41 protein-coding genes (2 of these 41 cut by a window edge) are annotated in these 57,671 nt (G+C 53.2%); 27 read left to right on the top strand and 14 right to left on the bottom strand.

What is annotated here, in order from left to right; translation table 11 throughout:
* Positions 1-77, bottom strand: partial view of a thioredoxin-like domain-containing protein gene (locus JO972_RS08995; RefSeq protein ID WP_309489703.1) — the 5' portion only. Its footprint begins 505 nt before the window's first position; 77 of the gene's 582 nt are visible here — the first part of the coding sequence; the start codon lies at positions 75-77; its stop codon lies off the left edge, out of view.
* Between the two features lie 123 nt (positions 78-200).
* Between JO972_RS08995 and lysS the strand changes: the two genes are divergently transcribed.
* Together lysS and JO972_RS08985 are read left to right on the top strand one after the other, a co-directional pair.
* On the top strand, positions 201-1,688 hold the full coding sequence (gene lysS / locus JO972_RS08990; protein ID WP_309489702.1) for a lysine--tRNA ligase: 1,488 nt from the start codon (positions 201-203) through the stop codon (positions 1,686-1,688).
* Between the two features lie 199 nt (positions 1,689-1,887).
* Positions 1,888-2,322 (top strand): hypothetical protein, encoded by a 435-nt coding sequence (locus JO972_RS08985; protein ID WP_309489701.1) that lies wholly within the window; start codon positions 1,888-1,890, stop codon positions 2,320-2,322.
* 59 nt (positions 2,323-2,381) lie between these two features.
* Here JO972_RS08985 and JO972_RS08980 read toward each other — a convergent pair whose 3' ends face one another.
* Entirely contained in the window at positions 2,382-3,257 is an 876-nt protein-coding gene (locus JO972_RS08980; protein WP_309489700.1) for a PEP-CTERM sorting domain-containing protein, read from the bottom strand.
* A gap of 389 nt (positions 3,258-3,646) precedes the next feature.
* On the opposite strand from JO972_RS08980, the gene JO972_RS08975 reads away from it, so the two are divergent.
* From JO972_RS08975 to JO972_RS08930, 10 genes are all read left to right on the top strand, one after another.
* Entirely contained in the window at positions 3,647-4,273 is a 627-nt protein-coding gene (locus JO972_RS08975) for a peroxiredoxin (protein ID WP_309489699.1), read from the top strand.
* A 366-nt stretch (positions 4,274-4,639) separates the two neighbouring features.
* Positions 4,640-6,034, top strand: a complete 1,395-nt coding sequence (locus JO972_RS08970) for an ROK family protein (protein ID WP_309489698.1) — start codon at positions 4,640-4,642, stop codon at positions 6,032-6,034.
* A 9-nt stretch (positions 6,035-6,043) separates the two neighbouring features.
* Positions 6,044-6,538, top strand: a complete 495-nt coding sequence (locus tag JO972_RS08965) for a YcxB family protein (RefSeq protein ID WP_309489697.1) — start codon at positions 6,044-6,046, stop codon at positions 6,536-6,538.
* Between the two features lie 70 nt (positions 6,539-6,608).
* Complete coding sequence (locus JO972_RS08960) at positions 6,609-6,983, top strand: acyl-CoA thioesterase (RefSeq protein ID WP_309489696.1); 375 nt, start codon at positions 6,609-6,611, stop codon at positions 6,981-6,983.
* A gap of 56 nt (positions 6,984-7,039) precedes the next feature.
* Positions 7,040-7,930 carry an alpha/beta hydrolase gene (locus tag JO972_RS08955; protein ID WP_309489695.1) on the top strand — a complete coding sequence of 297 codons (891 nt, stop codon included), beginning with the start codon at positions 7,040-7,042 and terminating at the stop codon, positions 7,928-7,930.
* A 60-nt stretch (positions 7,931-7,990) separates the two neighbouring features.
* Positions 7,991-9,718 (top strand): hypothetical protein, encoded by a 1,728-nt coding sequence (locus JO972_RS08950; protein WP_309489694.1) that lies wholly within the window; start codon positions 7,991-7,993, stop codon positions 9,716-9,718.
* 71 nt (positions 9,719-9,789) lie between these two features.
* Positions 9,790-10,422 carry a nucleotide exchange factor GrpE gene (grpE, locus tag JO972_RS08945; protein WP_309489693.1) on the top strand — a complete coding sequence of 211 codons (633 nt, stop codon included), beginning with the start codon at positions 9,790-9,792 and terminating at the stop codon, positions 10,420-10,422.
* A 1-nt stretch (position 10,423) separates the two neighbouring features.
* The gene (gene dnaJ / locus JO972_RS08940) at positions 10,424-11,584 is read left to right on the top strand and encodes a molecular chaperone DnaJ (protein ID WP_425498301.1); all 1,161 of its coding nucleotides are present in this window, start codon (positions 10,424-10,426) and stop codon (positions 11,582-11,584) included.
* Positions 11,585-11,611: 27 nt separating this feature from the next.
* On the top strand, positions 11,612-12,349 hold the full coding sequence (locus JO972_RS08935; RefSeq protein WP_309489692.1) for a 16S rRNA (uracil(1498)-N(3))-methyltransferase: 738 nt from the start codon (positions 11,612-11,614) through the stop codon (positions 12,347-12,349).
* 141 nt (positions 12,350-12,490) lie between these two features.
* On the top strand, positions 12,491-14,746 hold the full coding sequence (locus JO972_RS08930) for a hypothetical protein (protein WP_309489691.1): 2,256 nt from the start codon (positions 12,491-12,493) through the stop codon (positions 14,744-14,746).
* A gap of 36 nt (positions 14,747-14,782) precedes the next feature.
* On the opposite strand, the gene JO972_RS08925 is transcribed toward JO972_RS08930, so the two are convergent.
* Positions 14,783-15,805 (bottom strand): N-acetylmuramoyl-L-alanine amidase family protein, encoded by a 1,023-nt coding sequence (locus tag JO972_RS08925; protein WP_309489690.1) that lies wholly within the window; start codon positions 15,803-15,805, stop codon positions 14,783-14,785.
* Between the two features lie 148 nt (positions 15,806-15,953).
* Between JO972_RS08925 and JO972_RS08920 the strand changes: the two genes are divergently transcribed.
* The 10 genes from JO972_RS08920 (at position 15,954) to gatA (ending at position 23,963) form a co-directional block, all read left to right on the top strand.
* The gene (locus JO972_RS08920; protein WP_309489689.1) at positions 15,954-16,838 is read left to right on the top strand and encodes an SMP-30/gluconolactonase/LRE family protein; all 885 of its coding nucleotides are present in this window, start codon (positions 15,954-15,956) and stop codon (positions 16,836-16,838) included.
* Positions 16,838-17,485: a 5-oxoprolinase subunit B family protein gene (locus JO972_RS08915; RefSeq protein ID WP_309489688.1), complete on the top strand. Its 648-nt coding sequence runs from the start codon at positions 16,838-16,840 to the stop codon at positions 17,483-17,485. Before JO972_RS08920 ends, JO972_RS08915 begins: the two co-directional genes overlap by 1 nt.
* A 2-nt stretch (positions 17,486-17,487) precedes the next feature.
* Positions 17,488-18,336 (top strand): 5-oxoprolinase subunit C family protein, encoded by an 849-nt coding sequence (locus tag JO972_RS08910; RefSeq protein ID WP_309489687.1) that lies wholly within the window; start codon positions 17,488-17,490, stop codon positions 18,334-18,336.
* Positions 18,337-18,350: 14 nt separating this feature from the next.
* Positions 18,351-19,034 carry a LamB/YcsF family protein gene (locus JO972_RS08905; protein ID WP_309489686.1) on the top strand — a complete coding sequence of 228 codons (684 nt, stop codon included), beginning with the start codon at positions 18,351-18,353 and terminating at the stop codon, positions 19,032-19,034.
* Between the two features lie 21 nt (positions 19,035-19,055).
* Positions 19,056-19,490, top strand: coding sequence for a hypothetical protein (locus tag JO972_RS08900; RefSeq protein WP_309489685.1), 435 nt, complete (start codon positions 19,056-19,058; stop codon positions 19,488-19,490).
* A gap of 50 nt (positions 19,491-19,540) precedes the next feature.
* Positions 19,541-20,488 carry a homoserine kinase gene (locus JO972_RS08895; RefSeq protein ID WP_309489684.1) on the top strand — a complete coding sequence of 316 codons (948 nt, stop codon included), beginning with the start codon at positions 19,541-19,543 and terminating at the stop codon, positions 20,486-20,488.
* A 536-nt stretch (positions 20,489-21,024) separates the two neighbouring features.
* Entirely contained in the window at positions 21,025-21,669 is a 645-nt protein-coding gene (locus tag JO972_RS08890) for a hypothetical protein (RefSeq protein ID WP_309489683.1), read from the top strand.
* 21 nt (positions 21,670-21,690) lie between these two features.
* Entirely contained in the window at positions 21,691-22,023 is a 333-nt protein-coding gene (locus JO972_RS08885) for a hypothetical protein (RefSeq protein ID WP_309489682.1), read from the top strand.
* Positions 22,024-22,093: 70 nt separating this feature from the next.
* On the top strand, positions 22,094-22,384 hold the full coding sequence (gene gatC, locus JO972_RS08880) for an Asp-tRNA(Asn)/Glu-tRNA(Gln) amidotransferase subunit GatC (RefSeq protein WP_309489681.1): 291 nt from the start codon (positions 22,094-22,096) through the stop codon (positions 22,382-22,384).
* 160 nt (positions 22,385-22,544) lie between these two features.
* Complete coding sequence (gatA, locus tag JO972_RS08875; protein WP_309489680.1) at positions 22,545-23,963, top strand: Asp-tRNA(Asn)/Glu-tRNA(Gln) amidotransferase subunit GatA; 1,419 nt, start codon at positions 22,545-22,547, stop codon at positions 23,961-23,963.
* 1,065 nt (positions 23,964-25,028) lie between these two features.
* Here the strand turns inward: gatA and purH are convergent.
* From purH to JO972_RS08835, 8 genes are all read right to left on the bottom strand, one after another.
* Positions 25,029-26,573 carry a bifunctional phosphoribosylaminoimidazolecarboxamide formyltransferase/IMP cyclohydrolase gene (gene purH, locus JO972_RS08870; RefSeq protein ID WP_309489679.1) on the bottom strand — a complete coding sequence of 515 codons (1,545 nt, stop codon included), beginning with the start codon at positions 26,571-26,573 and terminating at the stop codon, positions 25,029-25,031.
* A 45-nt stretch (positions 26,574-26,618) separates the two neighbouring features.
* Positions 26,619-27,566: a metal ABC transporter permease gene (locus JO972_RS08865; RefSeq protein WP_309489678.1), complete on the bottom strand. Its 948-nt coding sequence runs from the start codon at positions 27,564-27,566 to the stop codon at positions 26,619-26,621.
* Between the two features lie 2 nt (positions 27,567-27,568).
* Complete coding sequence (locus JO972_RS08860) at positions 27,569-28,876, bottom strand: metal ABC transporter permease (RefSeq protein ID WP_309489677.1); 1,308 nt, start codon at positions 28,874-28,876, stop codon at positions 27,569-27,571.
* Positions 28,877-28,887: 11 nt separating this feature from the next.
* On the bottom strand, positions 28,888-29,652 hold the full coding sequence (locus JO972_RS08855) for a metal ABC transporter ATP-binding protein (protein WP_309489676.1): 765 nt from the start codon (positions 29,650-29,652) through the stop codon (positions 28,888-28,890).
* 154 nt (positions 29,653-29,806) lie between these two features.
* On the bottom strand, positions 29,807-30,775 hold the full coding sequence (locus tag JO972_RS08850; protein WP_309489675.1) for a metal ABC transporter solute-binding protein, Zn/Mn family: 969 nt from the start codon (positions 30,773-30,775) through the stop codon (positions 29,807-29,809).
* 87 nt (positions 30,776-30,862) lie between these two features.
* A complete protein-coding gene (locus JO972_RS08845; RefSeq protein WP_309489674.1) occupies positions 30,863-31,330 on the bottom strand; it encodes a sialate O-acetylesterase in 468 nt (155 codons plus the stop codon).
* Positions 31,320-31,577, bottom strand: a complete 258-nt coding sequence (locus JO972_RS08840) for a hypothetical protein (RefSeq protein WP_309489673.1) — start codon at positions 31,575-31,577, stop codon at positions 31,320-31,322. Before JO972_RS08840 ends, JO972_RS08845 begins: the two co-directional genes overlap by 11 nt.
* Positions 31,578-31,582: 5 nt before the next feature.
* Positions 31,583-32,416 (bottom strand): alpha/beta hydrolase, encoded by an 834-nt coding sequence (locus JO972_RS08835; protein ID WP_309489672.1) that lies wholly within the window; start codon positions 32,414-32,416, stop codon positions 31,583-31,585.
* Positions 32,417-33,031: 615 nt separating this feature from the next.
* On the opposite strand from JO972_RS08835, the gene JO972_RS08830 reads away from it, so the two are divergent.
* The 4 genes from JO972_RS08830 (at position 33,032) to JO972_RS08815 (ending at position 44,449) form a co-directional block, all read left to right on the top strand.
* On the top strand, positions 33,032-37,084 hold the full coding sequence (locus JO972_RS08830) for a S24/S26 family peptidase (RefSeq protein WP_309489671.1): 4,053 nt from the start codon (positions 33,032-33,034) through the stop codon (positions 37,082-37,084).
* Between the two features lie 41 nt (positions 37,085-37,125).
* Positions 37,126-37,824, top strand: a complete 699-nt coding sequence (locus JO972_RS08825) for a hypothetical protein (protein ID WP_309489670.1) — start codon at positions 37,126-37,128, stop codon at positions 37,822-37,824.
* Between the two features lie 186 nt (positions 37,825-38,010).
* Positions 38,011-40,938, top strand: a complete 2,928-nt coding sequence (locus JO972_RS08820) for a DUF7133 domain-containing protein (RefSeq protein WP_309489669.1) — start codon at positions 38,011-38,013, stop codon at positions 40,936-40,938.
* Between the two features lie 43 nt (positions 40,939-40,981).
* The gene (locus JO972_RS08815) at positions 40,982-44,449 is read left to right on the top strand and encodes a DUF6797 domain-containing protein (protein ID WP_309489668.1); all 3,468 of its coding nucleotides are present in this window, start codon (positions 40,982-40,984) and stop codon (positions 44,447-44,449) included.
* A gap of 386 nt (positions 44,450-44,835) precedes the next feature.
* On the opposite strand, the gene JO972_RS08810 is transcribed toward JO972_RS08815, so the two are convergent.
* Positions 44,836-45,615 carry a hypothetical protein gene (locus JO972_RS08810; RefSeq protein ID WP_309489667.1) on the bottom strand — a complete coding sequence of 260 codons (780 nt, stop codon included), beginning with the start codon at positions 45,613-45,615 and terminating at the stop codon, positions 44,836-44,838.
* 80 nt (positions 45,616-45,695) lie between these two features.
* Positions 45,696-52,556, bottom strand: coding sequence for a DUF6288 domain-containing protein (locus JO972_RS08805; RefSeq protein WP_309489666.1), 6,861 nt, complete (start codon positions 52,554-52,556; stop codon positions 45,696-45,698).
* Between the two features lie 550 nt (positions 52,557-53,106).
* Here JO972_RS08805 and JO972_RS08800 point away from each other — a divergent pair.
* Positions 53,107-53,934, top strand: a complete 828-nt coding sequence (locus tag JO972_RS08800; protein WP_309489665.1) for a YdjY domain-containing protein — start codon at positions 53,107-53,109, stop codon at positions 53,932-53,934.
* Between the two features lie 99 nt (positions 53,935-54,033).
* On the opposite strand, the gene JO972_RS08795 is transcribed toward JO972_RS08800, so the two are convergent.
* Positions 54,034-57,671 carry the 3' portion of a sialate O-acetylesterase gene (locus JO972_RS08795; protein WP_309489664.1) on the bottom strand. It continues 289 nt past the right edge of the window, so the window shows 3,638 of its 3,927 coding nt (coding positions 290-3,927); its start codon lies beyond the right edge, outside the window — the gene reads right to left on this strand; the stop codon is at positions 54,034-54,036.

Here is a 57,671-nt window from a genome sequence, read left to right as displayed (position 1 = left end):
TCCTTTTTTCCAGCGTCCAAACGAAACATCTCAAGCTCCGGCAGTGCCGCCGCACTCAGTGATCCGGTCAGTGCCATGATCATCAAAATCCATCTTCCCATGCCCCACCCTCCACCAGCTTTTGCGGTTTATCAATCCCGCATCCCTGCGAGTAATGGCCATTGACTAATCACTCATCATACCCATATGCTCCGCGCCCCATGAGCGACCAGAATGACACGCCACAATCCACCGAAGCAGAGTTGATCACCATTCGCCGCGACAAACTCGCCAAACTGCGCGAGCTCGGCATCGATCCCTTCGGCGGCAAATTCGAAACCACCACCACTCCCGGTGCGCTCAAGGCCGACTTCGCCGATGAAAAACCGGTCACTATCGCCGGTCGCCTCACCGCCATCCGCGACATGGGCAAGTCCGTGTTCGCCACCCTCGGAGATGTCGAAGGTCGGATCCAAATTTACCTCAACAAAAAAGGCATCAGCGAAACCGACTGGGCAGCTTACAAATTGTTAGACCTTGGCGACTGGATTGGCGTCGAAGGCGAAACCTTCACCACAGGAAAAGGCGAGCCGTCTGTGAAGGTAGAAAAACTCACCGTGCTCAGCAAGTCCCTGCGTCCGATGCCCGACAAGTGGCACGGCGTGGCCGACCGCGAAATCAAATACCGCAAGCGCCACCTCGACCTGATGTCGAACGAAGGCTCCGCCAAAGTGTTCCTCACGCGCTCGCAAATGATCGCCGAGATCCGCAGCTTCCTGCACACCCGCGGCTACCTCGAAGTGGAAACTCCCATGCTGCAGAGTGTGGCCGGAGGCGCCGCCGCCCGTCCCTTCGAGACCTATCACAACGCGCTCGGCATGGACCTCACCCTGCGCATCGCACCCGAGCTGTTCCTCAAGCGTCTGTTAGTGGGTGGCTTCACCAAGGTCTTCGAACTCAACCGCAACTTCCGCAACGAAGGTATCAGCCGTCGTCACAACCCTGAGTTCACCATGCTCGAAGCCTACGAAGCCTTCGCCGATTTCGAAACCATGGCAAACATGGTGGAGGAAATGACCTGCCACCTCGCGGAGAAATTCTGCGGTGGTCTGGAAATCGAGCACAAGGATGAGGAAGGCAACGTCATCCGCACCATCAACCTGCAACGCCCGTGGAAGCGCGCCAATTACCACGACCTGATCAAAGAGGTCGCCGGCGATGATTTCTTCGACATCACTCCGGAAGCCCGTCGAGCCAAGTGCGATGAACTCGGCGTGCAGATCTCCGACGGCATGGAGGATTACGAGGTGGTTCAGCAAGTTTTCGAAAAGAAAGTCGAGGAGCACACCTTCGATCCCTGCTTCGTCACCCGCGTCGCCTCCGAGCTCATCCCATTGGCGAAAGTCACTCCCGGCGGCGAGCAAGGCAAGGAAACCGTCGAGGTTTACGAACTCATTATCAACGGTCAGGAAATCTCACCCGGCTACTCCGAGCTCAACGATCCTGACGTCCAGCGTCAGCGCCTCGAGCACCAAGCCGGCGGCGAGGAAGAGCAGAAGATCGACCACGACTTCATCGAGACTCTCGAGAACGGCATGCCTCCGGCAGGCGGCATCGGCATCGGTATCGATCGCCTGATCATGATGCTCACCGGCGCCCCAACCATCCGCGACGTGGTGCTCTTCCCTCTTCTTAAGAAGAAGGACTAACAAGAGCCTTTGAGCGGTCGCTCGAGCCGACTCCATTTCCCAAGAAGGAAAAACCTTAGCAGCCCAGCGAACCTCGCTGGGCTGTTTTGTTGGTGGGCACACATCACTCGGCCCCGCACGGGTGCAATTCTCGTCGCCGATTATAATATCCGGTCTCTGCGGTATTGGGCATGCTTCAGGTAGTCAGCCCCTACCCCCCATGAGCAGCGTCCGTCCAGAAATCATCCAAGCCACGGAAGACAACCTTCCGAATGCCTTCTTGCGTCCGCAGTGGCCCGATGACATCCCGCGCAGCTGCCCCTGCTGCGGCAAGGAGCTGCACCCGCAGATCAACCTGACTTACGGTTACGGTAGGATCGGGCGTGGCTGCAAATGGCTCTCGTGGTGGATCACCCTGCCGTGGATACCCATGGTGTTTTTTGTGGTTTTACCCCTGCTGATGAAACTCCCCGGCGGCAACGGTGCCGGCTTTGCCCTGTGCATCCTCTTCGTCGTCCCCGCGGTCTTCTTCGCCGTCCTCGCTCCCCTCTTCCCGCGCTCCCGCCGGGTGCAGTGCTTCCCTTGCCGCTATTCCAAGGATTACCCAGCTTTCATGCCCCAGCCTCCCCATGAGCCAGGCCATGATGCCCGTTAGAGCAAAAAAACGGGAGAACCGAAGTCCTCCCGCTTGATCAATGAATTTAAGCAAATCCTCTACTTCCTGCGACGAAGCATCAAAGCGATTCCTCCAAGTCCGAGTAAAGCTACGGACGAAGGCTCTGGAACCTGAGTCACAAGGATATCGTCTACCCAAATACCCTTGTTCTGACCGTTCACATTATCTTCATGGGATGTAAAAAATTGGATATAGGAAAGATCCGTAGCCCCGCTGTCGATATTCAAACCGGTGGCTGGAGTGCTCGTGCCACTTGCAGCACTGGCATCCCAAGTCGTCCCATTGAGGGTCAAACTGACATTAACCAAGCTAGAAGGAGCATTACTGGTATTCGTTGAATTCATTCCGATACCAATATCATCGAGAATTTTGGTTCCATCAATTGACGAGAAGCTTGTGCCATTGAATGTCGTGTTATCTTCCCCCAACTCTCGAGCAAAGAGCTCTCGTGTCGCATTACCACTTCCGGCACGCATCGTGAGCTGGAACACCTCGTCATCGCTACTCGAGTAGCCAATGACATGGACGAGCTTGAAGACTGTGCTGTTATTGGTTCCAAAAATCCCCAATGAGAAATCAACGTTCACAGGTCCTGCAGCAAGCGTAATATCTGAAGCCATCGTGGCTGTCAGGTAGTTTCCTGCAGGCGTTCCGACATCATTGAAACTACCATCAACACTGGTGATAGGGTTACTACTACCATTGTTTCCACTGGTGTAAACATTACCTCCAAGATGACCTCCGGTCGCAGTAATGGACCCCACAACAGGGCTACCAAGGGCTCCTGAACCAGCCAGATCACCGTTGGTTCCGTTATCGAAATCATGATCGAAAAATGTCGTCGCTGCAGATAAGGACGTAACACCGGCAAGCAGCGTTAGACCTCCAAGGGGTAATAGGTTGATTATTTTCATGACCAGTAAATATTTTTAGTGAAAGGGATTCATAGCCATGTGGATATACATTGTCAAATATTCTGTACAAAAGAGGCATGAAGGCTGATAACAAGTGCGGTTAGACCTCACAGACATGCGCCCTGCTCAGCTGGGCCCAATCCAAGAGAAGTGTATCCCAGTCCGCCACTCCGAGGTCACTGAACACCGCTATCGGCGATGTCTTCCCAGCCAGCGCTGCCCATCAACGAATTACACGACAACCCAGACCGCCATCTACCTGACAATCAAAGACTTTGTAAATCCGAAGAGAAAAAATCACTTGATTCCAGCCGACGCTCCCGTATGTAGCCCGCGACCGATAGGCCACCGGCCCCATCGTCACTCAACACGAACCATTCAACACTCAAATGTCCGTACTCGTAGGAAAACAAGCACCGTCCTTCACCGCCAAAGCTGTGCAGGGAGAAAACATCATCGAACACTTCAGCCTCGACCAATATCTGGGCGAGAAATACGTCGTTCTCTTCTTCTACCCCAAAGACTTCACCTTCGTCTGCCCAACCGAGCTGCACCGTTTCCAAGAGGAAATCGCCGAGTTCGAAAGCCGCAACGTGCAAGTCGTCGGTTGTTCCACCGACACCGAATTCTCCCACTGGGCATGGCTCCAGACACCGAAGAACAAAGGTGGCATCCAAGGCGTGAGCTACCCGATCGTAGCCGACACCAACAAAACCATCTCCAACGACTACGATGTGCTCGCTGGTGAATACGCCGAAGACGAAGACGGCAACCTCGTCGTCGACGGTGAAATGGTCGCTTACCGCGGACTGTTCCTCATCGATAAAGACGGTGTCGTCCAGCACCAGGTGGTCAACAACATGCCGCTCGGCCGCTCGGTCAAAGAGTGCCTGCGCGTGATCGACGCCCTGCAGCACTTCGAAGAGCACGGTGAAGTCTGCCCGATGGACTGGCAAAAAGGCGACGACGCCATGACCGCCACTCACGAAGGTGTCTCCGGCTACCTCTCCAAGTAAGTTAGCTAGCCCATCATTTTTCCAGCCCGCCCACTCTCAGGAGTGTGCGGGCTTTTTTGTGCGGCTGTCGTTAAACATTTATATTCAGCTTGTTGGTCAAAATGTGTTGTCGCACTCCTCCCTGGCCCGACTCCGCCCCCCTGTCTGCCGCGCCCTCGGCTGCCTGTCACGAAGCCGACTTGAGCTCGATCAACCCGCCACGCAGTCGCTCTGCATGGCGGGTTTTTGCGGTCGATGGATTAGCCCGCGGATCAGACCCGCTAAAAAATGCCTCATCCTAACGTATTATTGTCCCATTTTATCCTTTCTCGGCGCCTGTCTGTGTTCCACATTCCGCCGGCGAAACGCGCTCACATTTTTGATACTATGAACATTCAAGCTGAAATCACACCCGTGCTCGATCCCGGATTCGTGCCTGCCGTCCTCTGGAACCGTGCGTATCGCGAGAAAGTCGCAGCGCATCCTGACTCCCAGGATTTGGGCATCGCCCTGGCACGCCTCGATGGCACGGTGTTCCGCCACGATGTTCGCATTCTCCCGCACCGTGGTGATGACGCGGCGCTGAATTTGAAATACGTTGAGCGTCTGGTGAAATTCATGCTCTGGGGGCAAGGAGGCTGCACCATCTACATCGGGGGCAGCGAGCCGCTCGCCGCCGAGCTGGCTGAGATTTACTCCGAAAATGGCGCACGCAAGTTCGACTGGGACATCGTTGGCAAAGGCATGTTCGGACAGCACCTGCAGGTTCAATCCGTGAGCCTGGAAGACATCCCCGCCCAAAACAGCCCCGCCGCCCCCCTCGGCAGAAACCTCGACGGCAACCGGATTGGCTTCGATCTCGGTGGCTCCGATCGCAAGTGCGCCGCCGTAATCGATGGCGAAGTGGTCTTCTCCACAGAAATCCCATGGGATCCCTATTTCCAAGAAGATCCCAATTACCAGCGCGACGGGATTATCGATTCGCTGAAGCTCGCCGCCGAGCACCTGCCAAGTGTCGATGCCATCGGCGGCTCATCTGCGGGCGTCTACATCAACAACGAAGTCCGCATCGCCTCTCTATTCCGCGGCATAAAGGACCAGGAAGTTTTCGAATCCGTGGTCGTGCCGATGTTCAAGGACATCGCCGCCGCAGAATACCCCGGCGTGCCCTTCGAGGTGATCAACGATGGCGAAGTCACCGCCCTCGCCGGCTCCATCACCATGAATACCAACTCGGTGTTAGGTGTGGCCATGGGAACCTCTGAGGCCGTCGGCTATGTCGATCCCCACGGTAACGTCACCACCCAGATTAACGAGCTGGCATTTGCCCCCATCGATTACCGTGAGAACGGCCCGGTCGACGAATGGTCTGGCGATGCCGGCTGCGGGGTCCAATTTTTCTGTCAACAAGGCGTCGCCCGCCTCGCACCCGCAGCAGGTTTTGACTACGGTGACATGCCATTCCCCGAGCAACTCATCGAGGTGCAGAAGGAAATGGAAGCCGGCAACGATCAGGCGGCTAAGATCTACCAGACCATCGGCACCTGCTTCGGCTACGCCATTGCCCACTATGCCGAGTTCTACGATATTGGCACCCTGATCATCATGGGTCGCGCCACCTCCGGCCCTGGCGGACAGATCATGATCGACTGCGCCGAGGAAGTCCTGGAAAAGGAATTCCCCGAGCTCGCCGAGAAAATCACCATCACCCAGCCGGACGAGAAGATGAAGCGCCACGGCCAAGCTGTCGCCGCCGCCTCCCTGCCGGCCATCCCCCAATAATCTGATCCCGTGGACACCACCCCCACCATCAAAGCCAAGCTGATCTTCGACGATCAGTCGCACCTCGGAGCCTTCCGCCTACACATGTGGCACCGCTACCGCACCTGGCTGATGATCCGCACCATCCTCAGTGCCGCGGTGCTGTTGGCCGGTGCCATTCTGATGATCAGCGAGGGGATCACCCCCTTTTCCGTGCTGATGATCATGGTCGGCACCTTCGCCCTGCTGCGCCCGCTCATCTGGAAAGTGATGCACTCGCGGAACCTGCGCAAACTCCCCGGCTACGGCCAGACGGTGCTCTACAGCTTCACCCCCGAGGGCGTCTCGATCCATGGCGACGACCTCAACGGTCAGGTCAAGTGGTCGGGTTTATTCGAGGTGGTGGCCACCAAGCAAGGGCTGCTGCTCTATCACGCTAAAAAATCTTACTCGTGGATCCCGGTGGAAGCATTTGACTCGAGCTCTGAAATGGAACAAGTTGCCGACTGGGCAAGCCCTAACTAGGCCTAAAAATAGAGGGTTACCCCCCATAACATCTCAACCCGACTGGCATAGTATGTGCAAAACCGACAGCATGAAATTTTACTCCCGGAAGTGGATTAAACCCGAGGACCTGAATGCTCACAACACCCTGTTCGGCGGGCGACTGTTGGCATGGATTGATGAAGACGCGGCCATCTATGCGATGTGCCAATGCGGCAGCAAGAGCATGGTCACCAAGTTCGTTTCCGAGATCAACTTCATCAGCTCCGCCCAACACGGAGACGTGGTGGAAATCGGCTTCGACACCGTAGAGTTCGGCACCACCTCGATCACCATGACCTGCTTGGCTCGGAATAAAAACACCAAGCAGAACATCCTCTCCATCGAGCGCATTGTCTTTGTCAAACTGGACGAAAATGGTCGTCCCAGCCCACACGGGAAAACCCACAAGAAGACCGACAGCTAAACGCGCCGCTCAGGCCAATGAAGCACGGAGCGAAACAATCAGCGCGCTCCCTGCGTATGGATCTGTCATCCATGAAAGCCGCTCTGCTATTTCTCCTGCTGCCCTTCACCCTGCACGCCGCGCCCGCGCCCTACGCTGCCGATTCCCAACGCCAAGCCGACGTCCCCCGTGGCAAGGTCACGCGACACGAGATCCGCAGTGAGATATTCCCCGGCACCCTGCGCCAGTATTACGTTTACGTGCCGGCGCAGTATGATGCTAGTCGGCCCGCCGCGGTGATGGTCTTTCAAGACGGTCACGCCTATGTTTCCGAGAAGGGAGACTTCCGCACGCCGATCGTTTTTGACAACCTGATCGCAAAAAAAGACATGCCGGTCACCATCGGCATCTTTGTCAATCCGGGCCTTCGCCTGCCCGAGATCGACGGTAAACAGTCCTGGGGCACGGGGAAAAAGAAGAGCAACCGCAGCTTCGAATACGATAGCATGAGCAGCCAATACGCGAAGTTCTTGGAAAAGGAGCTGCTGCCCGCCGTAGCCAAAGATTACCGCCTCACCAGCGATCCCGACCAGCGCGCGATCTGCGGCCTGAGCTCCGGTGGCATCTGCGCGTTCACCGTCGGTTGGGAGCGGCCGGACCTTTTCCGCCGCGTCATGAGCCACGTGGGATCCTTCACCAACATCCGCGGAGGCCACGCCTACCCCAGCATGATCCGCAAAGGCAAAGTCCGCCCGCTGCGAGTCTACCTGCAAGACGGCAGCAACGACCTCGATAACCAGCACGGCAATTGGTGGCTGGGAAATCTGCAGATGCACAAGGCGCTGGAATTCCGCAACTACCCACACCTCTGGGTGCCCACCGACGGCGGCCATGGGGGCAAAGATGGCGGACCACTTTTCCCAGACGGGCTTCGCTGGCTTTGGAAATCGGCCCCGACCACTGAATGACGATATCGTCAGACGATCGCGTCCCTATTTCCCCACCGATCTGCTTAGAATGCAGGCCGCATGCCTGCTACCCACCTCCCCAGCCAAGGACTGTTCCTGATCGATGGCATCGGTCCGTTTTTTCGCGCCACCAAATCATCGCGCATCAATTGGTCGAAAATCCCCTTCACCGACCTGCCGGAGGATGATGCCTTCTGGGAACGGCTTCGGGAGGAATTCACCACCTTGGCGGATCGGGTCAAGTCCCTGGGGTTTAATGCCGTCACCCTGGACGATCTCGCGCACCTCACCGAGCACCCGTTTCACGATGAGCCAACCAACCGGCGCATCCGTTTTCTGGTCGGCCAGTTCCAGCCACTGATCGAGATCCTTCGCCAGCGCGGGCTGCAGCCGTGGATCACCAGCGACATCCTCTGCCTCACCGAAGCCGCGGCCGAGCAGACCGGCCGCAGCCACCAGGCCCGCACCGATTTCTACCTCGATTCCGTGCAACGCTTCCTGAAGACCTTCCCCACGGTCGAAGGCTTGATCCTGCGGATTGGGGAATCCGATGGCTTGGACGTCAAAGATCCGCTGCGCTCGGAGCTGCACCTGCGCACGCCGAAGCAGACAAACCAGTTCCTCCGCGCCCTGCTGCCGGTGACCGATCGCTCACGCACCAAGGTCATGCTCCGCACCTGGACGGTGGGCGCGCATCGCATTGGCGATCTGATCTGGCACCGCGGCCGCCTGTCCGACACCCTGAAGGGCATCACCTCGCCGAACTTCATCCTCTCGATGAAACCCGGAGAGTCGGATTTCTTCCGCCACATCCCACTGAACAAGGCCTTCTTCAACTACTCCGGCCCGAAGATCCTGGAACTCCAAGCCCGCCGCGAATACGAGGGCGCCGGCGAGTTCCCCTCCTACACCGGATTCCAGAACCAGGCATTTCAGAATGAATTGGTCGATTGTGAAAACCTGCTCGGTGTCTCGGTGTGGTGCCAGACCGGCGGTTGGCATCGTTTTACCCGCCTCACCTTCCTCGATCCGGAGGGCCTTTGGAACGAGCTCAACGTGCAGAGTGCCATCGATGTGTTCAAATACATGCTGACACCCGAGCAATCGCTGGCACGCGTGGTGGGGAACCGAGACGCCGCAGCCGCAGCCGAGCTGATGGCACACAGCGATTACATCATCAACGAGCTCTACTACATCCCCGAGTTTGCGCGGCTGAAGCTGTTTTTCCGTCGGGTGCGCATTCCCCCGCTGCTGCACATCTACTGGGACTCGCTATTTTTCCACGCCCCCATCCGCAAGCTGCTGCGCCACTTCGTCAGCGATCATGACGCCGCGGTGCGCCAGGCCGAGGGAGCGATGAAACGTTTCCCCCGGATGACCGAGCTCTGCCAGCAGCTGAACTGGCCGGTGGACGATATTCGCTTCATGCGTGACACCTGCCAGATGATCACCCTGGCGCGCAAATACTACTTCTCCGCCTACGACCCGGAGCTGGTGAAGCAGATCAAGCAGGAAAAAGACCGCTACAAGGAGCAATGGCCGGCGAGCAAGCGGGCGCGCTACCGGATCAAAACCAATTTCAAACCCTCCGTCATCAAGCGCCGCTCCCTCGTCTGGGGCTCCAGATTACTGCTGCGCAAGAAACGAGGCTACCGCCCGATCCTCGATCACCTCTTCACCCTCAACATGCTCTCGCTACTCTACGGCCTGTTTAAGAACCGCTCGCAGAAGTCGATGCCCAAGTTCATCAAAAAGTCCGCCATGGGCATCGATAGCCTGTTCCGCTAAATTCACCCCTAAGACGTTCTTTTTCCTACCCTTGCTTGACGAAACGCCTTCTCTGGCTATGTGTTTCGGCCATGCAAGAGAACGTCCAAGAAAACGACGAGGTCACTCCCGAAGAAATCACCCCGGATTCCGCCCAGGAAAACACCCAAGATGAAGCTGCCGCTGAGTCTGAGGCCAGCGATTCCAGCGCATCCGAGGAAACATCCAAGGACAGCCCTGCCGAAGAGATCGATCCCTGGGAGGCTCTTGAAATAGAAGCCGCCAAGTGGAAAGACCAAGCTATCCGCACCGCCGCGGAGCTCGATAACTACCGTAAACGCATGTCGCGTGAAAAACTCGATGCCGTGCGCTACGGCAACCAGAGCCTGCTGGAAGAACTTCTCCCCGTGCTCGATAACTTCAGCATGGGCATGCAAGCTGCTGCCCAGGAAAAAGGCTCCATGCTCTTCACCGGGATGGAAATGGTGCACAAGCAGCTGGGCGAGTTCCTCAGCTCCCAGAGCGTCGAGGAAATCCCTGCCGAACCGGGCAGTGAGTTCGATGTCAATGTGCACGATGCCATTGGCCAGGAAGCCAGCAGCGAGATCGAGGAAGGACACATCGTCCGCACCATGCGCAAAGGCTACCGCATCGGCGATCGCCTGCTTCGCCCCGCCAACGTCATCGTCTCCCTAGGCGATCAACCACAACCTGAAAGCGAGTAATATGATGACCAAACGCTGTTATTACGAAGTCCTCGGTGTCTCCAAGGACGCAAGCACATCAGAGCTGAAAAAAGCCTACCGCAAGCTGGCGATCAAGTTCCACCCGGACAAAAACCCAAACGACCACGAAGCGGAGGAAAAATTCAAGGAACTCGGCGAGGCCTATGAGGCGCTGAGTGATGAAGACAAACGCGCGGCCTACGATCGCTACGGACACGCTGCCTTTGAAAATGGTGGCGGCGGACGTGGCGGATTCGGTGGCGGCGGCGGATTCCACGATGCCTCTGACATCTTCTCACAAGTCTTCGGCGGCGCCTTCGGTGGCGGCGGATTCGAAGACATCTTCGGCGGTGGCGGACGTCGCCGTAACCCCTCCGGCAGACAGCCGGGCAGCGACCTTCGCTACGATCTCGAGATCACCCTCGAGGAAGCAGCCGAAGGGATCCAAAAGGAACTCGAAATTGAAAAACTCGAAGCCTGTGGCACCTGCAACAGCAGCGGCTCGAAGTCCGGCAGCGGCGGTCGCAAGACCTGCGCCACCTGCGGCGGACAAGGCGTGGTGACTCAACAACGCGGCATCTTCATTCAGCAGACCGAATGTCCAGCCTGTAATGGTGCTGGCCAGACCATAGCTGACCCCTGCCCAGACTGTCACGGTGAGGGCCGCAAGAGCGAGACCACACGGATCAAGATCAACATCCCTGCCGGAGTCGACGATGGCACCCGCCTGCGCTCCACCGGCAATGGTGACGCCGGCCTGCGCGGCGGACAGCCGGGCGACCTCTACGTTTTCCTCCACATCAAGCGTCACGACGTCTTTGAGCGCGAGGGAGACGATCTCTTCTGTGAGGTCCCCATGCCCTTCTCCACCGCCGCCCTCGGTGGTGAGCTGGAGGTGCCCACGCTAGAAGGTCGTTCATCGATCAAAATCCCGGCCGGAACCCAGGGTGGCACCACCTTCCGCCTGCGGAACCGTGGCATCAAGGACCTGCGCACCGGTGGCAAAGGCGACCTGCACGTGGAAGTCCACGTGGAAGTGCCCACCAAGCTCAACGGCGAGCAGAAGGAAAAACTCACCGAGTTCTCCGAATCGATCGGTGTGAAGAACAACCCCATGCAGGAGTCGTTCTTTGAAAAGGCGAAGAAATTCTTCGGCTCATAGTAACCACCCATCAACACGCCAGCTCCCATGAACCGCTACTACTTACCCAGCGCGCAGTGGGAGGCTGGCTGCCTCACTCTCACTGGCGATGAAGCCAGACACTGCGCCCGCGTCATGCGGGCCAGCGAGGGGGATGAGATTGAAATTTTCGATGGCGCTGGAAAAAGCGCCGTCTGCATCATCGATAACGTCCGCCGCGAGGAGGTGCGGTGCCGGATTTCCCAGGAAAACGAAACACCAGCACCGTCGATGCCAGTCACCCTCTGCCAATCGATCCCCAAGGGCGGCAATATGGAGCTGATTGTGCAGAAAAGTGTGGAACTAGGCGTCAATGCCATCCAACCGCTGATCACCGCACGCACCGTGGCACGGCCGGATGCCCTCGCCAAGAAACGCGAAAAGTGGCAACGCATCGCCCTGGAAGCCTGCAAGCAGTGCGGCCAGAACCACCTTCCTGAGATTCTCGAGCCACGGACATTTTCCAGCTGGATCGAGCAACTCGAACCCTTCGCCACCGCCGTCATCGCCGCCCTCGACCCTGCGGCCGTGCATTTCAGGAGTCATCTTGAACAAACTCCCCTGAGCGGCAGCATCGGTCTACTGGTCGGCCCCGAGGGTGATTTCACCCCGGAAGAATACCAGCAAGCCTACCAGCAGGGCTTCCAGCCGATCAGTTTCGGCTCCATCGTGATGCGCGTGGAAACCGCCTCGATCTACGGCCTGAGCCTGATCCAGCATGAACGTTCGTTCGCCCTAGGCGTTTGACTTTCAGCGACTTCAATCGGAAGTATTGTCCTGTTCTGACAGGTGCACAATAGTTATGGAGATGTTAAATATTTGACACATTAAATTACACCTCCATACTCCTCGCACCCTCCCCATCAGAATAAAGCACACACACTTTCTATGGGATCCACACTCACTACCACCCTTGCGGCCGCCCTATTGGCAGCCGCACCTCTTTGCCTCCACGCCTGGTCTCCGGGCGTCGGCAACGCATCTGCTACCACGGGATTTACCGTGGACACTCAGGCGCGTAATGACGTCATCTCCTTTTGGCACAATGTCTACATGGAGTCCGAAGGTTATGAAAACCGCATCAACTGGACCGGTTCAGTGACCGGCGGAACCGCTGGAACCACCTCCGCCGCCTTCAAAGATGACGTTCAACGCCGGATCAACTTCTACCGCGCCATGGCGGGGCTAAATGCCAACATTGATCTCACCAGCTCCTCCACCGTTGCACTCGCAGGAGACACACCCGAAGAGGCCAAACCAACAGGTTCGACCACGAAGCAAGAGGCCGCTCAAGCCGCTGCACTGATGTTATCACGACAAACCTCCGAGTTTCTCGAAGGTGGCGGAGTCGCTAATGGCTCAGCGGACCCGCACGAGCCGCCTTCAGGATGGAGCTTGGATACCGCCGTCGCACGCAATGGCGCTTTTCACTCAAACCTCGCTGTGGGACATTTCGGCCCGGGAGCGATCGATGCATATATTTCTGAAAATGACCAAGGTGCCGCAGGCGGAGAGAACAACGATGCTGGCCACCGCCGCATGATCTTACAAACACGCCTGCAAGAACTTGCATCAGGAGACACGCCCTACACCAGCACCAGCTATTACGCAGCCAATGCCCTCTACGTTAGCGGCAACCTCCTCTCCAGCGCTCCCGTGCAATTTGTAGCTTGGCCAAATGCTGGATACATTCCTGAAGCGATCACTCCGGAGCGTTGGTCGCTCAGCTACTCAGGGGCTGATTTTAGCGATTCGAGCGTCAGCATGACTGATCAATCAGGAAGCCCCGTGTCCGTGACCGTGGTAAGTGCCAATACCAACTACGGGGAAAGTTCGATCGTCTGGAAACCAGAAAGTCTAAGTTCCGCAACGCTTCAAGATCAACTCTACAATGTCACGGTGTCCAACATCGACATTGGCGGCAGCATGGTCAGCCACAACTATCAGGTAGTGATCATTAACCCCAATCGATTGCTGGAAAGCACCGATGTGTTCGGCAGCACCAGCCCACCTGACAGTGGAGCCAACTACTTTTTCAATCACGTGGAAAAAGCCGAGGAGTATCAGTTCGATATTTCCACCCTCACCACAGCTACTTGGTTCGAGGGAGCTGAAAATGGCACCACAGACCTGATCATTGACGAGACAGAAACCACCTATGATCTCTTCAGCTCCGTTACAGACACCAATACCGGACAAATATTTTGGGACACAGGAAGTAAGGCATTCAGACTGGCTTTCCCTCGTAATGAATACAACGCATTCCAATCTTTTCAGATCGGCCGCACTATCATTCCGCGGAGCGGTGGGCAGCTGAAATTCAGGCTACGCCGTGGCTATATGACACCCAACGCCCAAGTGGACGTTCAGACATCCACCAATGGTGGCGGTTCATGGACGACCATCGGCTCATACTCCGGTAGAAGTGACAATGAAACCGATACATCGTTCTCCTCTAAAACGCTGTCATTAACAACTACCGATCAGGATACCGTCATACGCTTCATCCTGCATCAGCCAGCTAACAGCGGCGTTTACAGCATCGATAACCCTGCATACAACGGAAGCGCGATCGGAGCATTCATCGATGGCATCGAAACGATTAACTGTGACGAGCTGGCATCCCTCCCCCCTGTCAGCATTCCCTCCTCAGCCGATTTCGCCACCCTTGATGTCTCCAGTGTCGGAGCACCTCTCAATACCGGACAGCCCTACACCCTGCGAATCCGCGCCAGAGTGGGCAACCATTGGTTTTCCTACGGTAGCTCGCTGGAAGTTACCCCTGTCGATGCCGCAAGTCTGAGCGACTACGAGCTCTGGCTCCGTGGTCAATATGCCGTGATTGGAAGCTTCTCAGACGATTACGATCAAGATGGTGTCTCCAACGCCATCGAGCGCTTATTTGGACTTAATCCGGTCGACCCCAATGATGCCCAGGCCGCTTTGATGCCTCAGGTGGCAGGCGAGTTATTCCAAATCACCCACCCGATCATCTCAGGAGAAACGATCGAGGCCGAGTATTCTACCAGCCTGCTTAACGGTAGTTGGTCGCCCGCCTCGGTGTCGGTTTCAGGAGGTATCGCCACGGCATCGGTTCCCATCAGTGGCGGGGGCAAGTTTCTCCGCTGGAAAGTGACACCGTAATCAAACTCCTGCACTTTTTCTCACAGCGCCGCTCCTCTAACGTCGGCGCTGTTGCATAATCGAGTTTTTGTAAACATCCACAGCCCGAGCCACGGCAGCTGCCAAAGTCTGCTGATACACTGGTGAATTAATCTTGGTGGCTTCTGCTCGATTGGAAAGAAAACCTCCCTCCACGAGAATCGCCGGAATCTTGATGCCCGTGAGCACATTGAAACGCGCACGTTTGATACCGCGATCGCTCATCTTGAAATTGTTTCCCTTGGGGTTGTTGAGGTAAAGTAAACTGCGGCTGTGCACTGCGGTGGCCAATGCGATGCTGGCTGAGTCCATGATATTTCCTGGCACCATATTGAAATCCCGGGCCTTAACGCCGCGCCCGATATGTGGCACTCCCACAGGAGATACCGTGAAGGTTTCTATGCCGTGAGCCCTGGAATTGGCGGCATTAAAATGGATGCTGATGAAAATGGCGTCCTTGTATTTGTTCGCAATCCGCACCCGGTTCCCTAGGGTGATAAAGACATCACTATCGCGCGTCATCACCACACGGTAACCTTTTTTCTGCAAGATATCCCTGAGTAAACGGGCCACATTGAGAGCATACTCCTTCTCATTCTTAAAAGGCCCTTTCGCTCCGGAATCATGACCACCGTGCCCCGGATCCAGCACCACGGTCTTGAAAACTTTCGCCGTGGAAATATAGGCCGGCCGCATGACCGGATCGATCAACTTGACCAAATCCGTGCGAGAAATCAGATACTTACCTCCTTTGGGAACAATCGGATGGCTGAGGATGAATAGCACTCCGTTCATCCGGCACTGCTGTGAGCCCGAGCCCAGTTCGATCCTAACGCTCTTGTTTTCCAAGCTGATTTTCCGCCCTAGGGTCAACTTATCAAAACCGTAAAAGGCTTTGACGTTACTTAGCGTGACGTAGTTCACACCATTGTGTTTCACGGGATCCCACTTGAATGCCTGCGCCTCACTGCGGCTCAGGGTGACACAGAGAAGACAGAGAACGAGCGTTGAAAAAAAGGTGGCGGAGCGGGTATTTGCCATCGTGAGGGATCGGGTTGGGAAACAGGTAGGACGTCTTTCAAACTAAGTGCTCAATCTGGAATGACAATGGAATTTCTCGCGAATGGAAATTTCCAACTGCCTTGGTCCAGCCTCGACAGCACTGTCCCTCACTGCTAGGCCTCTCGGCATGGAATCTGTGACTGCTGTAGGAAATTATCGCGCCCAATGGGGCGAGGGCCCAATCTGGTGGAACGACCGCCTGATCTACGTGGATATCGAAAAACACAAGGTGCTGGAGTTTGACCCCGCCACCGGCGAGGAGAAGTCCTGGGACGTCTCCGCCACCGTCGGCCGCGTCGGCACGGTGGTCCCCCGCATCAAAACCGACGGTGGAGACCTTCTGGTCGGCGGCGATACCGGGCTGCACTTTCTCGATCGCCAAAGCGGTGCAACCACCGCCATCACCGATCCGGAACCGGACAAGGAAAACAACCGCTTCAACGATGGCAAATGCTCCCCGGACGGTCGTTTCTTCGCCGGCACCATCAGCCTGGTTAAAAACCAAGGCGACGCCACCCTTTACCGACTCGACCCCGACCTCTCGCTACACACAGCCTATGACAAGGTCACCAACTCCAACGGCATCGTCTGGAGCGCCGATGGAGCGACCTGTTATTACATCGATACCCCACGATTGGAAGTCATCGCCTTCGACTACCAGCCGACAACAGGCGAGCTGAGCAAGCAGCGCCGCGCCGTCGACACCAGCGACATCAGCGACATCAGCGCCTCTCCGGACGGCATGACCATCGATGCCAACGGCAATCTCTGGGTCGCCTTCTGCCACGGAGCCTGTGTCCTCTGTTATGATCCCAACACGGGCAAGGAACTGCACCGCGTGGAACTTCCCTGCCTGGAAACCACCGCCTGCGCCTTCGGTGGCGCCAATCTGGACGAACTTTACGTCACCACCGGAGTGCACAAAACGGAACAGGAAGAACACGCTGGCCGCCTTCTCAAGATCACCGGACTGGGAGTGACCGGCGTGCCCTCCACGCCCTTCGCAGGCTAATGGAAGATCCGCATCAAGACGGATCGCCCACCCTACGCGCCTTCGGGCCCAATGCCTGGCTGATCCAGCACCCGCAGCACGATCTCTTAGTCGAGCTCGCGGATGCCTTACTGCGCACTCCGCCTCAGGGTCTGATCGAGCCAGTGTTAGGCTACGATAGCTTACTGCTGCACTTTGCCACCAACACGGAGGAAAAAGACCTTCGCCAATTTCTCCAACAGCTCGAACTCAACGGTAAGGAATCGACCCGCCAGCGCCACCACATCATCCCGGTGCGTTACGACGGACCGGATCTCGCGGCCATAGCAGAGGCGCTGCGGCTGGGGACCGATGACATCATCCGGCTCCACACTGCGCCCACTTACCGCGTGCGCTTCCTCGGATTTGCTCCCGGTTTCGCCTACCTCGACGGCCTGGACGCTCACCTGCACCTGCCGCGTCGCGACTCGCCGCGCACTCGCATCGACCCCGGATCCGTGGCTATCGGCGGCAGTCACGCCAGCATCTACACCGTGCCCAGCCCCGGCGGCTGGAACATCCTCGGCCACACCGATCACCCGCTCTTTGCTCCGGAGAAAAACGACCTGAGCTCCTTCACCCTGGCCGCGGGGGACAGCCTCGAATTTCAAGCCATCGAAATCGCCTAAGCATGATGATCCCCGTCGCCAAAGTTCTCACCACCGGCATCGGCCTGAGCTACCAGGACCTGGGACGCTTCGGATACGCGCGCTACGGCGTGGCGCCCGCCGGCCCGATGGATCTGCAGGCGCACGACATCGCCAATCAGCTGGTGGGCAACGATCCGGAGGCCACGTGCCTGGAGCTGACCCTGGGTGGCGGGCGTGTGGAAATTCTTCGTCCGGTGTGGATTGCGCTCACCGGTGCCGCCAGCTCCCCGCAGCTGAAACCATGGTCGGCACGCGAATTCCTCCCCGGGGAAACGCTGACCATCCACCCGGCGCGTCACGGTATCTGGTCCTACCTCGCCTTCGCCGGAGGCCTGCATGCTCCCGCCGCCTTCGGCAGCCGCTCTCGTCACGAACGCTCGGACACGGGGGCTAAAATCACCTCGGAAACCCTGCTGAGCACAACCCGGACGGTGCCGAAACCCTTCCCCGGCGTCAGCGCACGCCACTACCACCCGGAGGAAACGCCCGACTATCAAGTCGATTCACCGATCCGGGTGCACGCCGGACCTCACGACATCGCCTCCGAGACCTTGGAGATCTTTTTCAACTCACCGTGGAAAATTTCCAACCGTTCAGACCGCACCGGTTTTCGCCTGGAGGGGAAGACACTCCGGCCCGAGGCCTCCATCCCCAGCCTGCCCACGCTACCCGGCTGCATCCAGCTACCACCGAGCGGAGAACCCATCGTCACCCTCAACGACGGCCCCACCACCGGCGGCTACCCATTGTTAGGAATCATCGATCCGGCCGATCTCCCCACCTTCACCCAGCACGCCCCCGGCAGCTCCGTGTATTTCAACCCCGCCTAACACCCGAGTCCATCATGCCATCTCTTCTCATCAATTGTGACCTCGGCGAGTGGGAATCCCCCAGCTTCACAGCGGAGCTCATGCCTTATCTCCATCTGGCCAACATCGCCTGCGGCGGCCATGCCGGATCGGTTGAATCAATCCAACGCTGCGCAGCACTGGCCGAAGAACACGGAGTCCTCCCGGGTGCCCATCCAGGGGTGGCAGGAAACCTTGGCCGCAGCCTGCCGGCGGCGTTCACCCTGGACGACTTCACCTCGCTGTTAGAACAGCAAATTTCCCTCTACCACTCCACCGGCACTCCCCTGCATCACATCAAACTACACGGAGCTCTCTATCATCTGAGCGAACAAGACAGCTCCATCCGGGACGCCTTCCTCAGCTTCTCCGCCGATCAAGACTGCGCCATTGTCGCCCTCGCAGGAGGACAGGTGGCCAGCGATGCGAAAGCCCGCGGCCTGGTCTGCCTCGAGGAGGCCTTTCTCGATCGCAACTACCTGCCGAACGGCAATCTCGTGCCCAGAAGTGAGCCCAATGCCCATCTTGGCGACCTCACCGAAATCAACGCTCGCATCCTCGACTACCACCACCGCAAAGCCCCGGTCCAGCCCGACACCCTCTGCATCCACTCCGACTCCCCCAACAGCCAGACCCTCGCCGAAACCGCCCGCCAAACCCTCGATCAGCTGAGCTTCTGAACGGCTCCAACAATCAACCCGATGATTGAAATCCGACCTCAACGCATCTTGGTGCTATTGACCAACTACAGGGCCTTTCTTTCCTCCGTCTTCGTTTTCGCCATCTGGAAATGGATCCTCGATTGGCCGGCTCCATGGATCGCGTTTTTCCTCATTGCCCGAGCCACTTACCTGTCCTTCCTGCACTATCCCAAACTCACGCTGCAGCTAACAGGAAGCTCCCTCACCGGCCCATCCGGACCGACCTATCAACCCACCACCCTCGTGCTTGATGCCGAGCTCGAAATCACAACGACTTTCGGCCTGACCATCATCAAGGGCTCGTGTGGCAAGGAAATCTGGTATCGCGAGGGATGGTATCCCAGTAAGGCGATCGATGCATTGAATCGTCACCTGTCGCGGATCAGAACAACTACAGCTGCAAGCACGGAAGCTGCAACCGGCAATGCATCATGACACCTGTTTGGCTCGCCAAACTATCGCGCCCCGACTAAGACATCCGCCTCATGACCACTGATGCAGTTAAAGAAGTCCGCGTTTTTGCACCCGCCACCGTTGCCAATGTAGCGTGTGGATTTGATGTGCTCGGCTTTGCCATCGAGGCTCCGGGGGACGAAGTCGTCGCTCGAGTCTCCGATAAACCCGGCTTCCGTATCACCAAGATCACCGGCGATGATGGCAAACTGCCCAAAGCTGCCGAGAAGAACACCGCTGGAGTAGCGGCCCTCGATCTACTGCGCCACCTCGGCATGAGCGATCGCGGGATCGAGATGGAAATTCATAAGAAGATGCCCTTCGGCAGCGGTCTGGGATCGTCCGCCGCTTCCGCCGTCGCAGGCGTCTACGCGGTGAACAAACTCATCGGCGAGCCTCTGGCGAAAAAGCAACTTTTACCCTTCGCCATGCAAGGAGAAGCCAGCGCCGATGGTGCTTGGCACGCCGATAACGTCGGCCCCAGCTTGTTGGGAGGCATGGTCTTCATCCGCTCGAACCAGGAGCTCGATATCGCACAGCTCCCGGTGCCGGAAAACCTCTGGGCAGCGGTGGTGCACCCGGAAATGGAAATCCTCACCAAGGTGGCCCGCGAAATCCTGCCCACCAACATCCCCATGGTCAACGCCACCCAACAAATCGGCAACCTAGGAGGACTGATCTGCGGCCTGATCCAGGAAGACTACGCGATGATTGGTCGCTCGATCCACGATGTCATCGCCGAACCTCGCCGACAGAAGCTCATCCCTGAATTCTACAATGCCAAGCGCGCGGCGATGTCCAATGGAGCGCTCGGCTTTTCCATCTCGGGTGCCGGCCCCAGTGTCTTTGCGCTCTGTGAGGGCGAAGAAACCGCCCAGCGCGCAGGAGCGGCCATTTCCAAGGTCTTCGATCAAATTAACCTGGAGAACCAACTCTACGTTTCCAAGATCAACAAAGAAGGCGTGCACGTCATCGCCTAGCGCCAAACGCTCACAAGCCCCTGACTCGCAGTTGATTCAAAGGCTTCTTTGAGGTTATTAGCAAGTTATTCACATTGCCTTGGTAGCATCTCGTGAAAGCTCGATTTCCGCAGAGCGCTTTTTGTGATTTGCAAATGATATTTTACTCAGCAAGGTGAAGCAATCGACCAGATCATCACTGCAAAAAATCAACTTCTCAACTCACAACCAACGAGTTAACCACATCTCCCCACTAAGATCGATAGAATCAATCTTGGCGGAAAATCCATGGGATCAACTGATAAAAATGCTCTCGGTGGCGGGTTTAAGCGACGCTCGATCAAGACCTTATCTGACGCTTACGTCACCATCGTTAATTCTGGAATCACTCAATGATGACTTTTCACAAGTTATTCACATTGAGTTTTTGCACTGTTCGTTTAAACGCCTAGTTCTTAAGCGGGGTCAAATTGTCAAGAAGTATTAACTATTTATCTGGTCAGTGTTCTGCAATTGCTCTAATATCTGGCTAAGTCGTTACCACGGCCACCCTTACCATGAGCAGCATAGCCGATCGCAAACAGCACCTAAACGTGCGTGACACCCAGATGGAGATGAGCCCCAGCGGATCCGTAGGGTCCAGCCCGCTCACTGAAGATTTTACCGGAAAACTCCAGGAAGCACAAACGCAGCTGGAGCAACTGCAGCAGCAGCAAGCCGAAGTGGAACGCCAGCGTCAAGAGCTGCAGGAGCTCAACGACAGCAAGGAGGAGTTCATCCACGGTCAGGTGGAGATCTCCGAGAAACTGAGCACGGCCGTCACCGCGATGGATCGCGAAATCTTTGCCGCCCGTCAGGAAATCGAAGAACTCGAGCAGGCGCGCATTTGCTTCGCTGATCACCTCGAGAAAATCAACCAGCTCAACCCCGATGGCTGGAACAACGATAGCCTGCGTCAGGATCTGACCCGCGCCATCTCCGTGCTCGACCTCGCTGAAGACGAATTCGAACAAGCCTGCGATCACTTCTCCGGTGGACGCAGCGCCTCAATTTTCGGTGGTGGATCCAGCAAGTCCAAGCGCTCTAGCAGCAACGTGGCAGCGGACAGCGAGTTCCTCACCATGTTCAAGAACGGACTGGCATTCAACCTTCCAGTGGTGCTTCTCGGCACACTCGCACTGCTGGTCTTCCTGCTAAAATAACCGCCTTTCGAGTCGAGCAGCATGGACTCCCGTCAATCATCCCCACCGCCAGGGCCCGATGTGGACTCATTGAGTGCCCGTGAGATTGAGCTGCGCAAACAAATCGAGCAGCTCCAGGACTTCGTAGAACATGGCCCCGAACGCGAACGCGAGGCCGAAGAGGAACGCCTGCGCACCCTGCCGCCCCCTACGGAAATCCAAGACCGTCTCCGCGAAAAGAAATTCATGGATCAACTCAGCCGCGGCGAGCTGAAAAATGAAATGCGCAACCAGACCAAAAGCGGTCTGCTCCTGTTGCTGCTGATTCTTTCCACCCTAGCCATTGGTTGGTGGATTTACCAAACCGTCCAGTAGGTAAAAAAGCTGACAACGAGGGCTGCATCAAGGCTTGAAACTTGTCGGCGAACGCTTCAGCTTCTCTCGCATGAGCAGCGAGAATATGGACGTCCGATACGTCGCCGACCTGGCACGGATCGATCTCACCGACGAGGAGTGCGAAACCTTCCAAGGCCAACTGGATGCCATCCTTGGCTACATTGAACAACTCAAGGACGCCGATGTCGATGGCATCGATCCCACCGCGCACGCCTCCCAGGTGTTCGATCGCCTGCGCGAAGATGTTTCTCAGCAGAACCTCGGCCAAGCCGACCTCTTAGCCAACGCCCCCGACAGCGGCAAAGGCCAAATCCGCGTGCCTAAAGTGGTCGATGCCTAACTGCCCAGCGGCACAAGCTACCCAATCCGATACTCAACCAGCTCCCGAGGAGCGTCAGCAACTAGCGCGGGGTGAAACCCCGGGATCAACGCCCTAACACAACCAAGCCCCGGAGGGGCGACAGCAGCGCTCCCATTCCATTTTCAATTTCCCATCCACCATGTCTCTTTCCACCCAAAGCATTTCCTCACTCCGCAGCCAACTGGTCAGCGGCGATATCCAGCCCAGCGATATTCTCGACTCCCTGGCGAGCTCCATTGAGGAGAAAAATGGCAGCGTTGGCGCCTACCTGTCCCACGATCTGGACACCGCGAAAAAGGAAGCCAACCAAGCCGATCTCAGCCTGCCTCTCGGCGGCATTCCGATCGCGATCAAGGACAACATCAACGTCAAAGGCCAACCCTGCAGCTGTGGTTCCAAGTTTCTCGATGGCGCCTACAACGCGCCCTACGACGCCACCGTCATCGCACGCCTGCGCGAAGCCGGTGCTGTGCCATTCGGCCGCGCGAACATGGACGAGTTCGCCATGGGCTCGACCACGGAGAACTCCGCCTTGGGAAAAACCAGCAACCCACACGATGTCACCCGCACGCCCGGCGGCTCATCCGGAGGCTCCGCTGCGGCCGTGGCCTCACACACCGCGATCGCCGCTCTGGGATCCGATACCGGCGGCTCGATCCGCCAGCCAGCCAGCCACTGCGGCGTGGTCGGCCTGAAGCCCTCATACGGTCGGGTATCCCGCTACGGCCTGGTTGCCTTCGCCTCATCGCTCGATCAGATCGGACCACTCACCCACACTGTGGAAGACGCCGCCCTGATGCTCAATGCCATCTCCGGCTACGACGCCGCCGATTCGACATCGTCAGACCACGACGTTCCGGATTTCACCCAGGGGCTCGACCAAGGAGTCGCTGGCATGAAGCTCGGCCTGCCGAAAGAGTATTTCGGTGAAGGCATCGACCCCGAAGTTCGCAAAACCGTCGACGCCTCCATCGCCAAGCTCGAAGCCCAAGGCGCCGAGCTGGTGGAAATTTCCCTGCCTAACACCGAGTATGCAGTGGCCACCTACTACATCATCGCGCCTGCCGAAGCGTCATCCAATTTATCCCGCTTCGATGGCGTGCGCTACGGCAACCGCGTGGAGCAACCGGAAGATGTGTTAGACCTCTACCGTCGTAGTCGCGAGCAAGGATTCGGCCCCGAGGTCAAGCGCCGCATCATCCTCGGCACCTACGTGCTATCCTCCGGTTACTATGACGCTTATTACAACCGAGCCCAGAAAGTTCGCACCTTGATCCGTCAGGACTTTGAAAATGCCTACCAGAAAGTAGATGCTATTCTCTCCCCCGTGGCCCCCAGCGCCGCACCATTGTTAGGAGCCGACAAGGACAATCCCCTCCAACAATACCTCGCCGACATCTACACGATCTCTGCCAACCTCGCCGGCATCTGCGGCATCTCTGTCCCCGCCGGCACCGTCACCTCCGAGAACAACACCCAGCTCCCAGTAGGCCTACAAATCCTAGGCCCCCACATGGGTGAGCAAAAACTCCTGCAGATCGCACGAGCTGCGGAGTAAGGAGCATGGACATTCCTGTCCATGGGCTGCAGTGGGAACCACGAGATACTCTCCTCCACCAAATAGATGAAGATAACATAATCGTGTGACGAAGGGCGTGAGCTGTTACTTGGGTTGACTATTCCCGTTGCAGTCCATGGACAGGAATGTCCATGCTCCGTTCAGTTCAGCCCCGCTCGCTACTTGACCGATTTCGCTCTCTCACTTTCCCATAACGTAAAAGTCCCCTCACGGAGACCTCGTGGGTTTCTGCGAATGTACCTCACGGCATTCACAAAATGCTCTGAATTTCGGATCAAGGTATCGCGATAATTCGGCTGCCAGATGCTTCCTTTTCCAATCTTTCTGGCAGATACACCTTTCCAGGTTTTCATGATCTGCGGCAATGGTTTGAGCGGAGTAAAGAGGAGGTGCACGTGGTTTGGCATAATCACCCAAGACTGATGAGTCACCGCCTTTCCTTCGCCTAACATCAGGACATCGCGAAGGGTCTCTCGGTTTTCCAAACTCTGGAAAAGACAACTCCCCATGCCTTCATCCAACCATTGCTCGATTCTCTTTGTGAAACGCTGGTGGTAGACCGCCTTGATGGAGTCATCCCAAGGCTCGGGGTGAACTTCTTTGAAACGTGCGAGGTTTTCCCTCCACTCGGTGATTTTCCCTCCGGCATAGAGTCGGCTAGGCGGAAGGTGACAAACTGCATCACCTCCCCTTGCTGCCAATGAGGAAGGCGCGCCCCGTGGGTGAGAATTTCCTCCTCGCCGTCTAGAAATTCACCCATTGGGGGAGAATGGGACCTTAGTCACTAGATGGCAAGCTGTAAGCGAATGGAGCATGGACATTCTTGTCCATGGTCTGCAGTGGGAGCTACGGAAGACCTAGCCAACACCATTGAGAGTGATGTTGGCAATGAGCTTGGGATAAGAGGAATTGGCTGCGACTGGGGTTGATTACTCCCGTTGCAGCCCATGGACAGAAATGCTCTCGCCCACTCGCGCTATGCTAGAGTGCAGCCCTCCTCCTCCGTCGGGCTGGAATAAGATCGAGCGTTGTCCATGCTCCTTATTAGTGCCTGAAGTGGCGGTGGCCGGTGAAGACCATGGCGATGCCGGCGGCGTCGGCGGCGTCGATGACTTCCTGGTCACGGATGGAGCCTCCGGGCTGGATGCAGGCGGTGGCGCCGGCTTCGATGGCGGCGTTGAGGCCGTCGGCGAAGGGGAGCATGGCGTCGGAGGCCATGATGCTGCCTTTGAGGGACAGGCCGGCTTCGTTGGCTTTCCAGACAGCGATGCGTGAGGAATCCACCCGGCTCATCTGGCCTGCGCCGATACCGAGGGTGCGGTCTGCGCCGGAGTAGACGATGGCGTTAGACTTGACGTGCTTGACCACTCTCCAACCGAAGCGCATGGCACGGATTTCTTCTTCGGAGGGTGGACGCTTAGTGACGACTTTTTCCTCGATGTTATCGAGTCCGAGCGTGGTGTGATCGCGGCCCATGACCATCAAGCCGCCGGGAGCAGAGCGGATGACCGGGTCCTTGCGAACGCCTTCCCAAGCCTCAGTGTTGAGTTTGATGAGACGCAGGTTTTTCTTTTTCTGCAGGATCGCACGGGCTTCTGGCTCGAAGTCAGGGGCGATGATGACATCGGTGAAGATCGAGGAAATGATCCGTGCCAGACCTTCGGTGAGCGAACGGTTCACTACGATGACGCCGCCAAACGGGGCCTGGGTGTCGGTTTCATAAGCCAGCTGCCAGGCCTTGCGAAGGTCGTCGTCGTCCTGGCCCACACCGCATGGGTTGGTGTGCTTGAGGATGCCGACGGTTGGGCGCACGAAGTCGGTGATCAGATCGGAGGCCGCTTCGATGTCGAGAATGTTGGTGTAGCTGAGTTCTTTGCCCTGGAGTTGGGTGAAGACGTCGCTGAAGTTGCCGTAAAGGGTGGTTGGCTGGTGCGGGTTATCGCCGTAGCGGAGTTCGCAATCGAGCGGCAGGCTGATGGTGAACTGGGAACGGGTGCCCTCGCCGGCTTGGGAAAGGTAGTTGGTGATGGCGGTATCGTAGGTGGCGGTGCGCAGGAAAACTTTGACCGCCAGCTCCTCGCGAAGTTTGAAAGAGGTGTCGCCTTCGTGTTCTTTCATCTCGGCGAGCACACGATCGTAGTCGGTGGGATCGGTGACTACGGTGACGCTTTTGTAGTTTTTCGCCGCACTGCGCAGCATCGACGGGCCGCCGATGTCGATGTTTTCGATGGCTTCCTCAAGCGTCACGCCTTCCTTGGCGATGGTTTCGACGAAGGGGTAGAGATTGACCACCACGAGATCGATCGGTGGGATCGCATTTTCGTCGGCTTGTTTGAGATGGTCCTTGTCCTCGCGCTTGTAAAGCAGGCCGCCGTGCACTTTCGGGTGCAGGGTTTTGACCCGTCCTTCGAAGAGCTCTGGAGCGCCGGTGTATTCGGAAACGTCGATCACGGGCAGGCCGGCATCGCGGAGAGCGGCGGCGGTGCCACCGGTAGAGAGGAGCTCGACACCTTGGTCGTGCAGACCCTGGGCAAAATCGACAAGACCGGATTTATCGGAAACGGAGAGGAGTGCGCGTGAGATAGCCATAATAAAAGTGCCTGTGAGTGGACGCCCATCGCTTAACGGCTCAAGCTACTCGGAGCAAGCGGAATGTGAAGCATCCTTGTCGGGAGTCTCCTCCTCATCCTTGAGCCATTTCCACATCAAACCATCCACCGGCCCCAGCAACCAAGCCAGGATCAGCAGAACTCCTCCGCTGACAACCACGGCGGAGGCCATGTCGGTATTGAACCAAACATGCAAATAAAGTCCGCCCACGGCCGAGAGCAGCGCGTGGATGGAAGCCAGCAGCAGCATGATCTTGAGCCGATGCGTGCAGAGATAAGCGGCCGCCCCCGGGAGAATGAGCAAAGCGATGACAAGAATGGCTCCTACGGCCTGAAAAGCCGCCACCACGATGAAGGACACGGCAAACATCGTGCAATAATGGATCACGGCAGGCTTATACCCGTAAGAGGCGGCCAAACCTTGATCGAAGGCGCTCAGCAGCAGAACCCGGTAAAACAACATCATCAGGAAAATCGTCAGCAGCGCGACTCCAGCCATGATTAAGATCGGCTGAGGCACCATCAGGCCGAAGATTTCGCGATGTTGTTCTTCGAGTAAAAGCCCCAGCCGCCCGTGCAGCACGCAATCAAGATCGAGGTCGACGTTTTTCCCCAGCATCGTCTCCATCAACACCACGCCGAGGGCAAACAAGGCGGTGAAGGAAATACCTGTGGCGGCATCCTGTTTCACCCGGGTTTTCTTGTGGATCAGCTCGATGAATACAGTCGATGCCAGCCCAGCGAGCCCAGCGCCAATGATCAACCAGGGCGAGGCCAGATCACCGGTGAACACAAAGGCAATCACCACGCCGGGGAAGACGCTGTGACTGATCGCATCCCCCGTCAGTGACATCCGCCGCAGGATGAGAAAGGACCCCATCTGCGAGCAGGGCAGCGCCACCAGAAATGCCATCAGCATCAGCCAGAAGGCGCCGAAGCCGAGGTTTTCCCATGGGATGGTGAGGTAGTTCATGTTTAGGAAACGGGAGTGAGTAACTGCGGCTGGGGGATTGGTTTGCCGTGGGGATCGAGTTCGGGAAAATCGAGATCTTTCTCGAGCTGCTTGACGGTGTTGGCACCGAGGATGTGTTCGATTTTCTCAGCATCCTCGTGCACGTGGTCATCGGCGTAGTTGGCCTCGTTGGTCAGGTAGAGTTCCCAGAGTCGGTGGTTCCGCACCATTTCCATGGCACGCTTCCAGCCGGCTGCAGTGAGGTGCACCGAGTGACCGTCGCCCGACATCTCGATGAAGCCGTATTTGAGCAACGATGCACATTCCTTGCGGGCATGGTCCTCGGTGTTTCGGCGCTTGCGCGCGATCTCGATCAGGCTCACGTCCTCGTGGGTGAAGCCGCCGCTTTCCTGGATCTGATAGATTGCTTTCAGGGTGTTCTCACGACGCACCCGACGGCGACGTTTCACCGTGCGAAGTAACTTCGCCAGCACGCCATGCTTCGGAGCCACAAAGTAGACCGCTGCAAAGACGACCGTGGCGGCCAACGTGATCACCGGGCCGGTGGGCATGCCATTGACATTGGCCGAAATCACCCCGCCGATGATGCCCGAAAGCACACCGAAAGCCATGGAAAGCAGGAGCATCTTGCCAAACTTATCGGTCAGCAAATAGGCCGCCGCTGCCGGCGTGATCAACATTGCCGAGACCAGCACCACGCCGACCGCCTGCAGCGCGACCACCACGGAGAAGGTCAGCAGGAAGTAGAAAATGCCATTCAAAATCCGCACCGGATAACCCAGCGCTTGGGAAAACCCTTCATCGAAGCTCATGACCAGGAGCGGACGTTTGAGCACAAAGACGACCACGCAGAGCAGTACGGTGGCGACCATCATCATCTTCAAGTCCGCCGCATTGATCGAGCCGATATTGCCGAAGAGGAAATTCATCACCCCGGCGGTGCCAGCTTGGTTTCTCGACTGCCACATGATGCCAAAGGCAAAGAACGACGCCAGCACAATGCCCAGCGCGGTGTCTGACTTCAGCCGAGTGGTGCTCATCAAGGCCCGCACAATCCCCGCCCCTAACAATCCAGCGAGAGCGGCGCAGAGGAAAATCATCCCCGGGTGCCGATCCGGGCTGTAAATCAGTCCGGCCACCACGCCGGGGAGAACGGCGTGGCTAATCGCGTCGCCCATCAGGGCAACGCGACGCAGCACCACGAAGCTGCCTAACAGGCCAGCTCCGGCACCCAACAACACCGCTGCTAGAATTGCCTTTCCTGCACCAGTGGCAGGAATCAGCAAGTCGAACACGGCTAGAAAATTCATGGTCGTCGCAATTACAATTTCGCAGCCCGGTCGGCCATTTCACTGAGGATGGTCAGTCGACCCCCGTAGGTTTTCTGCAACAGCTCAGGGGTGAACACCTCGCTGACATCACCGAAGGCGACCAAGCGCATGTTGAGCAATAGCAGCTTATCGAAATACTCACTCGCCGACTGCAAATCGTGGTGCACCACCAGCACGGTTTTCCCCCGCTCGCGCATCTCTTGCAGCAGCTCGATGATGGCTTTTTCCGTGGCGGCATCGACCCCCGCAAAGGGCTCGTCCATCAGGTAGAGGTCGCTGTCCTGGGCCAGGGCACGGGCGAGAAAGACCCGCTGCTGCTGGCCGCCGCTGAGGTTGCCGATTTGTCGATTCGCGTAGGGCAGCATCCCTACTTTTTCCAACGCCTCATGCGCTCTGAGCTTCTCCGCCTTTCCGGGGCGACGAAATAGTCCGAGTTTGCCGTAGGTGCCCATCAGCGCGACGTCCATGACGGTCACAGGGAAGTCCCAATCGACACTTTCACGCTGCGGCACGTAGCCGACCCGATGGAGGTTATGCTTCAACGGTTCCCCGAAGACTTCCACCCAACCACCGGAAGAAGGAACCACCCCCATGATCGATTTAATAAGGGTGGATTTCCCTGCCCCGTTCGGCCCGATGATGCCGACCAAGTTCCCCTTGGGCACCGCGACATCGATGCCATACAACACAGGCCGCTTGTGGTAAGTCACGGTCAGATCGTGCGTTTCGAGAGCGATAGATGGATCACTGGTCATGGGTTCTTCGTCATGGGTAAAAAAACTTCACACTACCTCAGCATCTTCATGCGGAGTGGCTGAGATTCAGCGCTATATAAGCTCAAGGAGTCGGCGAGGTCAAACCCGCGCGCAGAGTCCGTGTTTCATTGGTCGTGGCTTTGCGGAGCTGTCGTTATTTCAGTCCGTCGACAATGCTGTTCACGTTGTGTTTGATCATACCGATGTAGGTTCCTTTGTCGTAGCTCTCGCCATGCAGCTCAACGACGTCGCCCGGTTCGCCCATGGCATCGGAGAACAGCTCGTGGGGACTCACTGCCACTCCGGCCTCGTCGGCGACCGCTTTGATCCCTTTGGCATTGACGCTGGATTCCGGGAAGATGGTTTTCAGCTGACGTTCCTTGATGAAAGCAACTAGATCGGCCCGGTCCTTCAGCCCCGCTTCGGAGCTGGTGGAAACTCCCTGCAGGCCGCGCACTTCGAAGCCGTAGGCTTGGCCGAAGTAGAAAAAGGCATCGTGACTGGTGACTAACACCCGCTGGGACTCCGGAACTTCTGCCATGCGATCTTTCGCCCAGCGATGAAGTTCAAGGATCTCGGCGCGGTAGCGCTCGGCATTTTCACGGTAGCTATCGGCACCCTCCGGGTCGGCCTCGGCGAGCTGCTTCACCACCACATCCAGACAGTTCACCCACAGCTCCGGGCTGCCCCAGACATGGGGGTCGTGGTAGCCGGAAAACTCTTCCTGCGGCTTCAGCAGTTGGTCCTCGGGGATGCCATCGGTCACTGCGAAAGTGTCTTTTTTCTCAGCCGCCCGCTGCTCCAGGGCGTCCTGCATCTTGCCCTCGAGGTGGAGACCGCTGTAGAACACCAAATCCGCTTTCAGCAAGGCCGCCGAAGCCGAAGAGGTGACTTGAAAACTATGCGGGTCCACTTTGGGCCCCATGATGCCATGCACCGCAATCCGGTCGCCGCCGATCTCCCGGACCATGTCGGCAACCATGGTGGAGGTGGCCACCACATTCAGCGCAGCACCCGGTTTGAAATCCGCGCCGGCCTGGCTCTGTTCTTGATTCAAGAGAAGCACCAAGCCGCCCACAAAGGCGCCCAGCACCAACACAATGACGATGATCTTTTTTGCCATGGCCACGAGATAGCAGGGCACAAGTCTAGCGTCAACTACTATTTTTAGCCTAGGCTAATATTTATACCTTCGACGTATTGATGTGACTTAGGTTTCCGCCCGGCGAACCAGCGCGATGGCCTTGGCGGCAAAACGTTCTCCGAGCAGTTTGTATCCTTCCACCGAGTAGTGCAGATCGTTGCTGATCTTCTCTCCCTTGCGATTGATCCCGTCGTTGAGGTCATCGGTGTTCACCCAGTCGCCGCGCGGATGCTCCTCGGCGATTTTTTGCAGAATGGCGCGCATTTTCGACCAGTCTTTGTAGGAGCGGTTGTCGTTGTCAAAGTCACTGAGTCGACCAATCACCACGTTCAGGTCTTTGCGACCGAGGTCGGTTTCCAGTTGTTGCAGCAGAGATTTAAATCCGGCTTCGTAGAGGCTGGACCACTGGAGCCGGGCATCGCGCTCGCCTTGCATCCAGATGAAGGTGACGCTGGCCAGCTTTTGTCCTTCAGTGGCCTTCTTGACCTTCGCCATCAGACGATCGTAGAGATCGCCAGACTCCTCAGGCTTCACCCCCCTCGGGAGCCTTCCAAGATTTCGACCAGCGGTGCAGAGGTTTGCCGCTTTGCGCATCGTGGACCACGATCACCTTGTCGCTACCAAACTCCTTCTCAACCGCAGGCGTGAAGGCCACCTTCGGTTTAAGCCAGACCATGTTCGACTGGCCGGAGAGAATAAAAAGATGCTTTCCGGCCACCTCCGCCGAGAGCTCCACGCTCAGCATCAGCGAGATGATGCCAAGCGACAGGAGGCTTTTCATCGGACTTATTCGCTGAGGGTGGGTTCTCCTGTGAGATAGCCCAAGGAGCTCAGAAAGCGGTCGGTCTCGATCATGGTTTCACGGTATTTTTCCTTGCTCTTCTGAAGGTTGAAAAATCCGTGGGTCTGCCCCGGGTAGAGATGCAAATCGTTACGCACACCGGCCTTTTTCATCAGCGCCTGGTATTTTTTGGCAGTCTTCACAGGAACCAGATGATCTTTTTCGCCGAGGAAAACGATCGTCGGTGGGGTCTTGGCATCGATGTTGTGCATCGGGGAGATTTGCTTCCAATAGGCTTTCACCCGATTGTGGCCGTAGCCGCCGGGGCCGTTGTCGTACACGGGGTTGAACAGCACCAGAGCCTTGGGCACGCAGCTCACGGAAGTGTCTTCGCCAGGCTGGTCCATCCCCTTGGCCATCGCCGCAGCGGCCGCGACATGCCCTCCTGCGGACCCTCCGCCAGCGAGGATCTTCTCGGGGTCAACCCCCAACTTTCCAGCATTCGAGCGCACCCAACGCAGCGCCGACTTGCCATCCATGACGCACTCCTTGGGAGTGGTCTTATGCTTCGAGCTCACGCGATACTCCGCACTGATGGCCACGATGCCACGCGAGGCGAGGTATTCGCAGTGGGGGTAAAACTGCTGAGGCTTCCCGCCCTTCCAACCGCCGCCAAAGAAAAACACGATCGCCGGTTCTTGATCGGTCGCCTTGTGATCCTTGGGGTTGAAAATGTGCAATTTCAGGGAGATGTCATCAACCTCTTTGTAAACTGTAATCTCATCAGGTTTGGCACTAAGATGAAAGCTGGAAAAAACCAAGAAAGAACTTAAGATCATCGAAATTTTAAATGCATGTCTCATGCCTGAATTCATCACCGTAGCTATGTAAACACAACGATAATTTCAAAATAATGCGTTCTATAATTTCAGGAATCCCCCTGTCCTGTTGTGACAAAAAGCAATAGTGAATGATCATCGACAATGAGCATTACTATGCTTTCGCAATTCTCGCGAATTGATACCAGAGACAACGAGTGCGGTAAGTAATGCTCTAATTAAAATAGGCTCTGAAGTTGCTCAGGAATGCATTTTACAGAATTCCAGTTACAGCATTAGGCCAATAACCATGGAGAGGCATATTCACACCTGCCCCTATGAATCATCGTAGTTAGATCACGTCATGCCCTAACCAACTCTTTGTCACCTTCAGAAGGCATGGTCTAACTATCTATATGTTTATTTTCTAGATATTAGTTCTGCGCATCTTTGTCGCCCCCTCTACTTTTAAACCGTTACATCAATAAGGGAGTATATAAATGGAGACACTCTCCAAGAGGGTTCAACCATCCCTGTAAAGAGGGAGCTGATCATTCTAAAAAAAATTGTCATATTCCCGAGTGTCAGTCATTCTCAATGTAGTTACATTATAGGACATCATAACCATGTAATCCCATGAGAACATTTAGATACTCTAATTCGACACCATCCCATGATTTCAGAACGAAATCAAGATTTGGCTTAAATGTTAAGACAGCATCTGGTTTTGCTTTGATCGCCACCATCTCAGTGATGATCTTACTGGTAATGGTTGCTCTCTCAGTGCTAAGCCTGAGCGCAATTGAACTACGCTCCAGCCAAAGTGGTCAAGCGACCGAAGAGGCCCGCAGCAATGCTCGAATGGCATTAATGATTGCCATTGGTGAACTCCAAAAACAGGTGGGGCCGGATCAGCGGGTTACTGCAAATGCAGGTATTTTTGATGACCCAAGCACTGCAGACAATGAGGTGAGTAATCCACATTGGACAGGCGTGTGGGATTCGTGGATCGCAGGTGATCCAACATCAGCTCCGGTCGGGGATGCTTATCCATCCACAGCAAGCCATCACCAAACTATTGGAAGTCCAACAGACGCCTCAATGCATCCATCATACAGTGAGAAAAATCAACATTTTCGGAAATGGCTACTATCCCTTACTACTGATGAGTCTGAAAGTATATCGTCTCCAAATAGTATTAAACTTGCAGACAGCAGCAACCCGCAGAAATACTACAAACCAAATGGCGAAACAGATGCTATATGGCTAGTCGCCCAAGGTTCCTTAGGCGAGTTGGAAAGTGCATCAAAATATGTTAGTGCCCGGTTAATTCCCCGAAGGGATAAAGACACCTCAAGAGTACTAGGACGTTACGGTTGGTGGGTAGGCGATGAAAGCCAGAAAGCTCGCATTTTGGATGACTCCTATGCTACCGAAACAGCTCTCACTGAGGCCGAGAAAATTTTCCGAACCCAGGTTCCCGCCTCAACTGGAACGAACACTGTTGAAGGGCTTGAAGATATTAATGACGACAAACAGCTCAAGATGGCCTTTTCTCATGCCACGTTGAATTTAGTTGACAATACTGTAGGTCAACCTGCACAAAACAACTTTCATGATATCTCTGTTTATTCTTACGGTGTGTTAGCCGATGTTCGAGAAGGCGGACTCAAACGAGACCTGTCAACCTTACTAGAGCGTCCAATTGACCCACTGGAAAGCAGTGATGATTTCATGCTCTATAAGTTCGGTAATGATAACGAAAATAGAGTCCCCATCCAGGACCTCAGTGCCTACTACCAACTCTACCAAGATGACTCAACGGGAGTTACAGGACGTCGTGGTGGCGTCGCCTATAACTCACCGGAGCTCTCTGGCGCGCTTCAAATCCGGGTTCCTGACTATGGAAACCCTAACGACACAGACAAATACCTACGTGAGTATACTGGGCTCTACCGAAACCCTGTCCCAATCAAGACGCAATTCGTACTAGCAACAGGTGCCAGTTTAATCACAGAGGAAGAACGAACAACCATCAACACGACTGCAGAGAATGCAGGAAAGCCAAGTCAGAAATTAAGAGCTGATGACATCTACAAACTGTCTCTTGGAGTTATGCCTGTCATAACACTATGGAATCCTAACAACTTACCACTCGTTATGGGAACCGAAGCTTCCCAAATCATGAAAATGAGCTTCCCTCCCTTTGTAGTAAGATGGAAAAAATACAGACCTGGTGGAAACACCTACATCAGTAACTATCTAAATTTGAATTACGCCATAGGTTTTGAATCCACTGGTGATGGACGGGCAAGATCACTGGAGCCATATATCATCAAGCTCCAGTTTGCCAAAAACGACCCGATAGTTTTCCAACCTGGTGAGGTCAAAATGTTCTCTATCCCCCTAAACGATAATATCATGCTGAAAAATGACGGCACCGTTCTCATTGGCAACAAAAACCTCTATCAAGCGGAGAACGGATGGGACCCCTACGGATTTTATACCGCCTCTAACTCAGCAGTGCCGGACGCCCCCGACGTCGTCAAATTCAAAGACGTAGCAAACACTTATGTAGGTCATCGTTTAGTGTTTGGCGAAAACGATAAAATTGCCATTGCTGCCTATCCGGAGTCAGGGAACTCAATGTCACGAGCCGTCTCTCGTGCCAATGAGATTATCGGCAGCGGTTTCCAATTCTGGCTGAGTGATGCCGACTATGTAGTCAATGGGTTCGGACATTACCGTAACTACCAATTTATCAGTAAATTTGGCGGAAACGGTAAGCAGAGCAACCTCATGTTAGAGGAAAATGGCGAACTCATGTTGTCAGGATTTCCTAATGGAGAAGTCATCCCTTTCGACTCAGAAACCGATGCCATCCCCGGAACAGACATCGTGGCCGCCACCACAAACGGAGAAGTGCGTGGCATGATGCTGTTTTCCATGATGGCTGGCTGTGAGGCATCTTTCTACGATGCAGGTATCGGCGGCGTAGGGGCGGCAAGACGCACCACGACGCGCCCCTTTCTACACGGCAGCACTCTCTCCGCACCACAAATTGCCGAGGACTCTCCCTCAGCACTCTACGATTATGGTTGGGAGTGGCAATTAGACCGTATCAACGATGTTGAGCTAGCCATCCAGGACAATGGTTCTGGTGGCGGTTACTTCGGTGGAGGCTATACCTCAGAAGCTGGCAGCACACACGTGGTCCAACAATACCTTCCTGTCCTCCCTCCGATGTCAATCGCTTCTCTCAGCAGCACGCATCTGGGAGGTTACAGTCTAGCGAACAACACAGTGCTTTTGAACCCGACAGCCTGGGGGAAACCTTACGCCGCCTCGGGCAACACCGACCACGCCTTTTCAGGTGCCCCCCTCATTGGCGACTTCCAACAAGTTACTGCCACGGGCCAAGGCGGCTTAGCACCGCACGTCCAACAAGCCATCGGTAATTCCTACGCGCACCCTAACATCCCAGCCGACAAGGCCTTCACCACTCGCACGCGCCAACTCAATGCCGACATCAGTGCCAATGAGCAAGTCATCCCCTACGCAGACCACTCTTATCTAGCCAACAAAGCATTATGGGATGATTACTTTTTCTCATCGATCACACCACAGTTTAAAAACGTCGAGCTATATGGCAGAGGAACAGACCTAAGCGCGCAAGAAGTTGCTCATAACTTCTTCTTTGAAAATACTCCTCTACCAAACCGTCGGCTTCGTCCTTATAATTTCAATCTTACTGAAGACGAGCTAGCCAGCCTATCGTCTGATGCAGAGTTGGCTCTTTTCAGTGATGGTTTTGCCGACAAGATTGCGAACTACCTGTTAGTCGCTGGTCCATTCAACATCAATTCTACCTCTGTTGAAGCATGGAAAGTTCTGTTCTCCAGCCTACGGAACAAACCCATCGTTCACCTCGATACCAATGCCGATTCTCCGACAGTCACGACATCTGATGAAACTCCAGTCACTCCAGGAATGCTTCCTAATGGCGCACCAATTCCTTCTAATAGCCTTAGCAGCGACCACAATGCTCCACTTGAGCAGTGGTCTAGTTCACGCAGCCTCTCAGATGAGGAAATTGAGCAACTTGCCAAAGCCATGGTTAGACAAGTGAAACTTCGTGGACCTTTCCTCTCTCTCTCAGAGTTTATCAATCGTCGCCTAGATGCGAGCAGCCCGGAGCTTGCAGTCAAAGGAGCTCTTCAAGCTGCCATTGATGAAGACGGCAGCAGTAACGAAACGCCAGAGGTAACTATCAATAAAGCCTTCCGCACAGATTCCCGGACACTTGATGGAGAATTCATTAAAGAAATCAACGGATCCACCGTGAACCTTGAAACCGAGGTCGAATTTGCTAATGCTTTAAAAGGACCTGCCGCCTACGGGAGCACTCCATACGTCGACCAAGCGGATATTTTACGCCATCTTGGCTCAATTCTAACACCACGAGGTGATACTTTTGTCATACGAGCTTACGGTGACAGCCTGGACGTCAACGGTAACGTGCTAGCTCGCGCGTGGTGCGAGGCCGTCCTACAGCGTACTCCAGATTACATCGACTCCAGTGACAATAATCATCTCAAACATCAACTATTAACATCTCCTACTAATCAACAATTTGGACGAAAGTTCAGAATCATTCAATTTCGTTGGCTTGATTCTAACGAAGTATAATCCTGATTGCTATTTGCAACAAAACTAAACTCTCTGACACCATGATACCAACACGTATAGCCTATCTTTTTACACTTGCTATAACTGCTAGCATATTTCCCGTGCAAACAGCTTTCTGCGATGATGTAATCCAACTACAGTTTGTTTCTTTTCCTAAATTACGTGACGCCAAACCTGTTGAGTTAGTAATCGGTCAAGGTAAAACTATGCCTGTCGAATTACCAACGAATAGTATTTCTAAAGTCTACAAAGTTCCTCGATCTAATAAATGGATTCTGGGAAAAAATATCGTAAATACTGAAGGTAAAAAAACATTTGATGTTTATGGCCAATCTTCCGCGATTAGCTCAACCAAACAACTGATCATCGTCATTCGGAAAGGCCAAAGCAATGACGACGGCCTAGAACTAATCACCATAGACAACAATACGGACAATTTTGGAGGTGGTAAATATTTTCTAATGAACGCGACTAGTGTCGACATTGCTGGAAGCATCGGCACTGGTAAATTTGCACTCAGACCTAACAGTCATTTCATACTCGCTCCTAAGCCCACCAAAACTAAAGACGATCGTCATTACTGCTATGCTAAAATTTACTTCCGGAGAAATGAGGAAGTTCAACCATTTTTCACCTCCACCTGGCGATTCAATGAACGGGCACGTAGTATGGTTTTCTTCTATCACGATCCACGCACGAGCCGTCTAAGACTCCACACCATCAGAGACTATGTGCAGTAATCAAACTCACAGAGGTTATGAGACCATGAGCAGCAGCAGCTCGGGTAGTTAACAGTACATTACAGCTCGCCCAACGCTCTGCAGAGACCACTATTTAAGATCACGCCTGCCGTGCTTCAAGGTTTAAGTCCTTACGCTCAGGGTCATCTTACCATTCTCCCTCTTTTATATTAGTTAGATAAAATTATGTCATCTCGCCTATTACCCCTCTTTTTCGCAGTCCCTATTCTAACCTCAGCAGCCGAACCCAATGCTGTTACAACGCGAGGCCTCATCGACTTCAAACGCCCTGCAGATGCTATCCAACTGGTCGGGAAATCCGGTCACAGGCTCATACCCGAATCAAAAGCAAAATGCCAATGGGTTTTCAGGGATGGAGTTCTCACAGCTTCTCCAAAATGGGACAGCATGATAACTCAAGAGTCTTATCAGGATTTTCGTATGCACGTAGAGTTTAATGTCAATAACGTACAAGGAGTCTCTGCCGAAGCCAACGGAAATTCAGGCATCTATATTCAACAACGTTACGAACTTCAAATTCTCAACTCCCACGGGATTGCTCCCGAAGATTACAAACCCAGTTACGCTGGCAGCATTTATCGCCAGAAGAAACCGGATCATTTAGCGAGCAAACCCGCCGGTGAGTGGCAAAGCTATGACATTGTATTTCGCGCAGCACGCTTCAAAGGTAACAAGAAAACTGAGAACGCCCGGATCACGGTGATACATAACGGAAAACTCATTCATGACGATTATGCACTTTTAAACAAAACAGGTGCAGGCAGAAAAGAAGGACCTGAAGCACGACCTATCAAACTACAAGGTCATCACAACCCTGTCCGATTCCGTAATGTCTGGATCCAACGCCTCAAACTCAACCCTGTAGAAAAAGCACCCTCAACAGAGAAAAAGAAAGGATATACCTATGTGGTTCCTTTTGATCAAGCTCCGCCAGCACCAGCACTTAGCCCGCAAGAAGCTCTCTCAAGTTTCCGCTTACATAAAGACTTTAAAATAAGCACGGTCGTACACGAACCCCAGGTCCAAAATCCTTTAGCTGTTCGATTCGATGGAAACGGGCGTATGTGGGTCGTGGAAATGCGTGCCTATATGCCCGATAGCAATGGGACGGGTGAAGATGAACCCATTGGTAGAATCTCCATTCACGAGGATACTAACGATGACGGGTTTTATGACAAAACCAGTGTTTTCCTCGACAATTTAAATCAGCCTAGAGCGATTGCTCTCTATAAAAACGGTATCATCTATGGTGGGCACGAGAAGCTCTACTTTGTTGAAAACGTTAACGACAAGGCCGGCAAGATGACAGTCATTGATGAAGATTACACGCAAGATGGTAACGTAGAACATCGCGCCAACGGTCTCTTTCGAGCCCTCGACAACTGGATTTACAGCGCAAAATCCGATACCCGCTACAGAGAAGTCAACGGAAAGTGGATCAAACAAAAAACCTTTTTCCGAGGCCAGTGGGGTATGAATCAGGACAACTATGGGCGCCTCTATTACAATGGGAACTGGTTCGGTATTAAGGCAGATCAATTGCTACCGAACACCCTAAGTCGTAACCCTAATTTCCTTCTTGAACATGGAAACGCCACCTATCTTTCTTTCCGCGATAAACTTTACCCAGCCCGCATTACTCTGGGAGCAAACCGTGGGGGGGAAGGTGACCTGGACGCAAACGGACATTTAAAAGCCGCCACTGGCGCGGCAGGAGCAATGGCTTACCGAGGTGATCAGTTCCCACCAAAATATCGGAACACAGCGCTTTTCTGTGAGCCTGTCGCTAACCTTGTACGCATGGTTCATGTCAACCGAGAAGACGGCTTGCTGTCAGGCGAACATCTTTTCGGCGAACAGGAATTCCTAGCTTCCACCGATGAGCGCTTTCGTCCGGTAAACCTTTTCAATGCGCCCGACGGAACCCTCTACATCACAGACATGTATCACGGCATCATCCAGCACAAACACTATCTCACCAAATATTTACGTGAATACATCCAGCACCAGGGACTCGAAAGCCACCCTCGTCTCGGCAGAATTTATCGTATCGAATACCGCCACACCTCCAGAGGCCCGATGCCCAAATTATTGGCAAAAAAAGCCTCTGATCACGTTCCACATCTCAATCATTCTAACGGCTGGTGGCGTGATACAGCCCAACAGTTGATTATCGACACCGGGGATCTCTCAGTCGTTCCTGCACTAAACTCGCTAGCATGTGATTCAAGCAAACCCCTTGGCCAAATTCATGCACTGTGGACACTTGAAGGTCTAGGAGCTATCAACAGTGCTGCCATTGAAGGTGCTTTAAAATCAGATGACCCTTATGTATTAGAATCAGCAGTCCGTCTCAGCACATTACTTCCCGCAACTGAATTAAAAAATCTACTCCCTACATTCACGCAGTTGGCTAGGAGCTCCAGCTTAGTTGTAAAAAGACAACTTGCCGCTAGCTTGGGACGAATCCCCTCACCACAGGCACTCACGCTACTCAAGAAGGTGCTCATAGAAAATATCAATACTCCCTACTTTCGAGAAGCTACGCTTAGTGGACTTGCTGGGAGAGAGCAAGAGTTCATCGCTCTACTAGGCGATGATTTCGATGACACTCGGTTCAACAAATACCTCAAGCATACTCTTACGCCAAAAACTACAGCAGCGAAATTCAAAACACCTTCTAACAAAAAACACCGAGAAACCTATCTTCGAGGTGAAAAGTTTTACGTCGCCAATTGCATGGCCTGCCATGGAGCCGATGGGAAGGGACTCACACAACTTGGTCCGCCCTTGGTAAAATCAGAATGGGTAACTGGTTCGCCGGAAAGGCTAGCAGCGATCTTACTACATGGTATGACAGGCCCCATCACTGTTAATGGGAAACAATACGCCCCTGCCGCTGCAATGCCAGGGTTGAAGGACGCACCTGATATCACCGATGTTGACCTCGCTGACGTAGCTACTTTTATACGCTACGCGTGGAATAATCGTAAAAACGAGGTCAGCCCTAAAGTCGTTTCTAAAGTGCGTAAAGTTTTACAAAACCGTGAGACAGCCTTCACCTCAGAAGAGCTACTCAAGGTTTACCCCTGAATCAAAATCACACCCCCTTTTAAACACCACTACGCGAACGTTCATGCCCATCATCAAAGCTCTAACAACGTCAATCATCGTTCTTGCCTACGTCGCACCAAGCGCCATCGGTCAAGTTCCTATAGTTCCAGCCAAGACGGTGGCTCAGACCCAGTTCCCTGTTTTCGAAAATACATTCCTCTCGCGCAAGCTCTCCAACTTCCGCTTGCATCTGGAATATCAATCGGATAAACAATCTGAATTGTCCCTCACTAAGGGATTCAAGCTCCCTCTTCCCAGTGGTGCCCACACCATCGAACTAGTGTACCAGCAAAACGGGACGAGCCCTATGCAAATCAGCACATGGATCGATGGCAAAGCTTTACACGCAAACAAGGTAATTCCAAGCAGCAAGCAGACATCCTCGTCAGTCGACAAGACCTTGCGCATGGATCAAAATTTTACCATTGCAGCTTCATTCAAGACAAATGGTGATGGCACTATTTTCTCTAAATGCTCCCACGAGGGGATCGGGAGCCAAGGAAGCAAAGCCCTCTTCGTAAAAAATAAACGGCTCACTTATAATGTTGGTGGCGTAGGCACACTCCGTGGCCCTCTCGTCACCGACGGTAAAACCCACTGGGTAGTCTTACGTTCTCACGATGGTTTGATCAACATCTTCATCGACGGTCAACCCATAGGAAAAGAACAAAAATTACATTCTCGAGATGTAGCGAAGCATGTGTTCAGGATCGGTCGAGGAGACACCAATTTGATCAATTCATTGAACAAAGTTACCGTTTCCACACTCCGCTACTGGGCTCGCTCCCTTGAGGGGGCCGAATTCACCTCCTTAGTAGAAAATGAAGTCACCACTCTTAATACTCCAGATTTGAACTGGTCGGCAACCGAGCACATTGAAACTTTTAACGGACAGGGACAGATAGGTTCACCAGTCCAACTCACTCTCATTACAGGTCAAAATTTCAAACTCAAAACATCTTGGGTTCAGCCACTTGAAACCACTAAACACGCTAAACTCATCCGAGCTTGGAATAAGAAAGCTCTCGATGAAGGAAAGGCCATCTATAACAGCCACTGTATCACTTGCCACGGAGATCAACACCAAGAAGGCAGTATGCCCACTGCCCTTAAATTTCATGAATCCCCCTTTAAAAACGGCAGTGACCCTTACCGAATGTTCCAAACCTTAGATAAAGGCTACGGCATGATGGTGCCGCAGAGACAGTTTGATGCCGCGCAAAAGTACGCCGTGATCCACTACATCCGAGAAACTTTCATCAACCCCTTTAATAAAAGTCAGTATTTTGAACCTTCCGAGGCCTACTACAACAGCCTACCTCAGTCCCTCAATCTCCCCGGAATAGCAACAACTCCGAGACGGAAGCGACAAGACAAACCCTACAAGTTAATGGATTTCGGTCCAGTGCTCAATTGGACTTTCCAAATCAATCCAGGAGCCGCCAGCAAGGATAGAAATATCGCTCAGAAAGGAATCAACATTCGCCTCAATCAAGGCAAAGGCGGTATTTCTAAGGGCTCAGATTGGATGATCTATGACACGGACACCATGCGCGTCGCCACCGCATATTCCGGGGAATTTATCGATTGGCGAGGCATCGCCTTTGACGGCAGCCACGGCACCCATTCCAGTATCGCTGGCACAGCCTTATTTACAAACCCAGACATGCCCGCATGGCAACACCCAATCAAACACACATGGAAGGATACACGCATTGTTGGGCGTGACGGTCGCCGTTACGGCCCCCTACCTAAGGATTGGGTGCGCTATCTAGGTCGCTACAGATTCGGTCAACAAACCATCATCCACTATCAAATTGGCAACACCAAGATCCTCGAACTCCCCGGCCTTCTTTCTGATAAAAACCAGAAAGTATTTACCAGAACGTTGAACATAGCTGCCTCCAATCACGACCTTCTCAGCCGAATTTCCCCACCTGAAAATGGATTTTCCGTAGCACTGAAAGGTTCGCCAGGCATTTCTCTCGAGCGAAGAAAAGACGGAGTCTACCTTCACATCCCAGCTGCCACCACTCCAGCCAAAGTCATAATTGGTTTTGCCAACAAAGAAGCTTATGACCTTAGCAAATTACTTTCCCAACCTGCCGACCTCTCAGCACTCACCCATGGAGGCCCACCGAACTACCCCAAACCGGTGATCACGGCCGGAACACTAGGCAATGACGAAGCTCCCTTCGCCTATGACATAATTACAATCCCTAACAAATCTGATAACCCATGGCACTCTTGGATGCGACTCGGTGGATTTGATTTCTTTGACAACGATCCGAACCGGGCCGCTGTCTGCACTTGGCTAGGTGACGTTTGGCTAGTCGACGGTATGAACGGTAACTTCAAAGAACTCAGATGGCGACGCATTTGCACAGGCCTGTTTCAACCACTCGGTCTCAAGATTGTTGATAACACCATCTACGTCACTTGCCGAGATCAGATTGCACGCCTGCATGACCTCAATGGAGATGACGAAATCGATTACGTCGAAGCATTTAATAACGATCATCAAGTTACCGAACACTTTCATGAATTTGCCATGGGACTGCAAACCGATGCAAAAGGCAATTTCTACTACGCAAAGTCAGCCCGCCACGGTAAGAACGCCGTAGTCCCCCACCATGGCACCCTATTGAGAGTGAGCGCAGATGGATCCACAACCGATATCGTAGCAACGGGATTCCGCGCAGCTAACGGAGTGTGTGTCAACCCAGACGGCACTTGGGTCGTTACCGATCAAGAAGGCCACTGGAACCCTAAGAACCGTATTAACTATGTCAACGAAGGTGGTTTTTACGGTAATATGTTTGGCTATCACGACGTCACAGACAGCTCTGATGAGTCGATGGAACAACCTCTAGCATGGGTCACGAATGCCTTTGACCGCTCACCTGCCGAACTCCTCTGGGTACCGGAGGATGCAGCATGGGGGGCTATCAACGGCACACTTCTCAATCTGAGTTATGGCTACGGCAAAGTTTACACCGTCCCCCATGAAGTCCTGAACGGTCAGGCCCAGGGGGGGATGTGTGCTCTCCCCATCGAGGCATCCCCCTCAGGCTTGCACCGTGGCCGCTTTCATCCTGTAAACAAGCAGCTCTACGCAGCCGGCATGTTCGCCTGGGCCGGTAATCAGCAGAGCGACGGATCATTCTGTCGTATCCGAGCAACAGGAAAACCCAGCTACATGCCAATCAAAACTAACGCATCAAAAGGTAAATACACCATCACCTTTAGTGATCCACTCCCCGAAGAGACCAGTTTCCAAGTGAAGGTTTGGAATCTCAAACGCACCGCTAAATATGGATCGAAACACTACGATGAGCGTGAATTGGAAGTGACTAAGACGATGATCTCAGGCAATCAAGCGACGCTAATCATCCCCAACCTAGAACCTACATGGGGCATGGAGATCGCATGTCACCTAGGCAATAATAACCAACGGATTATCCACGCATCCATCCACGAACTCCCATAGCTCTTACTACATCAGGATGAGCAAATAAAAGAGACAGCACTGAGCTCCACACAACATATAGCAAACCAAATAATACCACCGTTCCCATCACCATTTTGATCCCAAGACACAGGTCTAACATCCATTACGGCAAAGAACCGCCCCCTTTTGTATAACACACATTACCTGATTGAAAGACACGAGCACTCTCGCTCTGGAGCGGTAGTATCGGCTGTGTTATTTTTTTAGTATATCGAAAATGAACGCATCCAGTTTGAACACGGATCTTTTTGCTGCCATTCACGACTATCTTGTCCTTGTGATTACCACCCGAATGACAATACCTCAATGAACTACTAGTTTGTCAACAAACCAGCCTATCAAACTCCCACACTTTGACTCACAACCTACTTATCATCATTTTGGGATAACCCCTCTTGAGAAGAACGGATATTAGCAGCATCGGTAAGATGACGAATCTCATCAGGGATACTGTTCCCCACCCAAACCCTGCGTCCGAGCGAACCTTCGAGAGTCATGTGAAAACGCCAGCGTCCGTCTCCGATGGCCTCTGATTTCACAGTATAGGTGCGATCTCCCTTCGGCGGAGTGAATAGACTGTCGGCCTGATTCAACGCGAGGAAGACTTCACCACGTTCGGGGCCAAGAATATTACAAACTGTTGACTTAAACTCCGCTCCGATACTCGCTATGTCAGAACCGAGATCTGGTATAGTGATTCGCACTGACCCGTCAGTGAGGTCTTCAGAGGTGGCTGATTCAGCCTCCATTTCTCGGGTTTTTTGGAGAGAGTTCTTCCAAGCTTTCTCCACTGTCGCCCTCTCTGAACCAACGATCTGTAATAGAGCCTCAAGTTTTCTGTCACTACTGAAGAGCGGTTGCCCGGCGGTTCGATTACCAGCAGCGAGGCTGAGTTCCTCTAGCAGACGTCTGGGAACAGTGATGAGATCAGATGAAGTAGAAGCGATTTTTCTGGGTGTTTTCTGATAGCTCTTCCTACGGCTCGCACGAGCAGGTTGATTACTTCTCGCTGTAAGCTTTTTCGAATCTCTCGCTGAGCTTATTGACTCAGGCTCTTCATTACGTTCTGAATGAGTCAGCAGGAACCCGACGCTTACGCCGACAGCAAACGTCACAGCGCAGGCCACGATAGTCTTGTTGATCATGAATGAAGTAAAAGAGATTGTTTCAGGCTGTCCCCGCCGAAGCGGAGACAGCAATGTTAAAGACTTTGGTAAAATATTTCCTATTCGAAAACGATATACCCGACCTGGGTAGTAGTGTGGTTCTGTTCGACATCCAGAAGCAAATCTTCGCACGCGTGCAGGCCCAGAGAGGTCGTTGTCAGTGCTGGATTACCAGATAATACGGCCCATGAGCCATCGTTGCCATCCATACCTGAGACACTGACTGCAGCTGAACTGGCAGTAGTCAGTCCACCACTTAGGGTGTAGGTGTATGGGGAAGAAGAATCCGAAAACCCTTGCACTGTGTCTGAGCCGAGGGCTGCTTCATAGGCAACACCATCGATAGCGCCGCTGCCGGCTTCTATCACGATGTAGCCGATAGTTTCATTAGCTCGAATAGAATCAGGATCTTCGCCTACGTGTTTACCAATGTTAAGGTTTGTAGCGTTTGCAGGGTTAGAATAGGAGCTTCCCATACTCCAGAACACAGACCAGTCTGGATCGTTTGCGCTCATCACCTGGCCTACAACGACAGGGTTTGAGTAGCTGTTTTGATAGCTTCGCGCCTCGGCAACCCAGCTATTTTTCTTTGCCGTCACGGTAGAAGTGAATTTGACCGCTTCCATAGTCACACCATGAACGTTCTGGGTATACACGCCTTCGTCAACAACGATGACGGAAACATCAACAGAGGTTATACCAGTTAATCCATCGGTGCGATCGATCTTCAAGTCAAAACTATTAGACGTAACATTTGTGACACGTGTCACCACAGGCGGCAATGAAGAAGTGCTGTAAATTGGAGTCGCTACGATAACTGCGGAGCTGTAACTCTGGCCCAAGGTTACGGTTGTCCAAGTAGTATTGCTCACAGCATTGATTGTCGTTCTTACCAGTTTAGGCGAAGGATTGGTTCCGAGCGAAACTACCAAATCTACCGATGACCCTTCAGCTATGTTATTACTGCCGGCTGGGCTCTGGCTAATTACATTTCCAACGGTAACCGTGTCACTATAGCTTATCGTTACCGCACCAACTAAGAGATTGTTCAGGGTGATTGAACTCTCTGCCGAACTCTGTGTAAGCCCGACGACATTTGGCACGGTGACCATGACTGGGGCATAGACCGTAATGGTCGTATCGTCTGTGATCGCATACGATACATCTATGGGGTTTCCGGCCATGTCAGTGATCGTTGCTGCTGTCGACACTTGAAGTTGCAGACTCCCTGTGCTGGTAGGGGTTACAGCCACAGCAAAAATGTGAGGCGAAATTTTTGTGATATCTTCGACCGTCATGACTGCATTTCCAGCGTTGGCAAAGTCGGCAGCATCGACCGTCGATTCATTCATATCTTCGCTGAAAGTGACCGTATAAGTTACCGTTGTATCTACTGCCACAGAAGCACCAGCTTGATCGTCGACGAAGTTATCGGAAGTTAGCAAAGGTGCCGTAAAATCAGAACCTGACACTACGCTTTCATAGGATTCTCCGAATCGAATCTCATCCATGATCACTCTATCGCTCCGTGCAAAAGTTACCGTATCAAAGGTGGATTGATCAACGATTGTCGTGAGGACCGAGATTGGAGAAGCTGGGAGAGTTAAATTGGTGTCTGGTTGGTAGAGTTCTATTCTATCGACATCTTGAGAACTGCCTCCCCAGGTAATTTTCCCAACTATTAGCCCGACATCGCCATTGCTGTAGGTGTTCGTGCCGTCCCAAGATCCCAGTATGTTTCCTGCTACTCCGTCTCCAGATGCGAAGTCTTGGAATTCGCTGGCGACGACTCGACCATTACCGTTATTGATTTTTCCAAAAACAAATCCAATGCCAGATCCACTTTGTGAACCTTCATCGTCAATCCAGTAGTTATAGTTACCACTGTTGAACTGGTGATTGGCGAGAGCGAATCCGAGTCGAGAATTGGTAAGGTTTGCTGCGTCTTCATAACCTACCAGCACGCTGAACCACAGAGTCTGTCCATAATCGAGTAAGCCATTTCCCGCGAGAGCAAAGGCACTGATCGAGCGAGCTCCTCCAAAGCGGTTACCGGTGCCGAAATCGGAAAGACTGCCGCCATTAGTCGGAAGTGAACCATAATTGTGAGGAGAAGCGCTAACCAAGGTGGTGTTGGACGCCGTCCAAGTGCCTTCAAGGCCGATCTCTGACGAACCAGCTTGTCCATTAAGACCACCAGCGAGATAATCAAATGGTTCATAGATAAGTGAGCTTGGCGCTTCAACAGTTAGAACAGTGTCATCCACAATTGCAGAAACCGTATTCAACAAATTCCCCGAGGTATCGGAAAGCTCAGCACCAGCGGGAATTTGCAGCTGGAGGGTGCCAGCATTAGTAGGCGTCACTTCTACTGTGAATACGCCTGGCGCAACTTCCGTAACAAGTCCTAGAATTATAGTTGAAGTCCCAGAATTTGAGAAATCAGAGACATCTACGCCGGCATCATCCATATCTTCACTGAAAGTAATCGTATAGGTAACGAGGTCATTCGAGGTTACCGGTTCTCCAGATTGATCATCAACAATATCAGTTGACATGATAGTTGGCGGGGTTACGTCGGGCCCAAGCGAGACGAGTAAATCAAAGGTTGTTCCAGGTGCCACCGTAGTTCCACTTGCCGGTGTCTGACTGATGATCATTCCTGCTGGAATCGTTTCGTGGTAGGCATAGCTCACTGTGCCGACCGTAAAGCTATGAGAGCTGATTATTGATTCTGCGTCGGTTATATTCATGCCGACTACTTCAGAAGTCTCAATTTGGCTTGGAAGGAGAACAGATGCTGGAGATGATGATACGGTCGTGTTTTGCGCAGGGCTGCGATCACGGGCTGAAACTGTGTAGCTATATGAGACTCCCGGTGTGAGCCCTGTATCCGTATATGATGGACTGGTCTGCCAGTCACTATCATTCCCTCCCCCGGTGGTGCAGGTGAACTTATATTCCACTCCGGCGGTATCAAATGCGGTCGCTGCTACCATGGTGACTGAGGTCCCACTGGCAGGTGTTGGAACTGAGGCAAAGCCCATGGGGTCAGGGGATGGAGGGGTGATGTCGGCACTCATTGCAACAGTTCCAAGAATCACACTCTCATAAGTCGCCCCGACACGAATCTCGTCGACCATGGGGAAATCCTTAAAGTGGAGGGCTAGAGTATCGAACTGTGTCTGATCAAGAGCCGGAATGCTGATGGCATCCATCGTTGGCAGGCCGAGGGCTAAAGTCGTATCGGGCGCATATAGTGTCAGTGTCTCCGTGGCGAGTTCATCAGCACCCCATTCGATTTTTCCAACAATGAGGGCACTGGATCTCGACGTCGCATTCAGAACTGTGTAACTATCTACTCCAGTCCGTTCGGAGTAGGCATCACCATCTCCACTATCCTTCCAGTAAGCACCTTGGATCCGCCCTTTGTCATAGGTTAAGCCGATTCCCTCGGCGGTGGAGGGAACTAAATTTTGGCGATTGCCTAAACTACCAGATTCGAACTTATTTGCATTGCAAATGGCAAGATTCAGGTCTGTATTAGCTTTATTCTGGCCAGACACATCGATAACGATGCTGAACCACAAGGTAGAACCGTCAGCCATGAGACCTGCATCAGATAGAGAAGATCCGATCGGCCGAGTCAGAGCACTCCAGGCATCGCCTTGTGCATGATTTCCAGCTGTATTTAAGATTCCCCATGTTTTACTGCCGCTTGATATCGAAGGGGTTTTTCTGGTGGAACTCCAAGCTCCACCAAAGCCAACCCCTCCGTTTTGACCGTTGATAGCGGCACCATTTGTGTAGTCGAAAGGTTCATGAAGACTGACTTCGAAAGCACTGGCTGCTGTGACGGTGATATTTACGGTAGCAATTGAGACCTGACCTTCGCTGTCGATGGCCTCAAAGCTCAAGCTATCAGATCCTGTGTAGGCTGGATCTGAAGTATATGTTAGATAGGGGGCATTACCAGCTAATGTTCCATGGGAAGGATGACTACTTAGATCATATGTTAGATCATATCCTTCAGGGTCAGAGCCTGACAGGGTGATTGGGGTTGCCGTGGACTGAGGGGCAGTAACTGACAATGGGGTCGCTGTTGGAGCGTCGTTGGTTGGCAGGCTTCCATTGGCGTCGTAGACTGTAACACTGACTGTTTGAGAGTCTTCCGTGAGTTTCCGAGAGTCTGACATGGTGACTTCGAAAAGGTATTGACCGGGTGTCCCATCAAAGTAGGCAACCGTATCCTTAGCCGCCGAGGTTCCATTCGAGGTGAAGCTAACATTACCGGCTCCGTGCACTTTTTTCCAAGTATAAACGCTATCACCATCTGCTAGATCGGTAGCAGCTACTCGCAGAGTGGTCCATTTAGATGATTGTGTTAAAGTCGTGGTGTCTGCTGTAACTGATTCGATGCTCTTAAATGAGGTTGGTGCAACAGGGTTGCTGTCGGCGGAAATGGCATCCAGAACCAATTGAGCTGCAGACCTTAGTGTGGGGTCAGTATCGACTAGGAAATCACAGAAATCTTCAATTTGAGGATTCGGGTCTACTAATTCTGATGAGCCGGCATAACTTTCCAAAATTCCCAATGCGTGGGTGTGTTCGTTCGTTAGGAGTTCCGAGTCAGCAATTATCCCCTTACTGAGTGGAACCCCTTCGGCAAAGTTATACGCCTGTAGGGCGTCCAGCCCTCCCAGACGAACGCCTGCTGAGAACATCTTATCTGCAGGTGCACGGACTTGCACCGAATCAACTAGGGCTCCGGCGACTGCTTCAACGTCAGCCCTAGTTAAATTACGATAAGTCTCAGCCAAGGTGCTTCGAGCTAGACCGTGAGGGTTAGCCGCTACGGCTCTAATTGCGGGATAAAGTAAATTCCGATCGACGCCATCAATGCCGTCGCCTCGAATAATGCCCTTATTACCGTATGCACTGCCACTATAGAAGAGCAGCATGGACAAGTGGTAATGCGCAAAATGCAAGGGGTCATCCGGGTCGAGAGGGAACAGAGGTTTAGAGGTGCTAGCGGTAGCTGCTAGTATCGTATCCAGATGCGCTAGTTTAGCTGAATTTGGCATCAAGCGCATGGCGACGGCAGAGGCAAAACGAACTTCATGATCACTGTCAGTGAGAAGGGCTGCCAAGGTCGCTGCCGCGCTTCCATCCCTTGTTTCTCCTAGTGCAAAACATGCACCCACACGTGATTCTCCGGCCTGGGTATCGTTGGCCATCGCGATCAACGTTGGGATCAAAGTAGCGTGTTCACCGGTACGAGAACCTAATTCTGTAGCAGCCTTGTCCTGAACGCTTGGGGACCAATTGGCCAGGTCTGCCAGAAGGTCGTTGGTACTTAGTGAGGACGCGTTATAACCATTGGCATAAAGCGTTTCCTCCACTTCAGTAGTGGTTAACCAACGGGTCTGATCGTGGCCACGACCAGTGATATGAAGTTGACGCAAGGGCATAGCATAGGTGAGCAGTGCTGCAGTCGACATCCATAACTCGTTCCACTGGGGGACACCACCGTTCAGTCCACCGCTCTGAGTATTCCAGTCGAAACCTCCATCCCATCTACGATTAAGATCCAGTAACCAGCTAACATCACTGAAGTGGGCGATCACTGCTTCTTCTCCGGCTACGTTGGCTCCGAGGGGGGTCCACAGCTGATTGAAATAGGCGCCGCTGTGTCCGCCTTCTCGTTCAGATGCCGAAGCTGTCGCCATTCTGGAAAAATATTTTTGTTCACCTTGCCTATCATCCATCAGAGAAAAGCAAAGGGCCGCGATCGCGCTTTTTCCGTTCCCCGAATGCCCAGAGCGCTCAGGTTCGTGTTCGCCATAAGGTATTTTCCCATAGCCTTCATACGCCGCAAAAAAAGCACTAGCTCGCTCGATCGCGGGATCGATTTCAGGGCTGTTGACCCCGCATTCCCTGGCGAGCAACAAACCTAAGAAACATGGCATACCTGCAGAGTTAACTGTTCCGTAACCCACGTTATAGGCACCATTGAGTGAGCCATCGGATGCTGGAACGGCAAGTTGATGTCCCATGGTTCCGAAATGACTTTGCCCGTTGGCTATCTGAATGGCCATGGCCTCAATAGTGGGGAGGACCAATTGGTCTTCCGTCTGAAGATAGTATTCAGTCAAAACAATCAGCTGATGCCCCAGCGTCCAAGTGATTTTGGCATTAGTGTCTATCTGGCCAGATTTCCAAAAGGCAATTTTATCTGGACTGGCGATAAGTGCACGTGCTTCCGTTTGAGCCCGTGTTTGCCTTGCCGCATTGTCTGTGTTCAAGGGGTCATTCCCTGCCAAAAGGCTTAGAGTGCCCAACGAAAACCTCCCAGAATCCTCACTGGCCATAATGAAATCCAAACCTTGCTCAAGAATGGTAGCAGACTTGGGACAATTGTAGGGTGCCGTAGCGCTGTATGCGCCAAGTGCCTGAAGCGTAATTGAAACTGTAGAGGTAGTGCCTGCTCTCCAACGCAGAAGCCTGAGTGTAGCCGGATTCTGTGCTTCGGCATCAGCGATGGCCAAAGCAAGGCTCTTGCGGGCATCTGAGCTGAAATTCACTGGGGTAGCTCCGGTTCCATCTGCCCCAAGGACAACATCATCAACGGCCAGAACACCATCAGCAGGCGACCCGGTATCGACTGAAGTAACTAAGATTTGTCGACTATCTTTAGTATTGGCCCCTTGGTGATAAACCCATCCGTGCATTCCTGTAGGTCCAAGGTTTATGTCCAGAGTAGGTGTCTCGTTCGGCACACCTCCGGTGGTTAGATCTGGAGCGGATGCATGCACGCTTGCAGAGAAAAGAGAGTAGAGAACAATGATGAAGCCCGTGATGACTGAAACGAGAGTTTTCCATTGTTCGCTTAGTGTAGTGACTTGGTTAATTATTTTCATGATGTATTGGGTTACCGTGACGTATGATGTGTTAATGGGCCAATTCATAACGCGCCGTAAGTATTGGGACCCTATGACTAAACAACATATCTGAAATAAACATAGATTATGTTATATCTCTAATAATGGTGCATTAAACACTTTGCATATCTTTCATGACAACCGTTAACCTTCTGGCTACCACCCCTCATTCTGGGAGGAAGACATGAATCAAGTTAAGCAAGGAGTTTTTGTCCAGAAAATCCAATGATTGCAGCATAAACATCCCATGAATTAGGAATGGTAAAAACTAATAATTGATTAGTATCTACCTGAAGCCTTTGGTTATTAGTTATTATCCAACTAATAAGAACCCTCCCTAAAGACGTTAGGAGGCTTGACATTCTATAACCATTATCAAATTTCCCCAGTGCCCTCGTTGATTAATAACCATATTTTGGATTGCTCAAACGTAGTCGAGCAAACTTGTAGCTTGATCAATATTAGACCAACTTCGGTTGTGAATAGCCGTGTTGGTAAGGCTTCTCAGTTAGGGCATCGGAAAAGATTTGTGAAGCAAACACCGCCGAAACATCATCCCTTAATTGGCGTGGTAACTGTAGCGATACTATTGGCGATGATACCCACCGACAAAGCGGTCGCAGATAGCACTGCTAAGACGACTTCCTCCGAGAGTGGGTCGACAGAATCTTTGGAGGGAGCACTTAAAAAACTTAAATTGCCAGGTGTTCACATCAACCTCAAGGAACATTGCGTAGATGTGGACGGCGAAATCTGTCTTGATGAAGGGCCTCTAGAGCTTCTTGCTTGTACCAAAAATAGTAAAGAGCACGAGTCCATAATTGCAGTGGGTGCAATGCCTCGACATATACACACAGCACTCCTTCTAATGGGTTCTACGCCAGGGAATCCTGCAATGCAAAAACCGTTGAGCAAACAGAACGGAACTTGGGTTCATGTCCCCCCAAGAGGTGCCCCTGTAGATGTCTTTATAGTTTTTAAGAACAAACAAGGAATTGTTGTAGAACGGCCTGTATGCGATTTAATAAAGGCTTATTCTGGGAAAAAGAAACTGCGAACAAAGCAAAAGGATAGCCAATTTCCTACAAATACATTCTTGTTCGCCGGTTCATTTCTCCGTAATCATGGTAACGGAGCTCGCAAATATCTAGCTGACATGAGCGGCCATGTGATTTCCATTGCTACCTTTGGGGATGAACTCCTTTGTTTACCTAGAGTGTATAGTCATTCTACGAACTCGCTAGAGTGGCAGATTGATGCCACACATCTCCCGGAAGTTGGGACTAAAGTTAAACTTCGCCTTCGTCCTAAGGTTGCGCCAGCCCCTGATGCAGACAAGGTAAATGAGAAACAATAAGGGGCTACGCACCGTCCATTGTATGCTGCATGCACGAAGCCATGATAATGGCAACTGTGTCTTACCAAATGCGGCGAGTCTAAATCGTTCTATATTGTATTATTCTTCGTAGGCTGCGACACGGATGAAAAGATTATTGCCATTTAATAAAGCGGAAGGAAGGGTGATGGTTACCTCTTCAGTGAAACTGCCGTTGTCTGAAGATTCATCCGATGGGGTGAACGCCGTCCAGTCATCTTCAGCCATAGTGGTAGTCCATTCATAGGTGTATGTGATACCGGTCAACGACGGAGGGCGGCGTGTGTAAGTCATGGTTCCTGTCGTTGGATCTAGGGGAATCGAGATTGGATTGGCTGAGTTGCCATTGGTAGGGTCAAGTCCCCAGATCAGCTCCTCTCTGTTGGATACCCCATCTTTATCAAAGTCAGCACTTGGATCCTCAAGATCAGCTGGTGCGTAGATGGAAGCCCATACGTCATAATCTGAGCCTCCGGCTTCAGCACCAATGACGGCTTCGTATGTCGCGCCAAAGCGGATCTCATCATAGATCTGATCACCATTGGAATTTCGCTGAGTGAAGCTGATGGTGTCTATTAATGATTGGTCAAATCCGGATACGCTATGAGTGACTCCTGCATCTAAGGAGGTTAGGTCATCCATCGCAGGTGTGTAGATTGTAATCGTTTCATCATCCCCAGTCGTGGCCCCCCATTCGATCTTTCCGACGACTAGGATGGGGGTCGTGTAGTCAATGGTAATGCTGCCGCCAGTGCTTCCATTTCCTCCATTAAGCCAGCCTGCAGCGCTGATGCTCTTTGTTCTGGTAATGACGCCGAGTCCATTCCCAGAATTATTCATTTTGGTGCCGTTGTATGCTCCATCAATTCTGTCTGTACCAAAGGAAAACCCGCCCTTTTCGTTTGATGAGTCTCCCGATGTCTTCACAAAGACATAGCTGAACCATAGAGTTGCGCCGTCATTGAGTAAGCCGTAATCGCCGAGTGTAGATTTTGTGGTAACCCACGCATCTGTCCCTCCGGTGTTAGGGAGGTTCAGCTGGCCTCCGGAGGTGGGTAAGTCTCCATATGTTATAGTCGGGGTTTCTGCGATGCTCGGATTGTTGTTTGAATTCCAACTATTCAAACCTTCTCCTCCTGACACACCGCTGAGTGATCCGCCAGTTTGCGCAAAGGGCTCATAGATCAAAGCTCCGTTTGGAATTGGAGGCGCTTCATCAGTGACTGCCGATTCTGCAGGTGAGGGAGCACTTGTATTGGCTGCCGAAGCTTTGTCACGCGCCATCACCGTGTATGAGTAGGTTGTTAGCGGATCTAATCCAGAATCAATGTAAACCGTGCTATCTTGCCATCCACTGTCCGAGCCTCCAGGGTGGCCACTTGTTTCCGTGAAGTAGTATTCCACACCGTTAGGGTCAGTAACGGCAGCCGCCGTCATCGTGATACTATGATGCGATATTGCAGTGGGCTGCGTTTCAAATGAAGGAGTAGGTGGGGCAATGATGTCAACAGCTTGAGTTGTGGCTGGAGATGCTGGTGTTGACGCATTTGTGCTATTTTGATCAGGGCTTTTGTCTCGCGCTGTTACGGTATAACTGTAGGTGGTTTCAGGATTTAGCCCTGTGTCAGTATAGGTTGGGCTGTCTTGCCATTCACTGTTAGTTCCACCTGGATTTCCCGAGGTTTCTTCAAAATAATACTCTACGCCACTCGGATCGCTCGCCGTATTGGCAGTCATTGTGATGCTACTATCACCCAATGCGGATGGGGCTGAGGACCAAGTCATTGGGTCAGGTGTAGGTGCGGTTGTATCTGCCACCATTAGATCACTGGCGATCACATCCGCATAACTTGCTGCGAACCGGATCTCATCAATTTTTGGGGAGCCTGCGTTTTTCCCACCAAAGGAGACGACTCTGAACTTAGATTGGTCAAGCACGGCTGATGTCGAGGAAACAGGAGTAGAAGGCATACTGAAATCATTGCCCGGCAGGAAAACTTCGATGGTGTCCGCCGATGCCTCATCTGCTCCCCAAGTGATTTTCCCCACTACAAGCCGAGTAGTATTGTTAGGTATACTGCTTGAGCTGGAGCCTGTGGAACGGTTTGGAGTCCAAGTGGCTGCCTGTGGAGATGAGCCTTGATGGAGGTTCACACCGATGCCTTCACCGTCATCTTCTATTCCATCAAAATAATCGCTCCGGTCTGTGCCGAGGGAGAAAACAACGGCGGTATTAGAGCTTGATGTGTTGTTGGTTAGAAAGCTAAACCAAAGCTCAGCTCCATCATTGAGCAAACCTGCCTCGGCAAGCTCTGGGCGAAGCAGCGCACCTGTGGTCGTGTTACTCCCATTATTGTAAACTTGATTGCCAGAGGTGGGCAATAATCCATAGCTCATACTGCCTGATGCAACATGCAGGCCACCAATCCATCTCCCTACAAGACCAGCACCAACATGGTTTTCGTAAAGTGATGAGTCCGAATCCTCAAATGATTCGTAGACGTAGGCATTACCCGGAGACGGGCCGTCTAGGTTGATGGATGTCACGGTGGGCGTAGCGGATCCATTAGTTGGCACAACGCTATAGCTCACTGTGCCGGATGTGGGTGGCGCGGTATCCACGAAGCTTGTTTCGGTGCCAGTCAAGGTTGATATCAGGGCTCCGTCACGACGAATTTCAATACCTGTGTATCCGAGATTGTTGACCCAGCGAAGTTTTACGCTGGTTTGCGTGCGATAAGCTTCCAGATCAGTGATTCCGGCATCGAACGTGAGCGTCAGCGGCGGGCAGGGTGTCCCGGATTTGGTAAAAATCAGTTCATATTCGATTACGCCTGGCTGCGCAGTGGTGTCGAGGAAGGATGATGTGCCAGTAGATACAGCAGCTGCGATGGTGGTGCCGTGACGATTCACTCCCACACTTGTTAGAGCGTCAGATCCATTTTCCCAGCTAAGATTGACTCCTGACCCGTCACCGTTCGCTTTCAAGCGGTAGGGACAACGAGGTTTCACCATCAACGACATGGCATCAGCCATTGCTTTACCAATGTTGAGGTAGCTCTTGGCATTTCTGTTCCAGTGGTAGCCTTGGTCTGCTGGTGAATTTTCAGCCAGCTGCCAGAAGGACAAACCGTCATAACTGGCACGTGTATCGATGGCTGCGACATTTCCAGCAAATGCTGGATAGGCAGCTACATCGGCCATTTTCAGCTGGGCTTTCTCTACTTTGGTATAAGTAATCCATGGGTCTTGCGCAGCAGAGGCGATGACAAAAGGCAGATTCGGAGCACCGAGGTCTGTCCGCATGTCATTGATGAAATTTACCATGTTTGTCTCGTAGGCATTGCTGAAGCCTGAGTCGATCCGATCGTTCCAGCCCTGATGCCAGCAGAAACCGGCAATTTCATAACCACCACCATCATAGTCAGGAAAGTAGGTCGTTAAGTTATCGGTGACAGCACTAACAGCTTCGAGGACTTGCTGATAGAAATACCCTGGATCACCAGACTCAGTTGGTGTGGGATAAGGGCCGGAACTTGGGGGAAGAAAATCGAGCCCTAAACTCTTACCACCCCAAGCGGCTTTGATAATAAGCACTTGCTCTTCATATAAATCGCCAACGGCATGGCCGAAGCCAAGTTCAGGGCCGATGAGGTCGGTGAGCCCTGCTGCAGTATCTCCTCCGTAGCCAGCAGTCAATCCCCCTCTGGATGCAAATC

This window comes from Oceaniferula flava, from assembly GCF_016811075.1.
Taxonomy (GTDB): Bacteria; Verrucomicrobiota; Verrucomicrobiia; order Verrucomicrobiales; family Akkermansiaceae; genus Oceaniferula; species Oceaniferula flava.
Note: the sequence above shows the minus strand (reverse complement) of the source record. Positions and strands in the feature narration are given on the sequence as shown.

Bases quoted from the DNA above. Each gene is read 5' to 3' on its own strand.
- purH (WP_309489679.1), bottom strand. From the start codon at position 26,573: ATGGCTATCTCACGCGCACTCCTCTCCGTTTCCGATAAATCCGGTCTT.
- JO972_RS08980 (WP_309489700.1), bottom strand. From the start codon at position 3,257: ATGAAAATAATCAACCTATTACCCCTTGGAGGTCTAACGCTGCTTGCC.
- JO972_RS08820 (WP_309489669.1), top strand. From the start codon at position 38,011: ATGTCATCTCGCCTATTACCCCTCTTTTTCGCAGTCCCTATTCTAACC.
- JO972_RS08895 (WP_309489684.1), top strand. From the start codon at position 19,541: ATGACCACTGATGCAGTTAAAGAAGTCCGCGTTTTTGCACCCGCCACC.
- JO972_RS08810 (WP_309489667.1), bottom strand. From the start codon at position 45,615: ATGATCAACAAGACTATCGTGGCCTGCGCTGTGACGTTTGCTGTCGGC.
- gatA (WP_309489680.1), top strand. From the start codon at position 22,545: ATGTCTCTTTCCACCCAAAGCATTTCCTCACTCCGCAGCCAACTGGTC.
- JO972_RS08855 (WP_309489676.1), bottom strand. From the start codon at position 29,652: ATGACCAGTGATCCATCTATCGCTCTCGAAACGCACGATCTGACCGTG.
- JO972_RS08950 (WP_309489694.1), top strand. From the start codon at position 7,991: ATGCCTGCTACCCACCTCCCCAGCCAAGGACTGTTCCTGATCGATGGC.
- JO972_RS08985 (WP_309489701.1), top strand. From the start codon at position 1,888: ATGAGCAGCGTCCGTCCAGAAATCATCCAAGCCACGGAAGACAACCTT.
- JO972_RS08860 (WP_309489677.1), bottom strand. From the start codon at position 28,876: ATGAATTTTCTAGCCGTGTTCGACTTGCTGATTCCTGCCACTGGTGCA.
- JO972_RS08815 (WP_309489668.1), top strand. From the start codon at position 40,982: ATGCCCATCATCAAAGCTCTAACAACGTCAATCATCGTTCTTGCCTAC.
- lysS (WP_309489702.1), top strand. From the start codon at position 201: ATGAGCGACCAGAATGACACGCCACAATCCACCGAAGCAGAGTTGATC.
- JO972_RS08915 (WP_309489688.1), top strand. From the start codon at position 16,838: ATGGAAGATCCGCATCAAGACGGATCGCCCACCCTACGCGCCTTCGGG.
- JO972_RS08830 (WP_309489671.1), top strand. From the start codon at position 33,032: ATGAGAACATTTAGATACTCTAATTCGACACCATCCCATGATTTCAGA.
- JO972_RS08885 (WP_309489682.1), top strand. From the start codon at position 21,691: ATGGACTCCCGTCAATCATCCCCACCGCCAGGGCCCGATGTGGACTCA.
- JO972_RS08900 (WP_309489685.1), top strand. From the start codon at position 19,056: ATGATTGAAATCCGACCTCAACGCATCTTGGTGCTATTGACCAACTAC.
- JO972_RS08925 (WP_309489690.1), bottom strand. From the start codon at position 15,805: ATGGCAAATACCCGCTCCGCCACCTTTTTTTCAACGCTCGTTCTCTGT.
- dnaJ (WP_425498301.1), top strand. From the start codon at position 10,424: ATGATGACCAAACGCTGTTATTACGAAGTCCTCGGTGTCTCCAAGGAC.
- JO972_RS08960 (WP_309489696.1), top strand. From the start codon at position 6,609: ATGAAATTTTACTCCCGGAAGTGGATTAAACCCGAGGACCTGAATGCT.
- JO972_RS08905 (WP_309489686.1), top strand. From the start codon at position 18,351: ATGCCATCTCTTCTCATCAATTGTGACCTCGGCGAGTGGGAATCCCCC.
- JO972_RS08920 (WP_309489689.1), top strand. From the start codon at position 15,954: ATGGAATCTGTGACTGCTGTAGGAAATTATCGCGCCCAATGGGGCGAG.
- JO972_RS08805 (WP_309489666.1), bottom strand. From the start codon at position 52,556: ATGAAAATAATTAACCAAGTCACTACACTAAGCGAACAATGGAAAACT.
- JO972_RS08865 (WP_309489678.1), bottom strand. From the start codon at position 27,566: ATGAACTACCTCACCATCCCATGGGAAAACCTCGGCTTCGGCGCCTTC.
- JO972_RS08930 (WP_309489691.1), top strand. From the start codon at position 12,491: ATGGGATCCACACTCACTACCACCCTTGCGGCCGCCCTATTGGCAGCC.
- JO972_RS08935 (WP_309489692.1), top strand. From the start codon at position 11,612: ATGAACCGCTACTACTTACCCAGCGCGCAGTGGGAGGCTGGCTGCCTC.
- gatC (WP_309489681.1), top strand. From the start codon at position 22,094: ATGAGCAGCGAGAATATGGACGTCCGATACGTCGCCGACCTGGCACGG.
- JO972_RS08975 (WP_309489699.1), top strand. From the start codon at position 3,647: ATGTCCGTACTCGTAGGAAAACAAGCACCGTCCTTCACCGCCAAAGCT.
- JO972_RS08825 (WP_309489670.1), top strand. From the start codon at position 37,126: ATGATACCAACACGTATAGCCTATCTTTTTACACTTGCTATAACTGCT.
- JO972_RS08840 (WP_309489673.1), bottom strand. From the start codon at position 31,577: ATGAAAAGCCTCCTGTCGCTTGGCATCATCTCGCTGATGCTGAGCGTG.
- JO972_RS08850 (WP_309489675.1), bottom strand. From the start codon at position 30,775: ATGGCAAAAAAGATCATCGTCATTGTGTTGGTGCTGGGCGCCTTTGTG.
- JO972_RS08970 (WP_309489698.1), top strand. From the start codon at position 4,640: ATGAACATTCAAGCTGAAATCACACCCGTGCTCGATCCCGGATTCGTG.
- grpE (WP_309489693.1), top strand. From the start codon at position 9,790: ATGCAAGAGAACGTCCAAGAAAACGACGAGGTCACTCCCGAAGAAATC.
- JO972_RS08955 (WP_309489695.1), top strand. From the start codon at position 7,040: ATGGATCTGTCATCCATGAAAGCCGCTCTGCTATTTCTCCTGCTGCCC.
- JO972_RS08835 (WP_309489672.1), bottom strand. From the start codon at position 32,416: ATGATCTTAAGTTCTTTCTTGGTTTTTTCCAGCTTTCATCTTAGTGCC.
- JO972_RS08910 (WP_309489687.1), top strand. From the start codon at position 17,488: ATGATGATCCCCGTCGCCAAAGTTCTCACCACCGGCATCGGCCTGAGC.
- JO972_RS08890 (WP_309489683.1), top strand. From the start codon at position 21,025: ATGAGCAGCATAGCCGATCGCAAACAGCACCTAAACGTGCGTGACACC.